Here is a 57671-nt window from a genome sequence, read left to right as displayed (position 1 = left end):
CTGGAGACCAACCGCGACGGGGAGTACGTGCTGTGGTTCGAGGCGGACCTGTACGACCAACTGCAGATCGTCGAGATCCTCGCCCGCCTGGCCGAGCTGGGCGTTTCCGCCGAGCGCGTTACTTTGATCTGCATAGGCGAGCACGCGGGCATCGCCCGCTTCGGCGGTCTCGGACAGCTGACCGCCGAGCAGTTGCGCAAACTGCCGGCTACGGACGCGTGCGCGCGGCTGACCCCGGCGGCGCTCGAACTGGCCACCCTTGCTTGGGCGACTTTCCGCGCGCCCACCCCCGAGGGCCTGGCAACCGTCGCTGCCGCCCGGCTGGGCGAGCTGCGGTTCCTGGGGGAGGCATTCGACCGGCTCAGCCGGGAGTATCCGGCGACGCGGGATGGCCTGTCGCTGACCGAGCGGCGGGTGTTGGCCGCCGTCGCCGACGGCGCGGACGACGCCGGGGCGGCCTTCGTACGGGCCGGGGCGCGGGAGACGCGGCCGTACATGGGGGACATCACGTGCTTCGGCCGGATGGGCTGGATGGCGGAGGGGCCGTACCCGCTGTTGCGCCTCGATCCGCCCGGCCGTGCTGTCGAACGTACGACAGGCGTGTGTCTGACCGACACCGGGGCGCGGGTGCTGGCGGGTGAGGCCGACCAGATCGCCCTCAACGGCATCGACCGATGGATCGGGGGCGTGCACCTCCAGGGCCATCACGTGCCGTGGCGCTGGGACGACGGCACCGAAACCATCGTCCACATCCCTGACCAGGCATAGGAGCCAGGAGTCGGCCACCGACGTTCACCGAAATCGCGCGCCGTCCACCAGGCGGCCTGAAAACCAGGACCCGGTGAACGTATCCGGTCACGCTTAACGGCCATCGGCTTTCTCGTGATCCACGGGCGGAGATGACGCTCCCACCCACCCAGGCCCTTGTTCCATCCGTTGACATCCGTGGTTCCGGCATAAACGACAAGTGGGAAACCCCCCCCTCGGGTCAACGTCGGTGTCAGCCAGCGGATCGTGGTGAGGGGACGGGAGTACGGAGAGGGGTTGACGGTGCTGTGTGTTCATTTAATGCGATTGCACTGGCTTCGGTTATCAAATAGTCCCGCACAGGGTGTGGTCACAATCAAGAACTCTTTGTGAGGGAATGTTGCCCTTTGGGAGCTTGAGGGCTGTGGGTAGAGGTCGTGAGCCCAGCCATCACTTAGGCGAAATTGCCGATAGCGATTGCGTTTTGGCAGGTCAGGAGCCTTGGAAATGGGAGCGTGTGGACATGCGGCCGGAGGGTGCCTCATTGTGGAGTCGGACTGTCACACATGGTTAGACGTTCTCGATAGGGCTGAACCGGTTGCAAACGTAAGTCGGGAGCTGTGAGATGTGCTTTGGCATCTCCGGATCGCGCATCGGACATGGGTGATGGGGGCCAGAGCGCTGGCTGATCCGGTGCCGTGAGGAGGGGTCGGCGGCTCGTGTGGGTGTCTCCAGCAGGACAGGAGACCGATGCGAGCCGTTCGTCGTCTTGGGGGCGGACCCCGGGGACCGGGAAGGAAGGTTTCGCAGTGATTCGTAGCCACTTGCGAGTTCAGCCGGAGGATCCTGGCGAACCGGCTGGAGAGCCTGAGGAGGAAACCGCCGATCCGGATGAATCGGAGGACCCGGACCAGCCGTCCGATCCTCGGCCTTCGACGTGGATAGGGACTGTACCGCCAAGCATGACCCGAACCACCCACACCATGTCCGAGACCCGGACTATCCACACAACACCCGTAACCGGGACCATCTACGCAGCACTTGCGGCCCGGACCACCCATACCGCGCTCGTGACCAGGACTGGGTTTGATCCGGTTTGACCGACAGCAACGATGTGTTGGTCAGATCGAAGTCCTTGGTCACCTGGCCGACCGAGTGAGTACCCCGCTGGCACAGCTCGATGGTCTCGGCTTTGAGCTCCGACGCGGACGAGCGACGCGGACGTCGCTTCTTGCCCATGCTCTCCTTCCGGGACGAACCCCTGATCTCAGGTGTCCCGGCAAACCGGATCAGGCCCATCCACACAGCGCCGCGGCCCGGACCGCCCGCATTACGCCCGTGACCAGGCCATCCACACAACGCCCGTGATGCGGGACCGCCCAAACCACACCCAGGCCGTTCGCCTGTGCATATCGTCGCGGTGGTCGCCGGATGTTTCCCACAGCCTGTGGATAAACTCTCTGGATTCGCGAGCTTAAATAGCGGGTACAGGTTCCGGTTTCGCCAGGGCGGGGCGGGTGCTTCGCCAGAGGGCTGCGAATGAGACGATCGCGGCGGCGAGCAGGATCAGGTTGCGGGTGACCAGGACCAGGGTGCCGGGGAGTTGGCCGGTCCAGCTGTAGTCCTCCTCGACCCAGGGGTACATGATCCCGGTCAGCAGCATGGCCGTCAGGAGCAGCCAGGCGGCGGGGCGCTGGCTGGACTCGCGGACCGCGAACGCGACGGCGGCGATGCCGATCAGCCAGATCAGGTACTGGGGGGACAGGACGCGGCTGGTCAGGACCAGGAAGAGCACGGTGGTGAAGGCGGCGTCGTAGTAGGTCGTCTCGGTGGGGGTGGCGCGTAGCCACCAGACGAACAGGAGCAGCAACGCCACGGGGGTGGCGATCACGCTCATCCGAGTGGCGGTTTCGATGCCGTCGCCGACGAGTTCCATCGCGCCATGCTGGTAGCTGGTGAAACCACCCCACCAGCCGAGTACGCGGCCGAGCACGAACGGCGTTCCGGCCAGGGATTCGACCTGGAGGCCGCGTTCCTGCTGGTTGGTGAGAAAGTCGAGCGCGTGCGGCATGACCAGGGCGGCGGCTCCGCACGCCACGATCGTGGCGCCGAGTGCGGCGCCGGTGCCGGTGAGCAGTTCGCGCCAGCGACGGAGGCCGACCAGGAGCGCGATCGGCCACACCTTGATGGACAGGCCGACGCCGATGAGCATGCCCCGGATGAGGGCGTCCCGGGAGACGGTGAGGGCGGCGACCGCGACAAGGGTGACCATCAGGTCGTATCGCGAGATGAGTACGGGCCCGAGCATCGCGGCGCCGATCGTCCAAGCCCAGATCGCGGCGGGGCCGGTGCCGGAGCGGGTCGCGAATCGGTTGACGAGCAGCAGGATGGCGAGGTCGCAGAGGAGCGCGATCACGTAGAACGAGATCTGGTAGCTCCAGGGGAGCAGGTGGGGGGCCAGCATGGGCAGAGCGGCGAACGGGGGATACTGCCATTTTTCATCGCCTGCTGGGAACTCACCGCTCAGCAGGATGGTCGCCCAGTCGCCGTACAGGCGGACGTCGTTGTCGAAGGAGCCCTCGTGGCCGACCGGGATGACCTGGGTCGCGGCCAGGAACAGGACGGTTCGGGTGATCACCCAGACTGGCAGTGCATATCGCACGATTACCTGACCTTCCCCGAAAAAACCGTCATCCCGAACAATCCGTCAGACGCAGGTTAGCGGGCGATCATCCGTCCGAGCAGACCTCAGGTCGGGAGCGACGAGAAACATCAACGACTCCTCCACCAGGAAACCGGCCTCATCCTCAATGAAGGTCACCGCGGGCAGCTCAACGACGACGCCGTCTCGCTTCCACGCACACCGCAGCCGACCTCGCCGTCACCCTCTCGCCGGAATACGGGCTCCGCCGTGGGCCGCCCTCACCCCCGACCAGCTCGCGCTGGCGACCCGCGCAGGACATCGCCCCGCGCCACCAGGTCCGGCCGCCCCGAGTCAGACCCTCGGCCTGCCCGGGGTACGCCGTTCGGGATGCAGCGCCCGCCCCGTACCAAAACGCGGCCTTCCGGACGCACGGCAACCTCGCCCTGCAGCCGCCAAGTCCGACCGTCGGGCCGCCCCGATCAGACCTCGGCCCGCTCCGTAGCGAGCGCGCGCCGTTCGCGGGACGCCACCGCCCTCGTACCACAGCGCGGCCTTCCAGACGCACGGGAATCTCGCCCTGCAGCCACCAGGTCCGACCGTGGGCTGCCCTGGGTCAGGCTCTCGGCCCGCTCCATAGCAAGGGCACGCCGTTCGCGGAACGCCACAGCGCGGCCTTCCAGACGCATGGCAAGCCCTGCGATCGCCAAGCCCGGCCGTACCAGAAGGGGGCCTTAAATCCGGTGAAAGATTCAGCTCACTGGAGCTGGGGGGCGGCGGAATAGGACGAAGCGGTCGGGGGCGTGGTCGAAGACGCCGCCGGATTGGTCGTCGATGTCGTTTTGGCGGACGAGGTCGCGTTCAGGGCGGAGGATGTCCCAGACGACGAGGGCCATCAGGGCTGTTACGGCTAGGGCGCGGGCCCAGACCGCCAGGAAGTACGGGCCGTCGCTGATGCCTTCAGCCGTGTGGGCGGGGTCCATGCCGACGAAATAGAGCCAGATCGCGAAGAAGTACCAGACTTCGGTGAGTTGCCAGATCGCGAGGGCGGGCCATTTCGGGCGAGCGAGGACGGCGAGGGGGACCAGCCAGAGGACGTATTGGGGTGACCAGACCTTGTTTGTCACCATGAAGGCGGCCAGGGCCAGGAAGCAGATCTGGGCCAGTCTGGGGCGGCGGGGGGCGGAGACGGTGAGGACGGCGATGCCGAGGAGCAGGATCGCGAGGGTGCCCATAGCCATCTCGTTCAGCGCGTCGGCGTTGGCCAGGAAACCCCACTGGTACTTCTGGAAGTAGAACCAGAGCCCGCCCCAGTCGACTCCGCGCTCGCTGCTGAAGACGTAGAACTTGCTCCATCCAGCGAAGTTGATCAGCATGATCGGGACGTTGACCAGGAGCCAGGTGGCGACGGCGGCGCCGAGTGTCTTTCCGAACGCGAGCCACTTGCCGGTGCGGGCGGTGAGCAGGAACAGCGCGCCGAGGAACATCAAGGGGTAGAACTTGGTGGCGACGGCGAGGGCGAGCAGGACGCCGGCGAGGTACTGCTTCTCTCTGGCCCAGGCCAGCAGGCCGCCGAGCGCGAGTGCGCCGGCCGCGAGGTCCCAATTGATGTACGCGCAGAGCACGACGCCGGGGCCGATCGCGTACCAGAGGGCGTCCCAGCGGCGGGTGGGACCGGCCAGGGCGGCCATCAGCAGGACGCCGACCACCAGGCTGGCACCCATGAGGATGACCGTGATGTCGTAGAACGTCACGCCGTCGCCGAAGGACAGGCGGCGGGCGAACTCCATGATCGCGCCAATGCCGACGGGATACTCGACGTCGGGATTGTCGATGTACGGGATCCGGCCGTCGCTCAGCTGGCGGGCGAACCAGAGGGGGTAAATGTCGGTGTAACAGAAGTTGCTGTACTGCTCGACCCCCGTGTTCCACGCGCCCCCGAATCGGCACGCCGACTTCCAGAAGTACGCGAGGAACGCGCCCAACACCGCGAACACACCAAGCGGAACGTACGGCACGGCCCGGAACGCAACCGACGTCAACGGTCCCGGGGCACTAGAGGTCCGAGTCATGCCGGTATTGGACCACCCCCTCACCCCCGTTGGCGACCTCCACCCTCAGAATCCCCCGCGTGTCCACCCTCCGAATCACCGCAGGCCTCAAGCCGGACATGTCATTCGATGAGGTGGTTCTCCCACCCACCCAGCCCTTTGATTTCCCCCGGGCTCCGCCCGCCCCCGCCATCGCCCCTTCCGGGCTTCGCCCGTCCCGCAGTGGATTTCCCACCCATGGAGCAAGCTGTTCAGGGGACGGCCGGTCGGTCCCTGTCTGATCTGCCGATACCTGGTCCGACCTACGGGTTTGCCTGTTTCGCGGCGGTATGCGTGTCTCGCTGTTCACCACTGGAGGTCGTCGTATCGCAGCATTCGTGGGCCATACACGGGCCGGATTCGGGCCCGGTTCACCTTGCTCATTGATGCGCAACTGGCGGATTTTGTCAGAAGTCCTAAGCCAGAGCGGCCAATATGGTCCATGTCGCCGCACCGCCTGCGAGCACCCCCGCGGCGGTCTGGGCGGGCGTGTGGTCCCCGAGCGTCACCCGGGACCAGGCGATCACCATCACCAGCGCGGCCCCGACCGCGTACACCGGGGCAGGTGGCAGCAGCCAGGCGAGCATCACCACGCTCCCGGCCGCCACCGCCGTATGAAAACTGATCTTCCACCAGAACGTGATCGGACCGGTCACGGCCAGCGTGGCGAGCATGACGGCCACACACGCGATCATTATTCGAGGGGAGCCGAGCACGGTCAGCAGGGCTAGCGCGGCGACCACCAGGGCGACGATCACACCGATCAGCCACGGCCGCTGGGCGCGGTCGGTGATGTGCTTGTTGCCGAACCGCCCCGATTTGACGCCTGCCAGGATCACTGTGAGCGGGATCCCGCCGCACAGCCCCGCGGCCAGCGCGCCCCAGCCGAGGCCACCCCAGCCACCGGTGACCGCGCCGACGACCAGGGGCAGCCCGATGACAATGTGCGCGGGCGCGAACACCTCCGTCATGCCACGGGCGTAACGGTTCTCTTCCTGCCGACCAGTTTGTACGCCGCTGCGACCTGTCGAAGCCACGCCGTTTCCCTTTCGATGTCACCAGCGAAATCCGGTCCAGGAATGATCCCAAATGCCGGGCCCGTCCCTTGACCTGAGCGGGCCGCCTCCAGCGACGACGTAACCCAGGCCGCGACTTCGCCCGGATTCTCACTCGTTGGCGGGGGCGCGACCGAGGTGAGCGACAACATGCCATCCCGGATCTCCAGTACCCGCCGATACAGCCGGACCCGGAGCACGCCGTCCATGCCCAGCGCCACGTCCGGATACCGACGGGTGAGCGCCTCCCACAGCGGACGCAGTTCCGCAGCGCGCGAGCCTGCCGGGCTCTGGTGGATGTTGCCCGCCATGCCGGGATCGACGTCCCGGCCGTGATCCCGACGACACACAGCAAGAACGTCACCCGGGCGAACAGCGGCGACTCACGCGCGCCCAACTCCGGCCAGAACACCCGTCAACCGCCACAACTCGCCAGGCTCAACTCCACCACCGCCCCCAAAACACAACGCCCGGCGGTCCCAAAAGACCACCGGGCGAGGATGTCACCTACCCCGTCACCTACTCCCGGCGATTCGCCGCCGTAGGCACAGGCAGCGGAGCCGTAGCCGGAGCCGCAGGAGCCGTGAACGGATCGACACTGCCGTCATCCTCAGGAATGTCGACGTCACACCCCTCCCCACCGGGGAAGCACTCGGCGCCATCGTCCGGGAAGTCCGGCGGGAAGTCGCCCTCCACCTCCGGCGTCGGAGTGGGAGACGGGCTCGGAACGATATTCTCCGGCGCCCCCGTACCAGCCCGAGGCGGGAAGTCCTGAACTGCCCAGTTCCGGTGGGCCTCGATCATGAAATCGCGCCAGATTCGGGTGGGAGCGTCAGCACCCTGGAAGCCCAGGCCGATCTCGACGGGGAAGGTCTTCTTGGGGCAGTTGGAGTGCCGAGGCTGGACGATCTTGCCGCTCTTCGTCTTGCACTGTTCGCGGTACATACCGACAGCCGTGGACAGCTGCGGGGTGAAGCCGACGAACCAGGCGTCTTCCTCGCCGGTGTTGGTGCCGGTCTTACCACCGGCGGGGCGGCCGATGTTGCCGTTGCCGGAGGCGGTGCCGCCGGTGATCACAGCCTTGAGCGCGACGATCGAGTCGGCGGCGGCTTCAGGGGAGATGACCTGCTTAACCGGCTTCTTCTCGCCGAGTACGACGCTGCGCTTGCCGTCCTTGACAACAGAGACCTCGATCACCGTGTGCGCGTCGACGTGCTTGCCGGCATTGGCGAAGATCGAGTAGCCGGCGGCCTGTTCGACGGCGGTGACCGGGGCCGTGCCGATGGAGAACAGGTACTTGTGCTCCGCGACGTCGTCGGTCATGCGCTTCTCGTCCAGACCGGCGTCGACGGCGATCGCCTTGACCGTGTCCAGCTGGCCGGGAACCGCGTAGGCCATCGACGCGTACGCGGTGTTGATCGAGGCCGAGGTGGCCCGGACCACGTCGATCGCGTCCTTCTCCTTGTGGCTGTTCGTGATCGGCGTGGTGCCTTCCAGCGGGTCGGTCGGGAAGGTCTTGTTGCCGGGGACGAAGCTGTTGAGGCTGAACCCGGATTCCAGCCAGGCGGCCAGCACGTACGGCTTGAAGGCGGACGCCGCCTGCTTCTTGGAGTCCCAGGGTTCGTTCCACGGGTCGGTCACGTAGTCGTTGCCGCCGTAGAAGGCGATCACGCGGCCGTTCTTGGGGTTGACCGCCGCGAGGCCGGTGTGGAACTCCTTCGACATGTTGGCGGTGACGTTGGTCACGGCCTTCTTGGCGGCCAGCATGAGCCGCCGGTCGAAGGTGCTCACGATCTTGTAGCCGCCGCTGCGCACCATGTCGGGCGTCATGCCGCGGGTCTTGAGCTCCTCCAGGACCTGCATGACCATGTAACCCTTGAGGCCGCCCAGCTCGTCGACGTCCTTGTCCGGCTTGGTCTTCGGGAACTTGGCGGTGGCGGGCAGCTTGCCGTACTTCTCGGCGTTGTAGTTCGCCATCGCGTTGACGACGTCGGTGAAGCGGGACTTCAGCTCCGGCGCGTTGGCCTCCCAGCTCGGCGTCTGGATGCGCGCGGCCAGGTAGGCGCCTTCGGCCTCGTTGAGCTTCGAGGCGGACTTGCCGAAGTACGCCTGGGAGGCCGCCTCGATCCCGTACGCGCGCCCGAAGTTGATGGTGTTCAGGTAGTTGATGAGGATCTCGTTCTTGTCCATCTCCTTGTTGATCTTGACCGCGACGAAGATCTCCTTGACCTTGCGCTTGATCGAGACCTCTTGGCTCAGGCCGTCGTAGTAGTTACGCGCCATCTGCTGGGTGATGGTGGAGGCGCCCTGAAGCTGCTGGCCGGTCGCGGTCATGTAGACCGAACGCACCATGGCCGAGATGGAGATGCCCGAGTCCTCGCGGAAGCTGTTGTTCTCGATCGCGATGACCGCGTCCTGGACGTGCTCGGGGACCTTGTCGATGGTGATGATCGTGCGCTTGGTGCCGAGGTGGGCGATCTTCGTCTTGCCGTCGCTGTAGTAGAGCACGCTGCCCTGCGCGAGCGCCTCGGCCTGCTGGACCGTGGGCACAGGGGTATTGGCGTACGCGACGGCGATCATCCCGAACAGACCCGCGGTGAGCACCGTGACCCCGATGACCACGATCTTCCAGTTGGGCAGGAAACGCTTCCAGCCCCTACGACGCGGCTTCTTGCCATCGTCGAAATCCCCCGGACCACCCGGGCCGCCAGGACCCCCTGGACCCCCTGGACCGCCGGGGCCACCGGGCCGAGGGCCGGACGCGCGACGTCGGCGCCCAGGCGGTAATGCCTGGGTCTCGGCCGCGTCCGCGCGCAAGCCGGGAGGCGCGCCGATCGCCTGAGTATGGTCACCGGGCTGACCACCTGAGCGGCCACCAGGACCACCGGGACCACCGGGACCCCCAGGACCACCGGGACCGCCAGGACCAGGCTGACCGCCAGGGCCGGGATAACTACCAGTAGCCCCGCCACCCCCAGGACCACCGGGATAGCCAGCGGGACCGCCGCCCGGGCCGCCCGGTGGGCGCAGGGCCTGGGTGCGATCGGCCGGTCCCGTCGGGTACGGCACATTGCCCCCCCGCTCCCGCTCATACCCCCGCCCAGCCGGAGGCGCGGGCCGCTGCTCGGGCGGCGGTACGGCCGAGAGGTGCCGGCCGGGAGGAACAGCCCCCATGGCGGCGGTGTCTTCGAAGGCGGCTTCACCACGCCGTGGCGTACCGCTCTGGTACGCACCCGTCTGAGGCATCCCAGCGGGTGCGGGAGGCTCGCCCCACGAGGCGGGGGGTTCGCCGGGAGAACGACGGCGCCGCCCAGGGCGAGGGGCCCCGCCGACGCCCTCGCGGGGGCTGTCGGCCGACTCCGGGCCATAGCTGCTGCTGTTACTCACGCGTCCTCGATCGGTCGTTGGGGTTGCTCGTCAACGTCTACTCGGCAGGCGGGCGGGGGTTCGGCGGCTTCCTTGGCGGCGTGCTCACGTGCGTACTCAACCTGGAAGCCCGCCCCGCGCAGGGGGGTCACCTGTTCCGAGAAGGAACGAGACCGCCAGGTGGTTCCAGCCACAACCTTGACAGACCTCGACGACGTAGACCCTGAATTCCTCGTATTCACGGGCCATCTCAACAAGGTCTGACGAAGCCTTTACGCGGCCTGCGGAACGCCCCAGTTCGTCCCCATACACATAAGTGACGTGCGTGACGTTCTGACGCTCGCATATCGGGCAGCCGTAGTCGGTGGGTTCCCCCAGCGTCCGAGCGGCCCGAAGCAGATAGGGGTGAGCGTCGCAGACGTCCCGTGACTCCATGTGACCAGAGCGGATCGACTGAATCGCCGCCCGCTTCGCGAGGCCGTAATCCACGACCGCCCGCTGTGACCACACATGCCCCAGATTACGACCCTTTACCAACCCATGCCGAACAGTTGACCGACTCGGCTTGCCAGGGGCCGCTTGTTGCACGGTATGACGGGCCGACGTATCCTCGTGATGTATCAGTTCGATACATCGGTCAGACACACAGGGAGGTGGTTTCCGTGACCGGGCCCCGTGGCAACGTTCTGGAACTCGCCGTCCTGGGCTCGCTCCACGAGACTCCCCTGCACGGCTACGAGCTCCGCAAGAGGCTCAACACGCTGCTCGGCATGTTCCGCGCGTTCTCGTACGGCTCGCTTTACCCCTGTCTGAAAGGCCTGCTCACCGAGGGTCTGATCGTTGAGGAGGAGCCGCCGGAAGACGTGGTGCTCGGCCGCCGGTCCAAGATCGTTTACAAGCTCACCGCCGAGGGCAAGGAACGCCTCCAGGAACTGCTGACCCAGGCCGGCCCCTCCGCGTGGGAGGACGAGAGCTTCGGCATCCACTTCGCCTTCTTCCGTCACACGGAGGCAGAAGTGCGGCTGCGCATTCTCGAAGGCCGTCGAAGCCGCCTGGAAGAGCGCCTGGACCTGGTTCGCACCGCCCTCGCCCGGACCCGGGAACGTCTCGACAGTTACACGCTGGAGCTGCAGAAGCACGGCTTGGAATCGGTCGAGCGCGAGGTCCGCTGGTTGAACGAGCTTATTAACACAGAACGGGCGCAAGCCGTACAAAACCAAGCAGATCGGGATGAAGATCCCGATTCTCAGTAGCGAAGGAGCGAGAGCGATGGGTTCGGTGCGTGTGGCCATCGTTGGTGTGGGGAACTGCGCCGCGTCGCTGGTGCAGGGAGTTCACTACTACCGGGACGCCGATCCGGCGACCCGGGTGCCGGGCCTGATGCACGTGCGGTTCGGCGACTACCACGTCGGCGACGTGGAGTTCGTGGCGGCCTTCGACGTGGACGCCAAGAAGGTCGGGCGGGACCTGTCCGAGGCCATCGTGGCGTCGGAGAACAACACCATCAAGATCTGTGACGTGCCGCCGGTGGGGGTGACCGTGCAGCGCGGTCACACCTTCGACGGGCTCGGCGAGTACTACCGCGAGATCATCGAGGAGTCCGACGAGCGCCCGGTGGACGTGGTCCAGGTGCTCAAGGACGCCCGGGTGGACGTGCTGGTGTCCTACCTGCCGGTGGGGTCCGAGGAGGCCGACCGGTTCTACGCGCAGTGCGCGATCGACGCGAAGGTGGCGTTCGTCAACGCACTGCCGGTGTTCATCGCCTCCGACCCGGTCTGGGCGCAGAAGTTCACCGACGCGGGCGTGCCGATCGTCGGCGACGACATCAAGTCCCAGGTGGGCGCGACGATCACGCACCGGGTGATGGCCAAGCTGTTCGAGGACCGCGGGGTGGAGCTGCTGCGCACGTACCAGCTCAACTTCGGCGGCAACATGGACTTCATGAACATGCTGGAGCGCAAGCGCCTCCAGTCCAAGAAGATCTCCAAGACCCAGTCGGTGACCTCGCAGATCCCGCACGAGATGCGCCGCGCCGACGTGCACATCGGCCCGTCCGACCACGTGCCGTGGCTGGACGACCGCAAGTGGGCGTACGTGCGACTGGAAGGCCGTTCCTTCGGCGACACTCCGCTGAACCTGGAGTACAAGCTGGAGGTGTGGGACTCACCCAACTCGGCGGGTGTGATCATCGACGCGCTCCGGGCCGCCAAGATCGCCCTAGACCGGGGCATCGGCGGGCCGATCCTCTCCGCGTCCTCGTACTTCATGAAGTCGCCGCCGGAGCAGTACTCCGACGACGAGGCCAGGGACTACGTGGAGAAGTTCATCCGCGGCGAGGTCGAACGCTAAGCGCTTTCCCCCTCAGCGCGGCTCGTGAAGTCGCGTGAGATATATGGAACGCCCCGGGCATCGCGCCCGGGGCGTTCCTTCATAGCTGGGCTGCTCGGGGCAGTCTGGTGGGATCGGCGATAGGCCAGCGGAGCGGGTCGGGGCCGAGCGCGGCCAGCAGGGGCACCTGCTCGGCCGCCCACGGGGAGATCTCCAGCTCGCCGCTGAGGACCTGATCGGCGAACTCCTTCCAGGGCACCCACTCCACCGAACCCACCTCCTCCGGGTTCGGCTCGGCGCGTCCGGCCGCGAGCACCCGGTAGACCGGGCAGAGCTCGTGTTCGACCGTGCCGTTGTCCATGATCGCCCGGTAGGAGAAGGTCGGGAGCAGCAGGTCCACCGATTCCACGGTGATCCCCAGCTCGAAGGAGAGGCGGCGGAGGACGGCGGCCGGCAGCGGTTCCCCGGGCAGAGGATGGCCGCAGCAGGAGTTGGTCAGCACCCCAGGCCAGGTGATCTTATGCGCGGCCCTCCTGGTGAGCAGCACGTTGCCCTCACCATCGAAGACGTAGCTGGAGAACGCCAGGTGCAGCGGGGTGTGAGCGCCGTGAACCGTGGACTTGGGGGCGGTGCCGATCGGGTTTCCCTCGCCGTCGACCAGCACGACATGTTCGTCTGGGGTCACGCGATCGAGCGTACGAGACCCTGAGCCGTGGGAGGACCTGTATCCGGGATGACCCTGATGTCCCATTCTGCTTGCGGCACTAGGCTTGCCGGGTGTCCTATCTCTCGGATCTGCGCGTCGTGCTCCAAGGCCGGGACTTCCGGCGGCTGTTCGGCACCCGCCTCGTCTCGCAGTTCTCGGACGGGATCTTCCAGTTCGCCGTGGCGGGATACGCGTTCTTCAGTCCCGAGAAGCAGACCTCGGTGGCGGATGTGGCGGCGGCGTTCGCGGTGCTGCTGCTGCCGTACTCGATCATCGGGCCGTTCGCGGGCGTGTTCATCGACCGCTGGTCGCGGCGGCAGATCCTGGTGATCGGGCCGCTGGTGCGCGGGGTGTTCCTGTTCGGGGCCGCGGCGGCGGTGGCCGCGCACGCGCCCGACTGGGTGTTCTACGCGGCCTCCTTCGGGGTGCTCGGGGTCAACCGGTTCTTCCTGGCGGCGCTGGGGGCCTCGCTGCCGCACGTGGTGCCCGCCGACCGGCTGATGATGGCCAACGCGGTCACGCCGACGTCGGGCACGGTGGCCACGTTCGTGGGCGCGGGCGCGGGCTTCCTGCTCCGGCTCGCCTTCGGCGCGGGGTATGGCGGCACCGCCGGCATCCTGGTGATCTCCGGAGTGATGTTCGGGTCCAGCGCGCTGATCGCCGCCACCATGGCCAGGGACCTGCTCGGCCCCGCGTACGACCCGGGTCGGCCGCAGACGAAGGAAGCGCTGCGGAACGTGGTCACCGGGCTGCGCGACGGCGCCAGGCACGTCCTGCACCGGCGCGGGCCCTCCTCGGCGCTCGGCAGCATGGCGGCGCACCGGCTGCTCTACGGCATGTCCATGGGCCTGGTGCTGCTGCTCTTCCGCTACTACTTCACCGACAACGCGGAGGCCGGGTTAGCGCAGATCACCGGCGTGGTGGCCACCTCCGGGGTCGGATATTTCGCGGCGGCGCTGATCACGCCGTGGGCCACCCAGCGGTTCCGGATCGAGACGTGGATCCCGATGATGCTGGTGGCCGCGGGCGCGCTGGAGTTCGTGCTGTGCGTGCCGTTCTGGGAGCCGGGCTTCCTGGTGGCCGGGTTCGTGCTGGGGATCACCGGCCAGAGCATCAAGATCTGCACCGACACCGTGGTGCAGCGCGACATCGAGGACGCCTACCTGGGCCGGATCTTCTCGATCTACGACTTCCTGTTCAACGGCATGTTCGTGGTCGGGGTCTCGATCGCCGCGCTGCTGCTGCCGCCGAACGGGCGCTCGGTCGGGGTGCTCGCCCTGATCTGCGTGCTGTACGGCGTGTCCGCGCTCGCCTACCGCGCCGTCGCGCGCCAGCCGGTCACGGCGACGTGAGCGTATGGGCGGCGGCCACCATGGCATCAGTGATCATGGTGAGGTCGCCCGGCTCGCACGCGTAGGGCGGCATCGTGTAGATCAGCCGCCCGAACGGCCGCAACCAGACCCCGTGCTCCATGACGATGTCCTGAATTTTCTGGATATCCACGGGTTCGTGGGCTTCGATCACACCGATCGCGCCGAGCACCCGCACGTCCTTCGCGTACGGCACCGCCGGCGCGAGGCCCTCCATCAGGGCGGCCTCGATGCCCTTCACCTCCGCCCGCCAGGGACGTTCGGCCAGCAGGTCCAGGGACGCGCCCGCGACGGCGGTGGCCAGCGGGTTGCCCATGTAGGTCGGGCCGTGCATGAGCAGTCCGATGCGGTCGGCCACCTCGGCGGTGCACAGGGTCGCCGCCAGCGAGAGATATCCGCCGGTCAGCGCCTTGCCCACGCACATGATGTCCGGCCGGATCCCGGCGTGGTCGCAGCCGAACAGCTCCCCGGTCCGCCCGAACCCGGTCGCGATCTCATCGGCGATCAGCAACAGCCCATGCGCATCAGCCATTTCCCGAAATTTCCGGAGATAGGTGGGGTGGTAGAAGCGCATGCCCCCGGCACCCTGAACCACGGGCTCCAGGATGATCGCGGCCAGCTCGTGCGCGTGCCGTTCGAGGAGATCGGCCACCTCGCTGAGGTAACCCTCATCCGGAGCCGCCTCGTAACCCAGCGGGGGCGGCGGCGCGAACACGTGCTGCGCCAGCGCCCCGGTGAACAGGTGATGCATGCCGTTCACCGGATCGCACACCGACATGCACTCGAAGGTGTCCCCGTGATAGCCGCCCCGGACCGTGAACAGCCGGGTCCGGCCGGTCGCCTGGATCGCCATCTTGATCGCGACCTCGACCGCCACCGAGCCGGAGTCGGCCAGGAACACCCGATCAAGCCCGGTCATCTCGGTGAGCCTGACCGCCAGCCGTACTGCGGGCTCATGGGTCAGCCCACCGAACATGACATGCGCCATGTCGTCCAGCTGGGTCCTGATCGCCTGATCCAGCCGGGGGTGGCGGTACCCATGGATCGCCGCCCACCAGGACGACATGCCGTCCACGAGTTCCCGGCCGTCGGCGAGCGTGAGCCGTACCCCGTTCGCCCGGGCGACGGCGTGCACGGGAACGGCGGGCGGGAACGCGGTGTAGGGATGCCAGACGTGCTCCCGATCCAGCTTCAGGAGATCATCCATTGGCGGCCGCCCAGGCCAGGAGCCGCTCCTTGGCGGCCTCCTTGCCGATCATGCCCTCATCCATGCGGATGTCCATCATGAACTTGTACGCCCGCCCCACCATCGGCCCCGGCGGGATGCCGAGGATCTCCTGGATCTCGTTCCCGTCCAGCTCCGGACGGATCTTGGCGATCTCCTCCTCCTCGGCCAGCCGGGCGATGCGCTCCTCGAGCTCGTCGTAGGTGCGCGACAGCGCCGCCGCCTTGCGCTTGTTGCGGGTCGTGCAGTCGGCCCGGGTGAGCTTGTGCAGCCGGTCGAGCAGGTGGTCGGCGTCGCGCACATACCGCCGGACCGCGCTGTCGGTCCACTCGCCCTCGCCGTAGCCGTGGAAGCGCAGGTGCAGCTCGACCAGGCGGGCCACGTCGTTGATCACTTCCTTGGGGAACTTCAGCTCGCTCAGGCGTCGTTTGGTCAGCTGCGCGCCGACCACCTCGTGGTGGTGGAAGGAGACCCGGCCACCCGGTTCGTTCTTGCGGGTCTTGGGCTTGCCGACGTCGTGCAGGAGCGCCGCCCAGCGCAGCACCCGGTCGGGACCCGCGGCCTCCTGGGCGATCGCCTGCTCCAGCACGATCAGGGTGTGCTCGTAGACGTCCTTGTGCCGGTGGTGCTCGTCGATCTCCAGACGGAGTTTGGGCAACTCGGGCAGGACATGTGCCGCAAGACCGGTTTCCACCAGCAGGGTGAGCCCGGCGCGCGGGTTCGCGCCGCAGATCAGCTTGTCCAGCTCGGTCTGGATACGCTCGGCCGAGACGATCTCGATCCGCTCCGCCATGTCGCGCATCGCGTCGATCGCGGCCTCGTCGACCGTGAAACCCAGCTGCGAGGCGAACCTGGCCGCACGCAACATGCGCAGCGGGTCGTCGCCGAAGGACTGCTCGGGAGTCCCCGGGGTGCGCAGCACGCGGTCGGCCAGGTCTCGCAGGCCACCGTGGGGGTCGACGAACTCGTGGCCCGGCAGCCGGACCGCCATCGCGTTCACCGCGAAGTCCCGGCGGGCCAGATCGGCTTCGAGCGTGTCGCCGTACCGCACCTCGGGTTTGCGGGATTTCGGGTCGTACGCCTCGCTGCGATAGGTGGTGATCTCCAGCTGCCAGTCGCCCTTGCGCGCGCCGACGGTGCCGAACTCGATGCCGATCGTCCAGAACGCGTCGGCCCAGTCCCTGACGATCTCCAGCACCTGCTCGGGGCGGGCGTCAGTGGTCAGGTCGAGGTCGTGCCCTGCGCGGCCGAGCAGCACGTCACGAACCGGACCGCCGACCAGGGCGAGCTCGTGGCCACGCTTGGCGAACACCTCGCCGAGGTCGTCGGCGACGGGCTCGACCCGGCGGAACAAGTCGCTCACAGCGCTCTCTACACGATTTGAAGGGGACAAGCTGGGTAGTCCTTCGATTACGGAACAGGTGCTTCTGGGCTAGTACACCTATGGCGATCACCAGGTTACGGTCAGTCGCAGATCTGTCGGGGGCACGATGAAGGAGCGCAGACAATGCAGGACGCCCTCGCGATCCACCGCCGCCTCCTCGCCCATCAGATCCACCATGAGATCGTACGGCTTCCCCGTGTCCTGACTTGCTTCGACGACCTGCCAGAGGTATTGGGAGTCCCCGCGCGTACCTGTGTCGGGGTCAGCGTCTTCGAGACCACCGTCCGCGGGGTGCGGGAACCGGTGGCCGTGATCGGGTCCGTCGCCACGCCGCCCAAACCCGCGGCGGTAGGCGCGCTACTGGGCGCGCAGCGGGTCAAACCGGCCTCGGCCTTCCTGGTCAACGCGGCCACCGACTACGCCGCCGGTCTGGTCGGGCCGCTGCTGCTGCCGGAACGGCTCACCGTGCTCATCGACCAGCGCCTGATCGACGGCACCGACCCCGACGAGTTCGTCTACACCGCGACCGGCGAACGCAGCACGGTAGTGCGCTTACGAGCAATCCATCTGTTCGCCCTCGTGGACGCCAAGCCCGTGGATCTCACCGGTCACGGTCGCACCGGCTGACAACGGGTGTGTACGTCTGGCCTATAGCATTCAGGGCGTGCGTCGCCTGGTTTCCCTTCTGACCGCCGCCTGGCTCGTCGCGCCAGGTCTGGCATACCCGGCGAGCGCGCGCGCCTCCGCCGCAGCCGCGGACGGGGTGGTGCTCACGGAGATCACCCCGGAGTCGCCGGACCCCGCCGCCCCGATCACGATCTCCGGCGTGGTCAGCGGCACGCCGCAGGCCCCCGTCTACGTCCGGGTCCGCTACGGCTCCGGCACCCCGCTCCGGTCCCGCGCCGACATGGACGCCCACGCCACCGGCCAGGCCGACTTCACCAACAGCTACAAGACCAGCATCCAGGGCGCCCAGCTGGACGCCACCGGCAAGTTCCCGTTCACCCTCGACCTCGCCCCCGGCCAGCTGCGACTGACCCAGCCGGGGGTGTACGCGCTGACGATCGAGGTCGCGCACGGCCTCACCGAGCCGCCGGTGGCCGCCGCGCGCACCTTCCTGACCTACATCCCCGCAGGCACCCAGCTCAGCAAGACCAGGGTCGCGGTCGCCCTGCCGATGATCGGCCGCCAGCATCAGGCCGACGACGGCGTCTTCATGGACGAGGACCTGCTCGGCGACGGCCGCCTGGCGAACGTGCTCAAACTCGCCGAGACGGTGGACAGCAACGTCACCTGGTTCGTCGACCCTGCCCTGCTGGACGACGCCCAGCGGCTGTCCCAGGCGCACAGGGACGGCAACAGCGGGGACCGGGCGAACCGGACGGCCGACCCCAACGCGGGCGCGTGGCTGAACGGGGTCCGCACCGCCCTGGCCGACAACCCGGTGATCGCCACGCCGTACGGGGATCCGGATGTGGCCGCCCTGGTGCACAACGGGCTGGACAACGCGACCGGGCAGGCCGTGGCGCAGGGCTCCGCAGTGGCCAGCCAGCTGCTCAAACGGCAGATCCCGGCCACCACCGTGTGGCCGACGGGCGGCCTGATCGATCGGGACGGCCTCGACGAGCTCGCCGTCAACGGAACCCGTTCCGTGCTGCTGACCGGCTCCGCGCTACCGCCCGTCAACCCGCTCGACGCCGCCACCGCCGTCCCCGCGGCGGCGCTGGACACGGTCAAAGGCCAGGTCACCGCGCAGCTGGCCGATCCCGTCCTGGGCCAGCTGCTGAGCACCGACACCAAGGCACCTGGAGCGGCGCTGGCCGCACGTCAGCGCTTCCTGGCCGAGACCGCCATGCTCAGCCTCTCCCAGCCGAACCGCGCGGCCAGCGTGATCGTCGCGCCCACCGCCCGGATGTGGAACCCCGACCCGGCCTTCGTCGCCGACCTGCTCAAGCCCCTGCCGTGGACCCGCCCGATCACACTCGACTCCGTGAAGCCCGGCCGGACCCCACGCGGCGATCTGGTCTACCCGCCGCAGGCGCGCCAGGCCGAGCTGTCCAAGGCGTACATGACGACCGTCCGCAAACTGGCCAGAAAGGTGGAAACCGCCACCAAGGTGCCCACCAGCGGCGCCCCGGTCTTCGAGACGGCGCTACTACGACTGGCCTCAGCCTCCTGGCGCGGCCAGCGCGCCGAGAAAGACGCGGCCGCGTTCATCACCAAGGTCGAGCAAGCCGTGGACGCGCGCATCGCCCTGGTATCGGTCGCCCGCCCCGACGACCCCCGCTCCATCGCCGGCGAAAACGGCCGAATCCCCGTCACCGTCACCAACGGAATGCGCGAAGACGTCATGATCGCCATCCGCGTAAAATCCGCCCAACCCGCCCTACTCGCCGTAGAGGCCTCCCAAGGCGCCCCCGAAGGCGTCTACGAAAGCGAAACCGTAAAAGTCCCCCAGGGCAAAACCCAGTCCTTCGACGTGCCCGTCACCGTACTCGGCGACGGCGGCCAGGCAACCCTCAACGTCCAACTCCTCACCCCCGACGACCGCGTCTACGGCAAAGCCGCCAAACTCACCGTCTCCGCGACCGGCTACGGCGGAATCGCTTTAGTAATCGTCGGCGCGGCCGTCGTGATCATGATGGCAGCAGTAGTGATGCGCATCCTCCGCCGCCGCTCAAAGAAGCGCCCCCTGTTACCCACCCCAGTCCGCGAACACGGAGAACCCCAAGAGGCGTGACCACAACCACACCTCCAGATCGCCGCACTTTGCCCGCTTTTCCCCTCATCCCCCCGGCCACTCCACGATCTGCATTCCCCAGGCCAGCGTTTTGTTCCAAGGACCGGTGCGAAGTACGGCGGGTCACCCTGCGGGTGGGCAGGGCGGACACGTAGGCCGACGTAAGACCGTGCCAGAGACCACCGCGCCCGCGATGGCCGCTGACCAGCGGCTAACGAGAGGCCCGCTATCACGGTCGGCCGGAGTGTCCGCCCTGCCCACCCGCTACGGACCCCAGCCCTCACACCCCACCTGAATGTTCGCCGTGGAACTCCCACCCACCCAGCCCTTTGATTTCCCTCGGGCTCCGCCCGCCCCCGCCATCGCCGTGGCTATCGGACAACGACAGCCCCGGCACCGTGGCTCATCCAGCCCTCTGATTTCCCTCGAACCCCGCCCGCCATCGCCGTGACTGCCGGACGAACGACAGCCCCGGCACCGTGGCTTATCCAGCCCTCTGATTTCCCTCGGACTCCGCCTGCCATCGCCGTGGCTGCCGGACGAAACGACAGCCCCAGCACCGTGGGCTCATCCAGCCCTCTGATTTCCCTCGGACTCCGTCGCGTCGTCACCGTGGTTCGGGTGTAGGCGAGCGAGCATTAGCGGGCGATCCCCAGTAGCCTCGTGGTTCCGCCGTACCAAGGAGTGACATGAGCCGGTTGTTGCGCGCCAGCGCGATCATGGCGGCCGGGACGCTGGTCTCGCGCCTGACCGGCTTTCTGCGGACCGCCATTCTGGCCTCGGCCATCGGTGTGACCATTCTCGGCGACGCGTACAACGTGGCCTACACGATCCCGTTCGTGCTGTTCGACCTGCTCATCGGGGGGGTGCTGAGCAGCGTCATCGTGCCCGCCATCCTGCGCCACCACAAGCAGGACCCGGACGGCGGGAAGGCCTACGAGCAGCGGTTGCTGACCGCCGCCACCCTCGCGCTCACGCTGATCGCCGTCGCGGGCGTGCTGCTGGCCCGGCCATTGGTGCTGCTCTACGCCGACGATCTTGCGCCGGAGGGGATCGACGCGGCGGTCACGCTGGCCCGGCTGATTCTGCCGCAGATCGCCTTCTTCGGCGTGGGCGCGGTGGCCGGGGCAATCCTGAACACCCGGGACCGGTTCGGCGCGCCGATGTGGGCGCCGGTGCTCAACAACCTCGTGGTGATCGGCGTCGGCGTGGCGTACCTGCTGCGGCACGGCACGCACGACGTGGCCAAGGTGACCGACGGCGAGCTGCTGCTGCTCGGCGTGGGTACCACGGCGGGCATTGTGGCGCAGGCGATCGTGCTGGTCATCGCGCTGGGGCGGGCCGGGTTCCGGTTCCGGCCGCGGTTCGACATCTGGCGGGCCGGGCTGGGGGAGCTGAGCCGGCTCGCGGTCTGGACGCTGACCTTCGTGGGGATCAACCAGATCGGCTTCGTGGTGACCACGCGGCTGGCCACCGGGGCGGGCAGCGCGGCCTTCGCGGACGGGATCGCGGGGCGGGGGCTCACCCCGTACTCGTATGCGTTCCAGCTGTTCCAGTTGCCGTACGGGATCATCGCGGTTTCGGTGATCACGGCGATGTTGCCGCGGTTGAGCGTGTACGTCCGGGATGGGGAGTTCGACTCGGCCCGGGGCGAGTTCGCGTCGGCGGTGCGGATGGTCTCCTCGGTGATCGTGCCGGCGGGGCTGCTGCTGATGGTGCTCGGCCCCTCCGTGACCGTACTGATCTTCGGACGAGGAGCGGTCTCCACCGAGCAGGCGATCTACATCGGGCACGTGCTGCAGGTGTTCGGGCTCGCGCTGGTGCCGTTCTCGATTTTCCAGCTGCTGCTGCGGGTGTTCTACAGCTTCGGCGACACCCGTACCCCGGCGCTGATCGCCGGGGTGAACGTGCTGATCAACGCTGGGATCGGGATCACGCTGTATGTCACGCTCCCGCCGGAACTGGTGGTGATGGGCCTGGCCGGGGCGTTCACCGTGACGTACGTCCTGGGCACCGCGCTGACCTGGCTGCTGGCCAGCCGCCGGATCGGCGGGCTCAGCGGCCGGATCGTGGCCGCCGGGCTGCTGCGGATGTATCTGGCGGCCATCCCGGCGGCGCTGGTCGCGCTGCTGGTGCTGTGGGGGAGCGTACGGCTGGCGGACATCACCGCGCTCAGCTCGGCCGCGGTGCTGGCGGTCGGCGGCGGCCTCGGCGGCCTGGTCTACCTGCTGGTCGCGCACCGGCTCCGGATCACCGAGGTGAGTTCCATCATTGGAATGGTCACGAGACGGGTAGGACGCTAAACGGTTTGTCGCGCGTGCCCAGCGGGCGTGGCGCGGCCCCGGCGCGGCACTAGCATGGTCTGCTAGAGGTAAAACCGGTGAGCGGAGGCAAAAGCGTGGGCGGATGCACGTCGCGTCGCCGGCCTGGTGCGGGGGCGGCCCGGTGAGCATGTCCGCCGTAGAACCCGGCACCCGTCTCGCCGATCGATTCCGGCTCGAAGACCGGGTGAGCGAATCCGGTGGGGCCACCCTGTGGAAGGCCATCGACGAGATTCTGGCCCGGCCGGTCGCGGTGCACACCTTCAGCCCCGAGTTCCCGCGGGAGTCCGAGGTGGTCCTGGCCGCGCGCGCCGCGAGCCGGTTGACCGACCCCCGGCTCACCCAGGTGTTCGACGCCGCCGACGAGGACGGCACCGCGTATGTGGTGAGCGAGTGGGTGCACGGCGAGTCCCTGCTCGACCTGCTCGCCGCCGGGCCGATGGAGCCCGAGCGCGGCGCGGTCCTGGTCGCCGAGGCCGCCGAAGCCCTCGCCCACGCGCACGAAGCGGGCATGTGCCACCTCAACCTGACGCCCGGGCGGCTGATGTGGACCGAGGGCGGCACGGTCAAACTGCTCGGGGTGGGCGTGGACGCGGCCATCCTGGGCCGCGAGGCCGACTCCCCCGAGGAAGCGGAACACGCCGACGCCGAAGGGCTCGGCCGCTTGCTGTATGCGGCGCTCACCGGCCACTGGCCCGGCGAGGAGGATTGCGGCCTGCCGCCCGCGCCGCTCGACGACGGGAAGATCTGCACGCCCCGCCAGGTGACCGCCGGGGTTCCCGGATATCTGGACACGATCGCCGCGCGCATCCTGGGGGTCAAGCGCGGCCCCACTCCGCTGTCCACCCCCGGCGAGGTGGCCGAGGCGCTGTCGCAGGTCCCCCGTCCCGTGCCCGCGCCCGCCTCGACCGTGCCGCCCTCGGTGGAGCTGCGCGCCGAAGCGGTGGACACGCTCCACGCCCGGCCCGTACCCCCGCCGCCCGCGCCGCCGCGCCGCCCGCCCGGCATGTTCAGCCGGTTCCTGGTCACGCTCGTGGCCCTGCTGGTGATGGCCGTGGTCGGCGTCGGCGCGTGGAGCCTGGGCAAGAGCCTCGGCACCGAATCCGAAGGCCCCGCCAGCGAAGCGCCCACGACACCCGGCGCGGAACCGGCCAAGACCGTCGCCCTCACCCCCGCCGGCGCCATCGGATTCGACCCGCTCGGCGACGGCGAGGAGCGCAACGAGCTGGCCCCCCGGGCAATTGACGGGTCGTACGGGACGGACTGGCACACCGAGAGCTACAACGACGCCAAGTTCGGCGGCCTGAAGAAAGGCGTCGGGCTCCTCATCGACCTTGGGCGCGACGCGAAGCTGACCAAGGTGATGGTGGACTTCGGAGACGTGCCCGGCGGGGCCGCCGAGCTCAAGCTTGGGGGTGAACCCACGCCGGAGGCGCTCACCGTGGCCGCGTCCACCAAGGAGGCGATGGGCAAGGTGACGTTCGACCTGACGGGGAGCGAACCGAGCCGGTACCTGATGGTGTGGTTCACCGCACTGCCGCCGTATCAGAGCAGGTTCCGCGGGATGGTCCTGGATATGGAGATCACGGCAACCGAGGATTAGTTGCGATTTGGCCGATCCTTCGGCTGGCAGGACGGGCGAAGCCCGGAAGGGCGACGACGGGGTCGGGCGGAGCCCGAGGGAAAGCAAGGGGCTGGGCGGGTGGGAGAACCACGGTGACGGCGGGGGCGGGCAGAGCCCCGGGGTAGATCAAGGGTGAGAGATCCCTGGGCAACCTGCGTTCGCTGGTCCGAATCACGGGCGCGACCAAGCCATTTGATCTGGTTTACGCGCCTTGTTGCCGCTGGAGGGAAGTATTGTGGCAGCATCTTGGACCTGAACACCCTGGGATCGGCGACGTGACCCCTCAACCAGAACAGCCGGCGCCGGCCGAGCAGCCTACCGTCGTGGGCACTCGGTCGGCGGTGACGGATGCCGACCTGCTCACCCGCCATATCGGCGGCGACCCGCACGCGTTCGGCGAGATCGTGAAACGGCATCGGGATCGTATGTGGGCGGTCGCGTTGCGTACGCTGGGCGATCCGGATGAGGCGGCGGATGCCGTACAGGATGCGTTCATGTCCGCTTATCGGAAAGCGGATAGTTTCCGGGGTGACGCGGCGGTCACCACCTGGTTGCATCGGATCGTGGTCAATGCCTGTCTGGACCGGATGCGGCGGAAGTCGGTCCGGCCGGTCGCCGACGACGAGTTGATCGAGGCCGCCGAGCGGGACACGCCCGGGCCCGACCAGACCGCCGAGCGCGAGGTGTCCATGGAGGTCACCGCCGCGCTCAAGTTGCTGCCCGCCGACCAGCGAGCGGCCCTGGTGCTGGTGGACATGATGGGATATTCAGTGGAGGACGCGGCGTCCGTACTAGGGGTGCCCGCGGGGACCGTGAAGAGCCGATGTGCGCGAGGTCGTGCGAAACTCGCCCCGATTCTTTCGCATCTACGGAACCGAACAGACCTCACTCGCGTCTCATCCGCGAAGGGAGCAGAACTTCGTGACGGGTGACACGCACTACGACCTGGAAATCCTCGCAGAGCTGGCGGAGGGACTGCTCGACGACGCCACCGCCCATCGGGTCCGGCAGCATCTGGCTGTCTGCGACCCTTGCGGGGAGAGCCTCGCCGACCTGGCCACCGTGCGGGAGATGCTCGCGACGGTCCCGGTTCCGGCGATGCCGCTGGGGGTCGCGATGCGCATCGACCGCGCCCTGGCCGCCGAACCCCACCCGTTCGCAGCTCCCAGCATTTCGGATATTCCGGTTATGCCTGTGCTGACGAGTGCCTCGGTGGCGGCGGACGAGCCTGTGCTGGCGACCGTCACACCGTTGCGGAAGCCGTCCCGTGGCCGGCGCGCCTGGCTGACCTCGCTGGGCGCGGTCGCCGCCGCCGCCGGCGTCTTCGGTGTGACCACCCTGGCCACCAGCTTGTTCTCCTCCCCCAGCGGGACCATCGCCGAGCCGGCCACGAGCGTGTCCACCCCTGAGCGGAGTCCGCATCGGGCACTGGCCTACACGGTTCGGGCAAGCGGCCACAACTACACGTCCCGGGAACTGTCCGGCCCGCTGGTGGGCTACTTCGGCCCCGAACCCGGCACCGGGACCAACAACAACGACGAGCAGCTGGACGCCTGCGTCCAGGCCAAGTCGAACGAACTGGACCGCGCGCCGATCGCCGTCGACCGTGCCCTGTACAACGGCAACGAGGCCACCGTGATGGCGTTCTGGGAAGACCAGAGCCTCGACAAGGTCCGTGTGGTCGTCGTCGACGACACCTGCCACGAACTTCGCCAGGACGGCCTGGCTACCTGGAACTGATGTTCCAACTCGAAGCCCCCGCTCCACGGCGGGGGCTTCGCTATGCGGGGACGCCATGCGCAGCGGTGGCGTCGACGATGGTCGTGTTGGAGCCGACTTCCGTCTGAATGTGCACGGTCGGCGGGGGCGGTGCGGGCGTACTCCGGCGGACGTTCATGCGGGACCGGGAATCGTGGACGCCTAGGATCTGTTGACGCCGGTGGCTACATCAGAGAGAGGCGAGAAGCGTTGAGCGACGTCCGTAACGTGATCATCATCGGGTCGGGGCCCGCCGGTTATACCGCAGCTGTCTACTCCGCCCGCGCCGATCTTCGGCCGCTCGTGTTCGAGGGCTCGGTCACGGCCGGGGGCGCGCTGATGAACACCACCGATGTGGAGAACTTCCCCGGCTTCCCCGACGGGATCATGGGGCCCGACCTCATGGACAACCTGCGCAAGCAGGCCGAACGCTTCGGCGCCGAACTGGTCGCCGACGACGTGGTCGAGGTGGACCTGGCCGCCACTCCCAAGGTGGTCAAGACCCACACTGACACCTTCTACGCCAAGGCCGTCATCCTGGCCACCGGCTCCGGCTACCGCGAGCTGGGCCTGGACAACGAGAAGCGGCTGTCCGGGCACGGGGTGTCCTGGTGTGCCACCTGTGACGGGTTCTTCTTCCGCGACCAGGACATCGTGGTGGTCGGCGGCGGGGACACCGCGATGGAGGAAGCCACCTTCCTGACTCGCTTCGCCCGCTCGGTCACCGTGGTGCACCGCCGCGACGAGCTGCGCGCCAGCAAGATCATGCAGGACCGGGCGTTCGCGAACGAGAAGATCCGTTTCGTCTGGGACAGCGAGGTGGTCGACGTGCTGGGGGACACGAAGGTCAGCGGCGTGCGCCTGCGCAACCTCAAGACCGGCGAGGAAACCGAACTGGCAGCCACCGGCCTGTTCATCGCGATCGGCCACGACCCCCGGGTCGAGCTGGTCAAGGGCCAGATCGACCTGGACGAAGAGGGCTACATCCAGGTCGCCGCGCCGACCACCCACACCAACCTGGACGGCGTTTTCGCCTGCGGCGATGTGGTGGACCACCGCTACCGCCAGGCCATCACCGCCGCCGGCACGGGCTGCGCGGCCTCGCTGGACGCCGAGCGCTGGCTGACCGAACTCGACGACTGATTCACCGATCCATCACGAAGGGGAGACAACAGTGGGCGCCATCAAGAGCGTGACCGACGCGGACTTCGGCACCGAGGTCCTCAAGAGCGACAAGCCCGTCATCGTGGACTTCTGGGCCGAGTGGTGCGGGCCGTGCCGCCAGGTCGCCCCCATCCTGGAGGAGATCGCCGCCGAACACGCCGACAAGCTGACCGTGGTCAAGCTCAACATCGACGAGAACCCGGCCACCCCGCGCGACTACGGCGTGCTCCAGATCCCGACCCTCAACGTCTACAAGGGCGGCGAGGTCGTCAAGCAGATCATCGGCGCCAAGCCGAAGGCGATGCTGCTCCGCGAACTCGACGGAATCATCTAGACCCCGCCGACCGAAAGCCTCCTCACCTTTGAGGAGGCTTTCCGTTTGTACGGGAATAGCCTCCCAATGCCCCTGGAAGCGCCTGAGACGGCTCAGACAGGGCGCAAGGCTCGCTCCGGACTCATAGACCCCAGCAGCCTTTCCAGCGCCACCTCGACGTCCTCACGCCACGACACAGCCGTCTTGAGCTCGAGCCGCAACCGCGGGAACCGCAAATGCGGACGAACCGTCTTAAATCCCACCGAAAGTAGGTAGTCAGCCGGGGTCATACACCCCGGTTGCTCCCACTTCAAATCCCCAAACGCCTCAATCGCCCGTACGCCCCTGCGAGTGAGATCCTTCGCCACTCCCTGCACCAGCATCCGGCCCAGGCCACCACCCGAGAACTCCGGAATGATGTGCGCGGTCATCAGCAAGACCGCGTCCGAACTCACCGGCGACGTCGGAAACGCCACCGACCGCGGCACGTACAGCGGCGGCGCGTAGAGCACGAACCCCGCCGCCACCCCGTCCACGTACGCGATCTTTCCGCAGCTCCCCCACTCCAGCAGCGTGGCCGAAATCCACGCCTCCTTCTCCAGCCCTGGATCCCCCGCCTGCACGGCCCGCTCCCCACTGACCGGATCAAGCTCCCAGAACACACAACGCCGACACCGCCGCGGCAGATCGTCAAGGTTGTCCAAGGTGATACTGGCCAGCCGACGCGACACGTGAAACCCCTATTCCCCACCCAGGAGTCGTGACCCGGAAGCCCGCGAAACCCGCGCGGCCCCAAGCTGGCATAGTACTGCGCTTACGGCCACACCTCCGGCACGGCGGGCTGTGCTTATGGCCGATCCTCCGGATCGGCGGGCTTGGCCGCCTTCAGCCTGCGTCTTCCCTCGTCACTCCGGCCGCTTCGCGACCTGCGTTCCTCAGTCCAGACGCAGTCGCGGCCAAGCCGGGACATATGACTTACGGCGCGGAGGTTGCCCCGAATCCCATCGGCAACATGCACGGGGAATCTCCGCCCCACCCATCACCTTCGGATGTTCGGGGAGCCACGGCGATGACGGGGGCGGGCGGAGCCCGAGGGGAAACAAAGGGATGGGCGGGTGGGAACATTCACGGCAATCAGTGCCAGAGCCACGGCAGCGAGGACTCAAGGAGAGCCCTCGGGCAGGGCACGGCGGGGGAGCTCTGATGTGGGGTTTTAGGTGAGGGGATGGAGCGGAGTCTTGGGCTGAGGTTGAGGGAGAGCTGGGGGAGATCCCCGGCAAGCAAGAACTCAAGGGATGAGACCGGGTGTGTGCGGTTCGTCCGGCTGCCTTAGTCTGGATTTCCGGCTACGAAATGGAGGTGGACCGTGACGTACGAGACGGATCACGGTCGGACGCCCGCGGCGCATGGGTCGCGCATTGACGCTTATGTCGATCGGTATGCCGCACGAGCTACCGGGATGGTCGCCTCCGAGATCCGAGCTCTGTTCGCCGTCGCGTCGAGGCCCGAGGTGGTCTCGCTCGCCGGCGGCATGCCGTACGTCACCGCGCTGCCCCTGGACGTCGTGGGAGAGCTGGTCGCGGACCTGATCGCCAAGCGAGGGCCGGAGGCCCTGCAGTACGGCTCGGGACAGGGAGATCCCGCGCTGCGGGAGCAGATCTGCGAAGTGATGCGGGAAGAAGGCATCGACGCGGGTGCCAACGATGTCGTGGTGACCGTGGGGTCGCAGCAGGCGCTGGATCTCATCACCCGGATCTTCGTGGATCCAGGCGACATCGTGCTGGCCGAAGGGCCCTCGTATGTGGGCGCCCTGGGAACGTTCTCGGCCTACCAGGCCAAGGTCGTGCACATCGCGATGGACGACCAGGGCCTCATCCCCGAGTCCCTCGCCCAGACGATCTACGCGCTCAAGTCCGCGGGCAACCGGATCAAGTTCCTCTACACGATCCCCACCTTCCAGAACCCCGCGGGAGTGACCCTCAACGAGGTGCGCCGGCGGCAGGTGCTGGAGATCTGCCAGCGAGCCGGGATCCTGATCGTCGAAGACAACCCATACGGGTTGCTCGGGTTCGACGGGGAACCGCTGCGAGCCCTCCGAGCGGACGATCCCGACGGGGTCGTCTACCTGGGGTCGTTCTCCAAGACCCTCGCGCCCGGATTCCGCGTCGGCTGGGCGCTCGCCCCGCACGCCGTCCGGGACAAACTCGTGCTGGCCATGGAGTCGGCCGTGCTCTCGCATTCCACCTTCACCCAGCTGGCGGTCGGGCAGTTCCTGGCCACCCAGCCGTGGCGCGAGCAGATCAAGACCTTCCGCGAGCTCTACCGCGAGCGACGTGACACCTTGCTCAGCTCGCTGGATGTGCTCATGCCACCGGGCTGCACGTGGACCCGCCCCGCAGGCGGGTTCTTCGTATGGATGACCCTGCCGGAAGGCCTCGACTCCAAGGCGATGCTGCCGCAGGCGGTGGACAAGCGGGTCGCGTTCGTGCCCGGCACCGGCTTCTTCTCCGACGGCGGCGGCGAGCGCCAGATGCGCCTGTCGTACTGCTATCCGAAGCCGGACCGCATCCGCGAAGGCGTGCGCCGGCTGGCCGGAGTCATCGAGGAAGAACTGCGCACCCGCGAGATGTTCGGCACCGGCCGGGCGCCCGGCCACGCCGGGGTCGACACGCCGGGTCCGGACCTCGCCTGAGATCGGGTACGGCTAGCCTGTTCGGGCTAGCCGTACAGCGATCCTGGAAAGGCCTGGAGATGAGCGATCTCGGACACGTCCTGGTGTTGGCGGGCGGACTGTCGTACGAGCGGGAGGTCTCCATCCGTTCCGGACGCCGGGTCGCCGAGGTGCTGCGCGCGGCGGGGGTGGACGTGGAGACCCGCGACACCGATTCTTCGCTGGTTCCTTCCGTGCTCGCCGATCCCCCGGACGCCGTGTTCGTGACGTTGCACGGCGGCGCGGGGGAGGACGGCGCGATCCGCTCGGTGCTGGAGTTGCTCAACGTGCCGTATGTGGGGGCCGCGCCGGACGCGTGCCGGGTGGCGTTCGACAAGCCGACCGCGAAGGCCGTGGTGCGCTCGTGGGGGTTGAACACTCCTGATTCGGTGGCGCTGCCCAAGGAGACCTTCCACGATCTGGGCGCGTCGGCGGTGCTGGCCCGGATCGTCGCCTCCCTCGGACTGCCGCTCTTCGTGAAGCCGTCCAGGGGCGGCTCCGCCCTGGGCGCGTCGATCGTGCGCTCCGCCGAAGAGCTCCCCGCCGCGATGGTCGGCTGTTTCGCGTACGGCGATACCGCGCTCATCGAGAAGTACGTCGAGGGGGTCGAGGTCGCCGTGTCGGTCGTCGACCTGGGGGAGGGACCGGTGGCGCTGCCGCCGGTGGAAATCGTTCCTGACGCCGGGGTGTACGACTACGCGGCGCGCTACACCGCCGGGCACACCGAGTTCTTCGCGCCGGCCCGGCTCTCCCCCGAGGCCACCGAGGCGTGCCTGGCGACGGCGGTGGCCGCGCACACGGCGCTCGGCCTGCGGGACGTGTCGCGGACCGACTTGATCGTGGACGGCTCCGGGCGGCCGTACTTCCTGGAGGTGAACGTCGCCCCGGGCATGACGGAGACCTCGCTGCTGCCGATGGCGGCCGAGGCGGCCGGGCGGGATCTCGGCGCGCTGTGCCGGGGGCTTCTGGAGATCGCGGCGGGGCGGCCGTAAGCCGGGCTGGCTAGGCTGGCCGGGTGATTCATGGGAAGAGTTTTGGGAGTGACAACCACGCCGGAGTGCATCCGGAGGTGATGGCCGCCATCTCGGCGGCGAACGTGGGAGACGCCGTGGCGTACGGCGCCGATCGGTGGACCCGGGAGATGGAGGGCGCCTTCCGGGCCGCTTTCGGGGAGCAGGCCTCCGCGTATGCGATGTTCAACGGGACGGGCGCCAATGTGGTCGGCCTCGGGCTGATGCTGCGGTCGTTCGACGGGGTCATCTGTCCGGCCAGCGCGCACATCAACGGGCACGAGGCGGGGGCGGCGGAGCGCATCCTGGGGACCAAGCTCCTGGCCGTCGAGACCGATGATGGGAAGCTTCGGCCGGGGGATGTGCTGGGGCAGTTGGGCGCGCTCGGGAACGAGCACCACAGCCAGCCGAAGGTGGTGTCCATTTCCCAGGTGACCGAATGCGGCACGCTTTACACGGCGAATGAGGTGGCCGCGCTCGCGGAGGTCGCGCATGCGCACGGGCTCTATCTGCACATGGACGGCGCACGGTTGGCCAATGCCGCCGCCGAGGCGGGCTGCTCGTTGCGAGCGCTCACCACGGATGCCGGGGTGGACGTGCTGAGCTTCGGCGGCACCAAGAACGGCGCTCTCGGAGCGGAGGCGTTGGTCATCCTGCGCCCGGAACTCGACGCGAGCGCGCTCTTCCTCCGGAAGCAGGGCATGCAACTCGCCTCCAAGATGCGCTTCGTGGCCGTCCAGCTGACCGCCCTACTGACAGACGACCTCTGGCGCCGAAACGCGTCCCACGCCAACACGATGGCCCACCGCCTGGCGGACGGCATCGCCGGCCAGTTCACCCTCCGCTACCCAGTCGAATCAAACGCGGTCTTCCCCATCCTCACCGAGAAGGCCATCGTCGAACTCTCCCAACGCCACCACTTCTCGATCTGGGACCGCCCAGCCGGCGTCATCCGCCTCGTCACCTCATTCGACACAACCCCCAACGACGTCGACGCCCTAATCACCGACCTCCAAGCACTACACGACTAGCCGCCCCACCTAACCACCAGATCCCCGCCGACTGTTTCACGTGAAACACGAACACCCACAGAGCACCCCGGCTACCACCTTCTGAATCCTGGCTGCCGGGGATCTCCCACCCACCCCTTCGTTTCCCCTCGGGCTCCGCCCGCCCGCACGACCACCGCGGCCACCCCAACGAAGCGGCAGCTTGATCCACGTGGCACTCCCACCCACCACCCTTTGTTCTCTTCCGGGCTTCCGCCCGGCCCCGCGATCGCCGTGGTCACCCCAACGAGGCAGCGGCTTGATCCGCATGATTCACCACCCTTCCTCTCCTCCGGGCTTCCGCCCCGGCCCCGCGATCGCCGTGGCTCCTTCCACCCCCGCCCTTCAAGCCTGACGCCCCACGGCTCCCGGGGCGACGGCCAGTCCCGGCCACTCGCCCTCGCCGACGGGTCGCGTACGGGGTGACCGTCTGGACTGATGAAGGCGCGGGCGCTCTCCCCACGACACGCAGGGTGGTCTCCCACCCCACAACCCACGCCTCGTCCGGCAAGTCGAGGACGGGGCCGCGCCCCCTGCGGGCTCCACCCGCTCGCCGCCGCCCGACCGACTGCTCCGGTGGAGCAGGAGTGCTTCGTGTCGTCCAACGGTCGGTCCGCGCGTCCGCGAGCCGTCGTCGGCTCGACATCGCTCGCTGCCACGCCAGACGGGATGCGGCCGCCCTCGCCCACCCCCACCTTGATTCGCGTGACACCCTCGTGGCATCTCATCCCCGGTGGTTTGGTCTGCTGGTCTGCGCAGGCGCCCCATTCGAGGTGGCCCCAATGGCCAGGGCGCTGGAGGGCTTCGGTCACCGCTTTGATCTCGTCCTGGGAGTCGTCCCCGGGGCGATTGCCGACAGCGACGATATCCGCGCCATAGACGGCGAGCCGGGTTGAGATGCCGATGGACTGCGGGAGCGGAGTCACGGAGGGCTGCCCCGCTCTCTAGACGGCCGGCCGAATCGCCCCCGCCTCCGAGAGCCGAGGGACTCACCCGGGCCCGCACGGACGCCGAAGAGGTGATGTCTGTGGTCGTGTTTCACGTGAAACACGACCACAGGGGTCGAGCGTCGCGGGGGGACCTGTTGAGCCGGCACTCGTCGAGTCTGCGATGTTTCACATGAAACAGTCGTCGCCGACACCTGCCGCAGAGCCGGATGCCGCGAAGCTGTACGAGGCGGTCCGCCGCCTATGCCCAGCCACGCAAAGGGCCAAGCCTCGATCCGCAAAGATCCGGCGCTGTTTCACGTGAAACAGTGCGGGATCAGTCGAGTCCGGAGGCCCGCACCAAGAACCGATCCCCCTTTCGCGACACCACAACAGAGCTCCCGGCCTCCGGCCCGGCATGACTGTTCCCCCTGAGTCCGCATGATCCGGAGTGATGTCACCGGCCGGCAGACAACAGCCGATTACGGAATCGGCCGACCATCTCATCCAGCTCGCGCGCCATCAGGCTGACCCCGGGGCTTGCTCAGCTTGGTCACCCCGAGAGTCCCGGCTGACCAATCCGGTCAACTGAACCGGGGATCCACCAGCAACACCACGCGGTCGACCGCGGGATCGAACCCGAGTACCGGGTTCCCGGAGTCGCCTTCGGCGGTCATGGCCACCGGCTTGCCCAGCTGGCGGCCGATCACGCCCAGGAAGCTGCACAGGACGTCCACCCCGGCCTGGCCCTGCAACTCGTGGAGGTTGACGTCGAAGTCGATCTCGTCGGCAGAGTATGGCCGGAAGACCGCCAGTACATCCGCGACCGGCCACACCCGCAGCACAACAGCCTCGGCGTCCACCGGACGCGTCAGCACCTCCGTCGCCGAAGGGAGTGGCCCAACAACGCCGCCCTCGGAGTATTCCCACGCCCAGCCACGCGACTGGATCAGGTCGAACACGGTCTGCCAGTCATCGATCGAGGTGCCAGCCACGCATACGTCTGGGAGAGCACCCATCAAGTCGGGATCGAAGAGGTCTCTGACGTCGTCCCACAGCAGATCCGGCATCCCATCATGCTGTCCGCCAGCCCGCTCGAACGCAGCCCGATTTCCTTGACGAACCCCATAGAGGAACCCCCAGATTCGGATCCGATCAAGGGCCGTCTCAGGTGAGCCATCGCGACACAGCTCGTCACCTCAAGCCCGATCGGCCACATCCAAGGGGTCGAGTCATTCAACGTCGTCGAGCGCGGCAGCCGAGTCCTCTTCTCAGGCAGCGGCTACGCCACGGTCAGGCGAGTCCCCGAACCCGGCACAAAACCAAACCCCCGATCCGGATCGGATCGGGGGCTGTTTCACGTGAAACCATGGTGGTTTCCCGCTGAAGTCCGTGGGCTACTCCTCGAAGGAGCGCATCTGGTTGGCGGTGTCGGGGGCCATCGTGCTGATGATGCGTTCAAGGTCGTCGATTGTGGAGAACTCGACCACGATCCGCCCCTTCCGGCGCCCTAAATCGACTTTGACGCGAGTCTCGAAGTGATCCGAGAGGCGATCGGCTAGGTGGCGGAGGGCGGGGGCGGCGGGCTGCTTGGCGCGGGGTTTCCGGGGGGCGGGGCCGGACTTGACGTCTCCAATCGAGACGATCTCCTCGACGGTTCGGACCGTCATGCCCTCGGCCACGATGCGGTCGGCGAGGCGTACTTGCGCGGCCGGGTCGTCGAGGGGAAGGAGGGCTCGTGCGTGCCCGGCCGTGATCGTCCCGGCCGCCAAGCGCTTCTGCACCTCGGGCGCCAGGTTCAGCAGTCGCAGCGTGTTGGTGATGTGCGACCGGGATCGGCCCACCTTCTTCGCCAGCTGCTCGTGCGTCGCCCCGAAGTCGTCCAGCAGTTGCTGGTAGGCCGCCGCCTCCTCCAGCGAGTTGAGCTGCTCCCGCTGGAGGTTCTCGATGAGCGCCTCGCGCAGCATCTCGTCGTCCTGCGTGCTGCGGACGATGGCGGGGATCTGGTCGAGCCCGGCCAGCTGGGAGGCCCGCCAGCGCCGCTCCCCCATGATGAGCTCGAACGTGCCGGCCTCAGCCGCCCGGACCACGATCGGCTGCAGCAGCCCGACCTCGTTGATCGACGCGGCCAGCTCGTCCAGCCGATCCTCGTCGAACACCTCGCGCGGCTGGCGCGGGTTCGGCACGATCGCGGCGAGCGGGATCTCCTGGAAGTACGCCCCGGCGACCGGCCGCAGGCCGGACAGCTCGGCGAGGTCGGCCGGGGGAGATCCCGCCGAAGAACTTCCCCCGTAACTCCCGGATCCCCCTGAACCACCAGGACCGCCTGGCCCGCCAGGGCCCCCGGGACTTCCCGCGGCGACACCCGGATCGACGATCGGCCCGGTGGGAATCAGGGCACCCAGGCCCTTCCCGAGTCCCCGACGCTGCTGACTCAACGATGCTCCTTACCGACCGAACCGCACGACCCTATGGCTTGGCCGCGCCTGTGTCTGGACGGAGGAACGCAGGGAGCGAAGCAACCAGAGAGACGAGGGAAGGCACAGCCTCCCAGCGGCCAATCCCGCCGTGCCGGAGGCGCGGCCATCAACAAGGCTACCGGTTCACGCGTCGGCAACCGCCGCTCCGCGATAGGCCATCTCCCGAGCCGCCTCCATATAGGCCATGGCTCCACTCGAACCGGGGTCGTATGTCATGACCGACTGCCCATAACTGGGCGCCTCGGACACGCGTACGCTCCGGGGAATGACCGCGTCGAGGACGGTGGCCCCGAAATGGGAGCGCACCTCCTCGGCCACCTGAGAGGCCAGGCGGGTACGGCCGTCGTACATGGTGAGCAGAATCGTGGACACGGTCAGCGTCTGGTTCAGGTGCGCCCGGACGAGTTCGACGTTCTGCAGGAGCTGGGTCAGGCCTTCCAGCGCGTAGTACTCGCACTGGATCGGGATCAGCACCTCCTGGGCCGCCGCCATCGCGTTGACCGTGAGCAGGCCGAGCGACGGCGGGCAGTCGATCAGGATGTAGTCGAAGTTCATCTTCGACTCGAAGGCCGCGAACGCCCGCTTGAGCCGGGTCTCCCGGCCCACCATCGGAACCAGCTCGATCTCCGCGCCGGCCAGGTCCAGGGTCGCCGGCGCGCAGAAAAGACCGGGCATGTCCGGGACCTCGGTCACGATCGATTCAAGCGGCAGATCCTCCACCAGAACCTGGTAAATCGACGGCGCTCCGGCGCGATGCTCGGTCGCCAGGGCGGTCGACGCGTTGCCCTGCGGGTCCAAGTCGACGACCAGCACCCGCTGCCCGTGCATGGACAGCGATGCGGCCAGGTTGACGGCACTCGTCGTCTTACCAACGCCGCCCTTCTGGTTGGCAATCGTCATCACCCGGCATTTGGGCGGGTGCGGCCAGCCTTCCTCACGACGAGCGGAATATCCGACCGGCGTCGCAGCCGCCGCCGTAGGTGCCGCGGTGGGTGCGGTTGTTTCACGTGAAACCACAGAACTCAGTGCCTCTCGAACCAGCGGGGAATCACCTGGGTTAAGCGGGGGCTGGGACACGACGGTCGTCCTTTCGTCCGGCGGTGCATCCGGCAATCCATCGGACAGCACCTCCGACAGCATCTCCGGCAACGCGTCCACCGGTACATCCGGCAGACGGAGAAAGTGGCCAGCCGACCCCCGACAGCTGCCCCGATCGCCCGTCCGCGAACTCATTCGGCCACCCAAGCCCGTTACCGCACCAGGAACGACCGTCACCTCTTTCGTCGGCGCCGTGCACCTCGCTTCGCGACCTCATGCCGACCTCTGAGATCACCGTCTCTCGCGCCCTCATGCCGACGTCCCACATTGGGCTTGGGCCCGGCGATAACCCGGACAAGAGTTGCGGGTGGCTCGACTTTACCGTGCCCGACCGTGACAAGCTCGGCCGTTCGCGCCCCAGAGGCGCGCAATTGGGATGCGGCACCGTGCAATTCCTCGGCCGCGCGCTCCCCCTTCATCGCCAGCAGCATGCCACCCGGTGCGAGCAGCGGCATCGCCCAGGTCAGCAGCCGATCGAGCGGCGCCACCGCCCGCGCGGTGGCCACGTCGAACTCGCGCTCACCGGCGACCTCCTCGGCCCTGGCTCGCAGCACTTCGATGTTGTCCAGCCCCAGCGCGTCGACGCACTCGTGCAGAAAGACCGTGCGGCGCAGCAGGGGTTCGAGCAAGGTCACCTGGATGTCCGGCCGGACGATCGCCAGCACGATGCCGGGCAGTCCGGCGCCGGAGCCGATGTCGACCAGGCGCACATCCTCCGGGACGGCTTCCGCGATCACCGCGCAGTTGAGCAGATGGCGATCCCAGATACGGGGGATCTCCCGGGGTCCGAGCAGTCCTCGAACCACCCCGGGGCCCGCCAGCAGGTCGGCGAATGCCTCGGCCCGCGCCATCGCCGCACCGTGAAAAACCTCGTAGGCCACATCGGGGGCAGGGGGAAGTTGCTCGCTCATCTCTCCGGTCATCTCTCGTAGGGTATCGGCCGGGCGGCAAACCACCGGCCAGGCATGCGGGGAAGGGCATACGCAACGGCACGGCCACCCGCGGCGCGACCGCCACAATGCAATCCAGTGCCGTGAATTCGGGCTCCACCGAGCACCCACGGCGGGTGTGCGTTGGCCGCGGAGGCTTGGGCACGCCCACACCGATCGGGTACGGCGCCCGCGTTCCCGGGGCTGTTGGTTGGCCGGGGAAGTGTGCGCACACCCACATCGATCGGATCCGGCGCTCCCCAGGCTGTGGATCGCCCAAGGAAGTTCGCACGCACCCGCACCGATCGGATACAGCGCCGCGTGGGTTGTGCGTTGATCCCCGGATGCTGTGCACCAGGGACGCGCAAGCCGTACACAACAGGAAAGCCGTCGATCCCGATGAGATCGACGGCTTTCGATGGGGGACTCAGACGGGGAGGATGACGACGAAGCGGCGGGGCTCCTCGCCTTCCGACTCGCTGCGCAGGCCCACGGTCGCGACCGCGTCGTGCACGACCTTTCGCTCGAACGGGGTCATCGGCTGGAGCGCCTTCGGCTCGCCGGTGGCCTTGACGTCCTCCGCGGCGGCCGTACCGATCTTGGTCAGTTCGGCGCGGCGGCGTTCGCGGTAGCCTGCGACGTCGAGCATGAGCCGGGACCGCTCGCCGGTCTGGCGGTGGACCGCCAGGCGGGTCAGCTCCTGGAGCGCCTCCAGCACCTCGCCGGAGGGGCCGACCAGGTCCCCACCCTTGAGGCCGACAACCGACACCATCGCGCGGTCGCCCTCGACGTCCATGTCGATGTCGCCGTCCAGGTCGGCGATGTCGAGCAGGCCTTCGACGTAGTCGGCCGCGATCTCACCTTCCTGTTCGAGGGCGGCGACGTCGGGAGCCGCCTTGACGGTCTCCTCAGCTTCGGTCACGTCCGAACTCCTTCTCACATTGCTCGGTATTCACGACTTCTTGCTGCCGGTCCGCTTGCTCCGCGGTTGGCGGGTCGGCTGCTGCCGGACGATCTTAGGCTCGGGCGGGGCCACGGGCTCCTCGGCCGTCTCCTTGGTCTTCCGGAACCGCGAGAGCAGGCTGGCCGGCGGCGTGGGCGGGATCAGGTTGCCCTTGGCGTCAAACTGCGGCATCGGGTTACGGCTGTAGAACCAGTGTTGCTGACCCAGCGTCCACACGTTGGTGGTAACCCAGTAAAGAATCAGCCCAAGCGGGAAGTTGAGGGAAAAGACGGCAAACAGCGGCGAGATGTACATCAAGATCTTCTGCTGCTGCGCCATCGGATTGTCCGGCATCTGCGCCATCGAGCGGGTGACGCTCTGCCGCACCGTCAGGAAGGTCGTCAGCGAGCTGATCGCGACGAAGACCACCAGGACGACCTTGGCGACGACCGGGTCGGCGTTGTACTTCGCGATGTCCGCCGCGCTGGTGAAGAAGGTCGCCGGGAAGGGCGCGCCGAAGATGTGCGCGTCGCGGGCGTTGTTCACCAGCTCCTGCGTCATGCCGAACTTGGGCTGCCCGTGCGCCATCGCGTTCAGCACGGTGAACATCGAGATGAAGATCGGGAACTGGGCCAGGATGGGCAGGCAGCCGCCGAGCGGGTTGGCGCCGCCCTCCTGGTAGACGCGCATGACCTCTTGGTTCATACGCTGCTTGTCGTTCTTGTACCGCTTGCGCAGCTCCTGGATCTTGGGAGCCAGCTCCTGCATCTTCTTCGACGAGCGCATCTGCTTGAGGAAGAGCGGGAAGATCAGGATACGCATCAGCACGGTGAGCGTGATGACGGTCAGCGCCCAGTTCAGGCCGCTGTCGGGACTAATGACAGTGCTGTAGCCCGTGTGGATCCACGTGATCACTTGAGCGATGGCCGTATACAGCCAATTCAGCCAGGACAGCTCCACCGAGCTAGCTCCCTTGCGTGTTGTGGGGTCGAGGGGGCACGGGATCGAACCCGCCGGGGTGGAAGGGATGGCATCGGCCGATACGCCTGATGGTCAACCACACCCCGCGCAACGCCCCGTGAACGGCGATCGCCTCCACACCGTATGCGCTGCAGGAGGGGAAGAATCGGCAGCGTGGCCCGAAAAGGGGGCTGATGAAAGCCCGGTAAAATCTTATCGGAGCCACCAGAATCCGGGCAGCGGGCGACATGGGGACGGGCGTGCTGCCCGGTGTCCCCGAGGTCGCTGGCTGCTCGGCTGTCATGACCGTCCATCTCAGAGCCGCCGGAGAAGTCGTTCGAGCGCGACATCGAGATCGGCGGCCAGGTGTTCGCTGCGCGCGGACGCGGCCGGAGGATTGGCGCGTACCACCAGCAGGCTACCTCTCGGAAGTAGGTGTATACGTGCCCGCATCAGGTGTCTGAGCCGCCGCTTGACCTGATTGCGCACGACGGCCCCGCCGACGGCCTTGCTGACGACGAATCCGACAAGTGGGGGCAAGTCCCCTTCACCGGTACGGAAATGGGCGACCAGCGACGGACGTCCGGCACGGCGCCCGCGACGGATCGCCTCGGCGAACTCGTCACCCCGCCGCATGCGGTAAGCGGACGGCAGCACCGGCTACTTCCTTATATAAGGTGACCCGCCGCCACGGGGGCGGCGGGCGTTCCTCAGTTCGGCTGCAAAATCGGGTTGTGGATCAGACGGTCAGCTCGGCGCGGCCCTTGCGGCGACGGGCGGCCAGGATGGCGCGGCCGGCCCGGGTGCGCATGCGCAGCCGGAAGCCGTGGGTCTTCGCGCGGCGACGGTTGTTCGGCTGGTAAGTACGCTTGCTCACGAGTGGGCTCCAGGCTTGAGTTACACCCGGGACGGTCCTCGGGCGCGGTACGGTGCACGATTTGCGACTCACCGATCGCAGGGCATGCGAAATAGCCGTCACGGATAAGCCGACCGCAACACGTTACGGGGGATCCGCCGGATGGTCAAACCGGCGGGCAATCCTCATTAGCCTGATCATCAGCGCAGAGCGTGACCATACCAGTGTGCAGCGGAGTTTTCCCCAGGCTCGTGACCTGGTTTTCCACCGGTGGTTCGGCTGTCCACACCCTGTGGTCGCGGCAACCACTAGGCTGTGGACAACGTCTTGAACGCGGGTGGGCACACCGCTACTGTCAGGCGTTCAGACCTTCCTCCCCATCCCGAAGGCTGTGCACGACCTGTGCACAACTTGTGGATCCTCTGTGGATCTCTGTGGATCAAGTAGCGGGGACTGGTGCCGCCGGAACGACCCCGGCCATAAGCGGGTGTGGATAACGGATCGCGGCGTGCGAGCGGGGGCCGCGTAAGGGAGGAGGGCCGAGCCGTGGACGGTGTCGACCTCAACGCGGTATGGGCCCGCGCACTTGCCACCCTCACCGAGGAGGGCGTTTCCGGGCAGCAGCGTGCCTTCCTGCAGATGACCACGCCATCGGGCCTGATCAACGACACGATCCTGCTGGCTGCCCCCAATGATTTCGCGAAGGAAGTCCTGGAAGTACGGCTTCGCCCGCTGATCGCGCACGCCCTCTCGCAGGAGTTCGGCCGCCCGGTCCGGATCGCGGTCATGGTCGACTCGACCAACCAGCCGCAGGGCGGGCAGCAGCAGCGCGAAAGTTATCCCCAGGCTCCTGGGCAGAACTACCCCCGCCCCTCCGGATATCCCCAGCAGGTGGACAACGGTTTTCCCCAGCAGGGAGGGGCACAACCAGCCTTTGGCCAGGACTTCCGGCCGGGCGGTCCGGCGTTGTCCCCCGATTATCCACAGGGTGGTCCACAGGCCAAGCCGGGTTTCTCGTTCGCACAGGATGGTCCACAGGAGGCCCAGCAGCCGCACGCGCAGCCGTCGGTGGAGCCGTACCCGTCGCCGGGAGGGCAAGGCGGGGGTATTCCGACAGAGCCGCCCAAGTTCGTTACGGAGCCGCCCACGCCGGAGCCGGTGCAGAACCGGTGGGAGAGTCGCGGCGGGAGCCGTACCAGCGGGGAACCGGCGCGGTTGAACGCCAAGTACACCTTCGACACCTTTGTCATCGGGGCCAGCAACCGGTTCGCGCACGCGGCCGCGGTGGCTGTGGCGGAAGCGCCGGCGAAGGCGTACAACCCGCTGTTCATCTACGGGGACTCGGGGCTGGGGAAGACGCACCTGCTGCACGCGATCGGCCACTACGCGCAGAGCCTGTACGACGGCGCCCGGGTCCGGTATGTGAGCTCGGAGGAGTTCACCAACGACTTCATCAACTCCATTCGCGACCACAAGGCCGACGGCTTCCGGGCCCGCTACCGCGCGGTGGACATCCTGCTTGTGGACGACATCCAGTTCCTGGAGGGTAAGGAGCAGACGCAGGAGGAGTTTTTCCACACCTTCAACACCCTGCACAACTCCTCCAAGCAGATCGTCATCTCCAGCGACCGCGCGCCCAAGCAGCTGGTCACGCTGGAGGATCGGCTGCGCAACCGGTTCGAGTGGGGGCTGATCACCGACGTGCAGCCGCCCGAGCTGGAGACCCGGATCGCGATCCTGCGGAAGAAGGCCATCCAGGAAGGGCTGGCCGCGCCGCCGGACGTGCTCGAATACATCGCCAGCCGGATCGCCACCAACATCCGCGAGCTGGAGGGCGCGCTGATCCGGGTGACCGCGTTCGCCAGCCTGAACCGGCAGTCAGTGGACATCCAGCTGACCGAGGTCGTGCTCAAGGATCTGATCAGCGAGGACGCGGACACCGAGATCACGATCGCGCTGATCATGTCGACGACGGCCGAGTACTTCGGGGTCTCGCTGGAGGATCTGTGCGGCGGCTCGCGGTCGCGGGCGCTGGTGACGGCCCGGCAGATCGCCATGTATCTGGCCAGGGAGCTGACCGACCTGTCGCTGCCGAAGATCGGCCAGCAGTTCGGCGGCCGGGATCACACCACGGTCATGCACGCGGAGCGGAAGATCCGGTCGCTGATGGCCGAACGGCGCTCGATGTACAACCAGGTGAATGAGCTCACCACCCGCATCAAGCAACGCGGTCGTCAAGCTTGATTCACAGGCTGTGGATATCTCCTGTGGATCACCGCTCCTACACGTCAGACCCGTGTTAGCGACGTCCTGAAGATCTTTTCGCGAGACGCTTTTCCCACACCCTGTGGATAACTCTGGGGACAAGTTGGGGATAACTTGGGGACAACCTGTGCATGGTCTGTGGACGCTCTGTGCACAGTGGAAAAATCACCAACCGAGATGGGCGTGTCTCCCGTGGATAACCTGGGGAAAACCTGTGGGCAACCTCCGGTAACCAGTGGATGACGGACCGTTTTCCTGGGGATGGCTTGTGGACGACCGAAAGTTCCCCACAGGCCACGCTTCGTCATCCACCGTTTACCCACAGGCACGGTGGACAACGGCAGCCATGCTGAGCTGCGAAAACAGGGGTTCATCCACATATCCACAGCCCCTATGAATGTGACTACGTTCTCTCTCACTAGGGAAATCAAGAGCAACAGAAGGGCTTCGCGGAGCGCCAAGGTGCGGGAGAGTTGACACCTGTGGGCGAGCGACGAGGATGGGCGTTCGCTGCTACGTCCGCCGAGCAGACCGCACATCCGCAACTGGAGTACTGCCCACTCCCGCGAGGGATCAACCGCGTTCGCCGGACTTGCGACCGCAGAGACAGCAACAAGCCATGAAATTCACAGGAGGCTGATCCACGTGATGTTCCGGGTCGACCGAGACGTGCTCGCCGAGGCGGTCGCGTGGACGGCACGTAGCCTGCCCGCTCGCCCCTCCGTGCCCGTGCTCGCGGGCATGCGACTGGAAGTGACGGAAGACCACCAGCTGAAGCTCTCCGGCTTCGACTACGAGGTCTCCGCCGAGGTAACCCTCGATCTGCAGACCGGCGAACCGGGCGTGGTCCTGGTCTCCGGCAAGCTGCTCGCCGAGATCACCCGCGCGCTGCCCGCGCAACCCGTCGACCTGGTTGTTGAGGGCGCCAAGGCGGTCGTCACCTGTGGAAGCGCCCGCTTCACCCTGCTGACCATGCCGGTGGAGGACTACCCGTCCCTGCCGGCCATGCCGCCCGCGGCCGGGCGGGTCGGCAGCGACGTGTTCGCGGCCGCCGTCGCCCAGGTGGCCACCGCGGCGGGCAAGGACGACACCCTGCCCATGCTCACCGGCGTCCGGATGGAGATCGAGGGCGACACGGTCACGCTGGCCGCGACCGACCGCTACCGGCTGGCCGTGCGCGAGCTGAAGTGGCAGCCCGACCAGCCGGACTTCCAGGCGATCGCCATGATCCCCGGGCGCACCCTGGCCGACACCGCCAAATCGCTGATCACCGGCGCCGAGGTGGAGATCGCGCTCAGTTCGGTCGGCGGCACCGGCGAGGGTATGATCGGCTTCTCCAGTTCCGGCCGCCGCACCACCACTCGCCTGCTCGACCCCGAATTCCCCAAGTACCGCTCGCTCCTGCCCACCGAGTTCTCCGCCCACGCCGACATCGCGACCAGCTCCTTCGTGGAGGCGGTCAAGCGGGTGGCCCTGGTCGCCGAGCGCAACACACCGGTGCGGCTCGCCTTCCGCGGCACCGAAGTCGTCCTGGAGGCCGGCAGCGGCGACGAGGCCCAGGCGGTGGAGGTCCTGCCGGTGGAGTTCGAGGGCGACGACATCAACATCGCCTTCAACCACCAGTTCCTGCTGGAAGGCCTGGGGGCGATCGACTCGGACGTGGCCCGGCTGAACTTCACGACCTCCACGAAGCCCGCCATCCTCACCGGTGGAAAACCTGTGGATGAAAAAGCCATCGCGGACTACCGCTACCTGATCATGCCCATCCGCCTGAGCAGCTGACCCCCCAGACATTCACGGAGGGACCGTATGATCTACCCCCGTGCCGGGTAGGGCGCTCACGATGGACCAAGAGGGGGGTGGCCTCGATGCAGATCGGCCTGATCGGGCTCGGGAAGATGGGCGGCAACATGGCCGAGCGGCTTCGCCGCGGCGGCCATGACGTGGTCGGATACGACCGCGATCCGAAGGTCAGCGACGTCGGGAGCCTCAAGGATCTCGTGGAGCGGCTGGAGGCGCCCAGGGCGGTCTGGATCATGGTTCCGGCCGGCGACCCCACCCGGGCGACGATCAACCACCTGAGCGAGCTGCTCGCCGCCGGGGACATCATCATCGACGGCGGCAACTCCCACTATGTGGACGACCAGAAGCACGGCGCCGAACTGGCCGCGCGGAACGTCGGCTTCGTGGACGTCGGCGTCAGCGGGGGCGTCTGGGGCCTGGAGAACGGCTACGCGCTGATGGCGGGCGGCACGGCCGAGGACATCCAGCGGTTGCGGCCGATCTTCGAGACGCTCAAGCCGGTGGGCGCGGACGGTTTCGTCCACGCGGGCGGGATCGGCGCGGGCCACTTCGCCAAGATGGTCCACAACGGCATCGAGTACGGCATGATGCAGGCCTTCGCCGAAGGCTGGGAGCTGCTGGAGGCCACCGACATCGTCACCGACGTGCCCGGGGCCTTCGCCAGCTGGCGGCACGGCACGGTGATCCGATCCTGGCTGCTGGACCTGCTCGTACGGGCGCTCAAGGAGGACCCGGAGCTGGCGGAGCTGAAAGGTTATGCACAGGACTCGGGCGAGGGCCGGTGGACGGTGCAGGCGGCTGTGGATCACGCGGTCCCGCTGCCGGTGATCACCGCCGCGCTGTTCGCCAGGTTCGCCTCCCGGCAGGATGATTCGCCCGCGATGAAGATGATCGCGGCGCTGCGCAACCAGTTCGGCGGGCATGCGGTGAACGCGGTGGACGGCCAGACCGGATTGGGCGCCGACTCCCCCGGCGCGGACACCGTGCCCCCGGTGGAAGCCGAGAACTGAGCGGAGCCTTCTCGCCGTACCGGGCCAGAACGGCAGGGGCAAGCGCGCTCAAGATGTCGGTGGGGACCGCTAGCGTTGCGGCATGCACGTCGCCCATCTCTCGCTCACCGACTTCCGGTCCTATCCCGGGGTGGAGCTCGCGCTCGACCCGGGCGTGACCGCGTTCGTCGGCCCGAACGGGCAGGGCAAGACGAACCTCGTCGAAGCGCTCGGCTACGTCGCCAGCCACGCCAGCCACCGAGTGGCCACCGACGCCCCCCTGGTCCGGCACGGCGCCGCCCGGGCGGTGATCCGCTCGATGATCGTCAAGGACGACCGCCGCGCGCTGATCGAGCTGGAGCTCAACCCCGGCCGGGCCAACCGGGCCCGGATCAACCGTTCCCCCGTCTCCCGCGCCCGGGATGCCCTGGGGCTGCTCAGAACGGTCCTGTTCGCCCCCGAGGACCTCGCCCTGGTGAAGGGCGACCCCGCCGAGCGGCGCAGGTTCATGGACGATCTGCTGGTCGCCCGCCATCCCCGGTTCGCCGGGGTCAGGGCCGACTACGACCGCGTGCTCAAGCAGCGCAACGCCCTGCTCCGCACGGGCGTTCTGGCGCGCCCTGGAAGGCGTCGTAGCGCCCGCAGGCAGGACGAGGAGAGCGGATTCGCGGAAGCGGGCGCCGGTGACGTCCAGAGCACGCTGGAGGTCTGGGACAGCCATCTCGTCCGCCATGGCGCGGAGCTGCTGGCGGCCCGCCTCGACCTGGTGGACGAGCTGCGCCCGCTCGCCGCGAAGGCCTACGCCACCCTCGCCCCGGCCTCCGACGCCGCCCAGCTCGAATATTCGTCCACAGCCCTGGGGACAACCCGCGACGACCTGGCGGCCCAGCTGCTCGCCGCCCTCGCCGAGGCCCGCAAGTCCGAACTCGAACGCGGCATCACCCTCGTCGGCCCGCACCGCGACGACCTTCAGCTCCGCCTCGGCGAGCTGCCCGCCCGCGGCTACGCCAGCCACGGCGAATCCTGGTCGTTCGCGCTGGCCCTCCGGCTGGCCGCCTACGACCTGCTCCGCGCCGACGGCGGCGACCCCGTGCTGATCCTGGACGACGTGTTCGCCGAACTCGACACCCAGCGCCGCCGCAGGCTGGCCGAGATGGTCGCCCCGGCGGAGCAGGTCCTGATCACCGCCGCCGTCCCCGACGACGTGCCCGGCGAGCTCATCGGCGCGCGTTTCGACGTGACAGAAGGGAGCGTGACCCGTGTCTGAACCCCTCGGCTCGGGTGGCCAGTCCCCGCAGAACTCGGCGGCCAAGGGAGCCGCCCTGGCCAGGGAGAAACTCGCCCAGGCCAAGGCCGACGCGCTGCGCCGCGGCCAGCTGCCGCGCAGCGAGCCGCGCCGCCGCAAGAACGGCGCGCGACGCGACTCCGCCGATCCCCAGCTGTTCGGCGGCGCGATCCGCGACCTGCTGGCCGAGCGCGGCTGGGAGCAGTCGGTCGCCGTCGGCGGGGTGTTCGGCCGCTGGCGGGAGATCGTCGGCCCCGAACTCGCCTCGCACACCCGGCCGGAGACCTTCGAGGACGGCGAGCTGCTGGTCTCCGCCGACTCCACCGCCTGGGCCACCCAGGTGCGTCTGCTGGCGGCATCCCTGGTCAGACGGCTGAACGAGGAGTTAGGCGACGGCACGGTCCACAGGGTCAAGGTGCACGGGCCCAACACCGGCGTCCGTCCCGGTGGCCTGCGCGTTCACGGGAGCAAGGGGCCAGGGGACACCTATGGCTAATATCGGGCAATCTCCGCGCCGTAAGTCGTATGTTCCGGCTTGGCCGCGCCTGTGTCTGGACTGAGGAACGCAGGTCGCGGAGCGGCCGGAGTGACGAGGGAAGACATAGGCTGAAAGCGGCCAAGCCCGCCGATCCGAAGGATCAGCCATAAACACCGCCCGAAATCGCGTCTGGGGCGAGAGACCCCGGTCTCGCGGGGTTGACATTAAAAACAAGATCATCGCATTAGCGGGCATCACAGCGCCCGTCAATGCCACCTCAGGTCCCGAAGACCGGTAGAATGAAAGAGGACTTAAGGACACGTCCGTTTGCGTGTCACCCCGGCCTGACGAGCCGACTCCCCTGGGTGAGCGCATCGGGGCACTCACGACGGTGACGGGCACGGCAGGGTAGCCATCCTCGGATGTCTCCTGCCGCGTGTCCGCGGCAGGAGGATTTCACACTTGTCCTACGACGCAAGCTCTATCACCGTTCTCGAAGGCCTGGAGGCGGTCCGCAAGCGCCCGGGTATGTACATCGGCTCGACCGGCGAGCGTGGCCTGCACCACCTCGTCTACGAGGTTGTGGACAACTCGGTCGACGAAGCCCTGGCGGGCGTCTGCGACTACATCGAGGTCACGCTGCTCGCCGACGGCGCCGTCCGGGTTGTGGACAACGGCCGGGGCATCCCGGTGGCGATGCACCCGGTGGAGAAGAAGCCGACCCTGGAGATCGTGCTCACCGTGCTGCACGCCGGCGGCAAGTTCGACGGCCAGTCGTATGCGGTGTCGGGCGGCCTGCACGGGGTGGGCGTCTCGGTGGTGAACGCGCTGTCCAGCCGCCTGGAAGCGGAGATCAAGCGAGACGGGTTCCACTGGCGGCAGTCGTATCTCGGGTCGAAGCCGACCACGGATGTGATCAAGGGCGAGCCGACCGACGAGACCGGCACCACGATCACCTTCTGGCCCGACGAGGGCATCTTCGAGACGACCGCCTGGAACTTCGAGACGCTCAGCCGCCGGTTCCAGGAGATGGCCTTCCTCAACAAGGGCCTCACGATCATCATCAGGGACGAGCGCCCCGATCACTTCGTGGATGAGCCGATCCAGGTTGAGTACTGCTACCAGGGCGGTCTGTCCGACTTCGTGGCGCACCTGAACTCGAAGAAGGAGACCGTCCACAACTCGATCATCGACTTCGAGGAGCACGGCGACGGCATCTCCGCCGAGATCGCCATGCAGTGGAACGGGTCGTACTCGGAGTCGGTCTACACCTTCGCCAACACGATCAACACCGCCGAGGGCGGCACCCACGAAGAGGGCTTCCGGGCCGCGCTGACCACGATCGTCAATCGGTACGCGCGCGAGCAGAAGATCCTCAAAGAGGGCAAGGACGACAACCTCACCGGCGACGACGTGCGCGAGGGCCTCACCGCGATCATCTCGGTGAAGCTGGCGGAACCGCAGTTCGAGGGCCAGACCAAGACCAAGCTGGGCAACACCGAGGCCAAGTCGTTCGTCCAGAAGGCCTGCAACGATCACCTGCGGGACTGGTTCGAGCGCAACCCCGGCGAGGCCAAGGAGATCATCAACAAGTCGCTGCAGGCCTCCCGGGCCCGGATCGCCGCCCGCCAGGCGCGCGACCTGACCCGGCGCAAGTCGCTGCTGGAGAGCGGCTCCGGCCTGCCCGGCAAGCTGGCCGACTGCCAGTGGAGCGAGCCCGAGCGCTGCGAACTGTTCATCGTCGAGGGCAACTCGGCCGGCGGCTCCGCCAAGGGCGGCCGCGACTCGCGGTTCCAGGCGATCCTGCCGATCCGCGGCAAGATCCTCAACGTCGAGAAGGCGCGGATCGACAAGGTCCTCAAGAACACCGAGGTCCAGTCGCTGATCACCGCGCTCGGCACCGGCGTGCACGACGAGTTCGACCTGTCCAAGCTGCGCTACCACAAGCTGATCCTGATGGCCGACGCCGACGTCGACGGCCAGCACATCACCACGCTGCTGATGACGCTGCTGTTCCGTTTCATGCGCCCGCTGATCGAGGCAGGGCATGTGTACCTGTCCCAGCCCCCGCTGTACAAGATCAAGTGGGACCGTAAGGGGGAGGACGCGTCGTATGCGTACTCCGACCGGGAGCGCGACGCCGTCATCCAGGCCGGGATCGACGCCGGCAAGCCCGACCCGCGGCCGCGCGACAACGTGCAGCGCTTCAAGGGTCTCGGCGAGATGAACGCCAACCAGCTGTGGGAAACCACGATGAACCCGGACACCCGGCTGCTGCTGCAGGTCACCCTGGACGACGCGGCCCAGGCCGACGAGATGTTCAGCGTCCTGATGGGCGAGGAGGTCGCGCCGCGCCGCGAGTTCATCATCAGGAACGCGCGCGACGTGCGATTCCTCGATGTGTAATCGGCCTGCCGTACAGAGCAGAAAAGGATTGACGTGACGGAAGTGAACCTGCCTCCGGGCCCGCCGGCCGATCGTATCGAGCCGGTGGACATCCAGTCCGAGATGCAGCGCAGCTACATGGACTACGCGATGTCGGTCATCGTGTCGCGCGCGCTGCCGGATGTGCGCGACGGGCTCAAGCCCGTGCACCGGCGGGTGCTGTACGCGATGTTCGACGGCGGTTACCGCCCCGACCGCGGCTACTTCAAGTGCTCCCGGGTCGTCGGCGACGTCATGGGCTCCTACCACCCCCACGGCGACACCTCGATCTACGACACTCTGGTACGGCTCGCGCAGCCCTGGTCGCTGCGCTACCCGCTGGTCGACGGCCAGGGCAACTTCGGCTCCCCGGGCAACGACATGCCCGCCGCCATGCGATACACCGAGTGCAAGCTCGCGCCGATCGCCATGGAGATGCTCCGGGACATCGACAAGGAGACCGTCGACTTCCAGCCCAACTACGACGGCCGCTCCCAGGAGCCCGTCGTGTTGCCGTCGCGGTTCCCGAACCTGCTGGTCAACGGCTCGGCCGGGATCGCGGTCGGGATGGCCACCAACATCCCGCCGCACAACCTGCGCGAGGTCGGCGCGGCCGTGCAGTGGGCGCTCCAGCACCCGGACGCCACCGAGGAGGAGCTGCTCGAAGCCCTCATCGCCCGGGTCAAGGGCCCCGACTTCCCCACCGGCGCGTTGATCGTCGGCAAGCGCGGCATCGACGAGGCGTACCGGACCGGGCGCGGGTCGATCACCATGCGGGCCGTGGTGGAGGTCGAGGAGGACAACAAGGCGCGGCAGTGCCTGGTCATCACCGAGCTGCCGTACCAGGTCAACCCCGACAACCTCGCGTTGTCCATCGCCGAGCTCGTCAAAGAGGGCAAGGTCACCGGCATCGCCGATGTCCGGGACGAATCCTCCTCCCGGGTCGGCCAGCGCCTCGTCGTCGTGCTCAAGCGTGACGCGGTCGCCAAGGTCGTGCTCAACAACCTGTACAAGCACACCCAGCTGCAGACCACCTTCGGCGCCAACATGCTGGCCCTGGTCGACGGCGTGCCGCGCACGCTCCGCCTGGACCAGTTCGTCAAGTACTACATCGGTCACCAGATCGAAGTCGTCGTCCGGCGCACCCGCTTCCTGCTGCGCAAGGCCGAGGAGCGCGCGCACATCCTGCGGGCCCTGCTCAAGGCCCTGGACCGGCTCGACGACGTGATCGCGCTCATCCGCCAGTCGCCCTCGGCGTCGGCCGCCCAGCAGGGCCTGATGAGCATGCTGGAGATCGACGAGATCCAGGCCCAGGCCATCCTGGACATGCAGCTGCGCAAGCTCGCCGCCCTGGAACGCCAGCAGATCCAGGATGAGTACGAGAACCTGATGGCGCAGATCATCGACTACCAGGACATCCTCGCCTCCCCCAGCCGCCAGCGCAGCATCGTGGCCGACGAACTCGGCGAGATCATCACGCGGTATGGCGACGACCGGAAGACCGAGATCATCGCCTACGAGGGCGACATGTCCATCGAGGACCTGATCGCCGAAGAGGACATGGTCGTCACGATCACCCGCGGTGGGTATGCCAAGCGCACCAACACCGACCTCTACCGGGCGCAGAAGCGCGGCGGCAAGGGTGTCCGCGGCGCTCAGCTGCGCCAGGACGACATCGTCGAGCACTTCTTCGTCACCACCACCCACCACTGGCTGCTGGCCTTCACCAACAAGGGCCGGGTGTATCGGGTCAAGGCGTATGAGCTGCCCGATTCCGGCCGCGACGCGCGCGGGCAGCACCTGGCCAACCTGCTCGCCATGCAGCCCGACGAGCACGTCGCGGAGATCCTCGACCTCCGCGACTACGAGGTCGCCCCGTACCTCGTGCTGGCCACCCGCAGCGGCCTGGTCAAGAAGACCAGACTTTCCGAGTACGACTCGCCGCGCTCTGGTGGCCTGATCGCGATCAACCTGCGCGAAGATGACGAGGTGATCGCCGCCAGACTCGTGTCCGAGGAGGACGATCTGCTGCTCGTCTCCAAGGGCGCGCAGTCGATCCGCTTCACCGCCTCCGACGAGGCGCTGCGCCCCATGGGCCGCGCCACCAGCGGTGTCATCGGCATGCGGTTCATCGACGGCGACGAACTTCTCGCCATGAATGTGATGAGCCATGGCGACGACGTGCTTATCGCGACCGAGGGTGGGTATGCGAAGCGGACCCCCGTCGACCACTATCCGCTTCAAGGTCGGGGCGGTAAGGGCGTGCTGACCGCGAAAATCGTGAGCGCCCGTGGCAAGCTGGTCGGAGCGGTCATGGTGAGACCCGAGGACGAAGTCTTCGCGATCACCTCAGCCGGTGGAGTGATCCGTACCAGCGCCGGCGAGATCAAGCAGTCCGGACGCCAGACCATGGGGGTTCGGCTGATGAATCTCGCCGAAGGCGACAGCGTCGTGGCCCTCGCCCGGAACGCCGAAACGTTGGCGGCAGCCGAAGCTTTGGAGACAGTGGAGAATGGGGCAGGAGACGAGGAATGACGAACTCGGGGAGCGCCAGCGCCAGAACACGGAAGGGCTCGGCCGCCAAGCCGATGACTTTCTCGATGCGTGACGGGGTGTCCGAGCGGATCGAAGACGAGGGACCGGAGTCTCGTCCCGCCGAGGAACCGAAGTCGGACGACTCCACGGTTCGCATCCGCACGTCGGGTCCGGACCCGAAGCCGTGGTCGCCCGCCGCGCCCGACCTGAACGAAACCAACCCGCGCCCCCCGGCCGTCCCATCCGTCGGCATGGCCGCCGACCTGACCGCACCGGCCGACCGGCCGATACTCAAAACCCAACCGGCAGAAGACCGGAAACCGGCCATCCGCGCCCCCCGGAAGGCCCATCTTGTCCTCCGCCGGGTAGAACCCTGGTCCGCGATGAAGTTCAGCTTCGTCGTCTCCCTGGTCTGCTTCGTCGTCCTGTTCGTCGCGGTCGCCGTGCTGTACGGCGTGCTGTCCGCCATGGGCGTCTTCGACGAGATCGTCAAAGCCGTCAACCAGCTGACCGTCGGCGAGGGCGCGGCGCCGTCCTTCGACGTGGCCAGCTGGTTCGAGCCGGTGCGCATCCTGGGCTACACAGCCCTGCTGGGCGCGATCAACGTGGTTCTGATCACGGCCCTGGCCACGCTGGGTGCCGTTATCTACAACCTTTCCGCCGACCTGGTCGGCGGCGTTGAAGTCACGTTCAGCGAAGCCGAGTGACCTTCGTCCTGTACGGCCACCGGTCGCGCGTGGCCGTGGCCGTACAGGAACGACGGTGCGAGGAACCCCTCGGACACGGTAAGCTTTTCCTCGTCCAGCCAAGACCTACGGGTTTTGAGCGTGGCTGGGGGCTATAGCTCAGACGGTTAGAGCGCTTCCCTGATAAGGAAGAGGTCCCAGGTTCAAGTCCTGGTAGCCCCACTCGAAGTCGGAGGCCTGTGGTCGCGAGCTTTGCTCGCTCCTTCGGGCCTTCTCGTCGTTTACACGGGGGGACGACCCCCCGAGCCCCCCGGCGTGGGGGGCACAGCCCCCCACGCCCCCAGGGTTGCTAGCGCGGTTGCCGTGTTCGAGTTAGCGGTCATCAGGGGCGGTGTGGGAGATCAGGTCAGAGTGAGCACTCATCTGAGTGTTGGTACTCAGGACGCCACACCCTAGGGGCTTCAGACTCGGAGGTATGCAACCTGTACGGACTGTGATGCGCTATGTCTCCCGGTATGACCGGGGGCGCTTTGGCCTGGCTGTCGCTGGGTCATATGCGCTGATCGTTTTCGGTGTGACCGTCTACGTTGAGATCAGCGTGCGTCAACCTGGGAGCCAAGGCTTGGAGGCGATATGGCTGATCGCGATTACCTCTCCGGCCTCTCAGATCTTGCTCTTGCTTCCGCTTCCCGACCCAGAGATCTCTCGTTTCCTGATCCCCGCCGCCGGGCTAGTCCAGGCATGGATTCTCTGGGTGATCGTGCGGGGGCGTAGAAAGAGCATGCCTCCGGCGGGGGCGGTGAGGCTCCGGGATGATCGCGAAGAGCAAGGCTAGGACCGTAGGGGCTGAGGGGGACTGATCGTCTCGCTATCGACCCGGGTAAGCCGAGCAAACCGGGGCCAGGAGGGCAGGTCGTTCCTCCAGTTGGGGGCTCCACCTTGACTCCTGGCCCGCTCCTTGAAGGGGTGGGACGACGGTGACGGGGAGATTCGCGGGCACGCTGCGGGCGGCCGCGCAACCTGTCTTAGAGTGTGATCATGCAGGTTCCTGACCGGCTCCACTGGCTGATCGAGCAGGATGCATCTTGGTCGGGGGATCACGAAGGAGCCAGTGGGACGGCCCTGCGGGTGGTGTCGGGATCGAAGATCTTCTACGTCAAGCACGGTCCTCTCGCTCGGGCGGAGCATCTGCGACTGTGCTGGCTTCATGGACGGGTCCCCGTTGCTGAGGTGGTCGCTTTCGAGGATCCCTTTCTCGTTCTTGCCGATGTGGGCGCTCCGTCCCTGGAAGCCGCCGCGCCCGCTGACCTGGGTGCCGTTCTGGGACGGACGCTGCGCGTGCTGCACGAGTTGTCCGTCGCCGAGTGCCCCTTTGACGGGCGCCTGTCGGTGGTTCTCGAACGCGCTGGCGCCAATGTTCGTGACGGCCTGGTGGACTCGGACGACTTCGACGACGATCATCTCGGGCTGACTCCTGAGGCGATCTACGAACGACTGTTGGCCACGCGGCCGCCCATCGAGGATCTCGTCGTCGCGCACGGGGACTACACCCCCTCCAACGTGCTGCTGCCTGCCTCGGGAGAGGCTGTCGTCATCGACATTCCGGCGTTGGGGGTGGCCGACCGGTATCGCGATCTTGCCATCGCGCACAGGTACTTGTCTGAGGACCCCGGCACGGTGGCGTGGGAGGCGTTCCTTTCGGCCTATGGGCTGGTCGATGACATCGAGGAGGAGCGGCTGTACTACTACCGACTGCTGGACGAGCTTCTTTGACCCGGAGACCAGGCCTGCTGTGCGTATTTAGACCGGTTGGGGAACGCGGAGGCCACGGTGTGCCGTATTGGCGGCTGAACCATTACCAGCCTTCCAGGAGCACACGATGCGTACCGTCAAGAACAATCTACTGAGCCTGCCGATGCGCGCCGTCGCGTCGGCGGCACCGGGCGGCGTCATGTCCGGCGCCGGCCACGCCGCGACCGGCGATGTCGCCATGAATTATCTTCAATGGATAGCGCAATACGGAAAGTCCGTTATGCGACTCACGAAAAGGAGCGGACTCCGGGCGGTGGCTGCCGGTGTCGTGGCGGTTTCCCCGCTCCTGGGATCGTTATCCATGCCGTCGGCTGCGCTGGCAGTCGGCGGTGAGGTGCTCAACGCAGGCGAACCGGGCACCGTCGAAGGAAGCTACATCGTCGTGCTCAAGGATCTTGAGCCGGGCGGTGCCGGTGTCCGGGCGGTAGGGGAGAGTCTGGCGAGCCAGTACGGCGGGCAGGTCGCGCGCACGTACGGCCATGCTCTCCAGGGTTTCTCCGTCATCATGTCCGAGGCGGACGCCAAGCGTCTCGCCGCCGATCCCGCGGTCTCCTACGTCGAGCAGAACAGAAAGATCAGCATAGCCGCCGGTCCTGAAACCGAGATCGTCCAGCAGAACCCGCCCTGGGGTCTCGACCGGATCGACAAGAGAAGCAAGACTCGCGACTCCAAGTACAACTACGTCAGCGGGTACACCGGATCCGGAGTCCGCGCGTATGTTCTCGACACTGGCATCCGGGTGGCTCATGCCGAGTTCGGTGGCCGCGCGACCACCCCGCAGGACTTCGTCGGGGATGGCAGGAACGGCAACGACTGTCACGGGCACGGCACGCACGTCGCTGGAACGATCGCAGGAGCCACTTACGGGGTCGCCAAGAACGCGTCGGTCGTGGGCATCCGCGTGCTGGACTGCGAGGGCGCGGGGACGTACGAAGGCGTCCTCGCCGGCGTCGACTGGATAACAGCGAACGCCATCAGACCCGCCGTCGTGAACATGAGCCTGGGCGGCCCCGCGAGCCAGTCGATGGACCAGGCGGTCCGCGGCGCGGTGGCTTCCGGCCTGCCCTTCGTCGTCGCGGCCGGGAACGTCGGATGTAACGTCAACGGTGGCGGCCTACTGTGCAATGAGGACGGATACTCGCCCGCGCGTGTGGCTGAAGCCATCACCGTCGCCGCGAGCGACAAAGACGACCTCCGCGCGCACTTCTCGAACTTCGGGAACGGTGTCGACATCAACGCTCCCGGCGTGGACGTGAAGTCGGCCTGGATCGGGAGCAACACCGCGACCAACACCATCAGCGGCACGTCGATGGCGGCGCCGCATGTGTCCGGGGTCGTTGCGCGCCTGCTGGTGACTCACCCGAACGCCACACCCAGTGCGATCGCGCTCGCTCTCAAGCACAACTCGCACAAGGGCTCCATCGGCGAACCGGACGAGCCCTACGACCCACAGCCGCCGATCCCGGAGGAAACCGATCCCGTGGTGCAGACGACCGGCGACCTCCTCCAGGCCTCATGGCAGGCGCAGCCGCTGTCCAGCTGCGTCCTGTCCGGCACCAATGCCAACAACATCACGATCCCGGACGTGGGTCCGGGCACCATGTCCCTGATCAACGTGACGGGCTGTGCCGGAGTCGGCTATGTCCAGCCGCTCCACGTGTCGTACACCGTTTTCCACACCCGTCCAGACGACGTTCGCATCGACCTGGTCGCCCCGGACGGCACCCGCTACCGGCTGCGGACCGAGGGACCGCCCGCCTCCACCCCCAACGCCTCGCCTGAGGCGATCTCGGCCACGCTCAACGTCAACGTGAACGAGACCGCCAGGAACGGGAACTGGCGGCTCGACGTCCAGGATCTCTGGCCCGACAACTTCGGCTACCTGGACACCTGGAATCTCAAGTTCTGACAGATGAGACCGGCAGGCGGTGAAGTGTTCATCCAGGCGATCCCGTTCGGGGATCGACGAAGAGAGGCACCACGCCGTGGCAGCGCTGAACACCGAAATGCTGGCCGGTCTCATCGTCGGTAATTACGTGGGCCGCACCCGCCATTAGCTCGATCACGCTCCGCGAAAGAATTCCAGGCGGTCGGCGAGTTCGGCGGGGCGGCTCAGCATCGGCATGTGGCTGCCGGGCATCTCGTCAGGGGTGATACCGAGTCGATCGTGGACCACAGCGCGCATGAAATCGACCGGGAAGAAGCGGTCGTCGGTGCAGATCAGGGCTCGGGTCGGGACGTTCGGAAGAGCTTGCCCCGGCCAGGGTGCCTTCGCCGAGGTGTCAGCCTGGTCCCGGGAGTCTTCCAGGGAGGCGTCCGCGATGTCTCTGGGCACGTCATGCAGGAAGAGGGCATACGCATCCTGGCCGTCAGGGTCGCGGCCGTCGCGCAGGTGGCTCTCTCGGAGAGCGGCCTCGTGGCCCGTGTTCTGCCACCAGTCACCAGGGTTCTCGCCGGGCCGCGGAATCATGCCCGCCACGAACACCAGCAACTCGACCGGCAGCCGGTCGCAGATGAGCGGTCCGGTGAAACCGCCGTAGGAGTGAGCCACCACGACCAGGTCGCGCCTATCGCCGATGGCTGTGACGGCCGCGTCGGCATACTCCTCCAGGCCGGCCTTCTCATCCTCGTACGGCAAGTCGACGGCGATGGTGCCGTGGCCGCGCCGGCGCAACTCCGCCTCCAGGAGCGACCAGTAGCCCGGTCCTGAACCTCCGCCGGGTATCAACACGAAGTTGCTCATGGCCCAGTTCTACCTTGTCCCACCGACATTCTTGGGAGGCCCATGACGTCACTGCCGTCGATCACACGTGTGGACCCCTGTGATTGGTGGAATCGGCAGGTCAGGGGCGATCCGTAGGCCAGTCCGGGCGCGGGCCGGTCACACGAGTTCTCAAACGACGGTGTGGCCTCCTAGGGGTGGTGGCTCAGCGTGTCGTCCGTCCGGATTCGCTGCCGGTGATCTATTCGCCAATACATGGAGAGACGACAATGCAGTTGTGGCCGTTCCACCGTCATCGTTGGCAGGAGATCGAGCGAATCGGGCTGGTCACCACGAGCTGGTGTCCTTGCGGGAAGACCAAGACGCGCGTTCGCGCGGACGCGCCGGAACGATCCAGAAGGGTGTTGCCAGCCGCGCCGGGGAGCGTGGGGAGTCACGACCACGATCCGGCTCGCAGCATCGCCAAGGATGTCTCCAACGTTCACGGCCGAGAGCCGGAAAGCCCGGTGTTGTGAAAGGCGCCCGGTTGTGTCCACCGGGGGTGGCGTAGGAGTTTCTGCTGGTTGTGGGCGTGGGTCGTGAGGTGATGGGCCTGGCCAGAGCATCCCACCGTGACCTACGTGCTGGGCACCGCGCTGGCCTGGCTGCTGACCAGCCGCCGGCTCGGCGGGCTCAGCGGCCGGATCCCGGCCGCCGGGCTGCGTCGAAGCTAGGTCCGGTTCCTGGAAAAGGATCTACGAACTTGATCGTGGTCGCGGAGGATCGCGCCCAGGGCGCCTCCCTGACCACGCCCACGCCGACGCTGACCACGTCCGCGCTGACCACGTCCGCGCTGACCACGTCCGCGCTGACCACGTCCGCGCTGACCACGTCCGCGCC

The 57671-nt window shown here is 67.5% G+C and carries 46 protein-coding genes, 1 tRNA gene and 1 pseudogene (1 of these 48 running past the window's edge); 27 read left to right on the top strand and 21 right to left on the bottom strand.

Annotated elements, in window-relative coordinates; translation table 11 throughout:
* Window positions 1-768, top strand: partial view of a DUF1835 domain-containing protein gene (locus Aple_RS38300; protein WP_246265038.1) — the 3' portion only. 354 nt of this gene lie to the left of the window's left edge; only the last 768 of its 1122 coding nucleotides appear in the window; its start codon lies off the left edge, out of view; it ends in the stop codon at window positions 766-768.
* Between the two features lie 1453 nt (window positions 769-2221).
* On the opposite strand, the gene Aple_RS38295 is transcribed toward Aple_RS38300, so the two are convergent.
* The 6 genes from Aple_RS38295 to Aple_RS52425 form a co-directional block, all read right to left on the bottom strand.
* Window positions 2222-3409: a glycosyltransferase 87 family protein gene (locus tag Aple_RS38295; protein ID WP_155349654.1), complete on the bottom strand. Its 1188-nt coding sequence runs from the start codon at window positions 3407-3409 to the stop codon at window positions 2222-2224.
* Window positions 3410-4140: 731 nt separating this feature from the next.
* Window positions 4141-5406, bottom strand: a complete 1266-nt coding sequence (locus tag Aple_RS38290; RefSeq protein ID WP_246265037.1) for a glycosyltransferase family 87 protein — start codon at window positions 5404-5406, stop codon at window positions 4141-4143.
* A gap of 488 nt (window positions 5407-5894) precedes the next feature.
* Window positions 5895-6449, bottom strand: coding sequence for a phosphatase PAP2 family protein (locus Aple_RS38285; RefSeq protein WP_155349652.1), 555 nt, complete (start codon window positions 6447-6449; stop codon window positions 5895-5897).
* On the bottom strand, window positions 6446-6844 hold the full coding sequence (locus Aple_RS38280; RefSeq protein WP_155349651.1) for a DUF6545 domain-containing protein: 399 nt from the start codon (window positions 6842-6844) through the stop codon (window positions 6446-6448). Before Aple_RS38280 ends, Aple_RS38285 begins: the two co-directional genes overlap by 4 nt.
* Before the next feature lie 208 nt (window positions 6845-7052).
* Window positions 7053-9155 (bottom strand): transglycosylase domain-containing protein, encoded by a 2103-nt coding sequence (locus Aple_RS38275; RefSeq protein ID WP_155349650.1) that lies wholly within the window; start codon window positions 9153-9155, stop codon window positions 7053-7055.
* An 861-nt stretch (window positions 9156-10016) separates the two neighbouring features.
* Window positions 10017-10409 carry a DUF5318 family protein gene (locus Aple_RS52425; protein WP_170321884.1) on the bottom strand — a complete coding sequence of 131 codons (393 nt, stop codon included), beginning with the start codon at window positions 10407-10409 and terminating at the stop codon, window positions 10017-10019.
* A gap of 152 nt (window positions 10410-10561) precedes the next feature.
* Between Aple_RS52425 and Aple_RS38270 the strand changes: the two genes are divergently transcribed.
* Window positions 10562-11152, top strand: coding sequence for a PadR family transcriptional regulator (locus Aple_RS38270; protein WP_155349649.1), 591 nt, complete (start codon window positions 10562-10564; stop codon window positions 11150-11152).
* A gap of 16 nt (window positions 11153-11168) precedes the next feature.
* Window positions 11169-12248: an inositol-3-phosphate synthase gene (locus Aple_RS38265; RefSeq protein ID WP_155349648.1), complete on the top strand. Its 1080-nt coding sequence runs from the start codon at window positions 11169-11171 to the stop codon at window positions 12246-12248.
* A 79-nt stretch (window positions 12249-12327) separates the two neighbouring features.
* Here the strand turns inward: Aple_RS38265 and idi are convergent, their stop codons facing one another.
* A complete protein-coding gene (idi, locus tag Aple_RS38260) occupies window positions 12328-12912 on the bottom strand; it encodes an isopentenyl-diphosphate Delta-isomerase (protein ID WP_246265035.1) in 585 nt (194 codons plus the stop codon).
* A gap of 92 nt (window positions 12913-13004) precedes the next feature.
* On the opposite strand from idi, the gene Aple_RS38255 reads away from it, so the two are divergent.
* Window positions 13005-14285, top strand: coding sequence for an MFS transporter (locus Aple_RS38255; protein WP_155349646.1), 1281 nt, complete (start codon window positions 13005-13007; stop codon window positions 14283-14285).
* Here Aple_RS38255 and Aple_RS38250 read toward each other — a convergent pair.
* Both Aple_RS38250 and Aple_RS38245 read right to left on the bottom strand, forming a co-directional pair.
* A complete protein-coding gene (locus Aple_RS38250; RefSeq protein ID WP_155349645.1) occupies window positions 14272-15510 on the bottom strand; it encodes an adenosylmethionine--8-amino-7-oxononanoate transaminase in 1239 nt (412 codons plus the stop codon). The genes Aple_RS38255 and Aple_RS38250 overlap by 14 nt on opposite strands.
* Window positions 15503-16921: a CCA tRNA nucleotidyltransferase gene (locus Aple_RS38245; RefSeq protein ID WP_155349644.1), complete on the bottom strand. Its 1419-nt coding sequence runs from the start codon at window positions 16919-16921 to the stop codon at window positions 15503-15505. The genes Aple_RS38250 and Aple_RS38245 overlap by 8 nt, the downstream gene beginning before the upstream one ends.
* A gap of 114 nt (window positions 16922-17035) precedes the next feature.
* Here Aple_RS38245 and Aple_RS38240 point away from each other — a divergent pair, with 114 nt between their 5' ends.
* The 8 genes from Aple_RS38240 to trxA all read left to right on the top strand — a co-directional run bounded on the left by Aple_RS38240 (window position 17036) and on the right by trxA (window position 26853).
* Window positions 17036-17539: an aminoacyl-tRNA deacylase gene (locus Aple_RS38240; RefSeq protein ID WP_155349643.1), complete on the top strand. Its 504-nt coding sequence runs from the start codon at window positions 17036-17038 to the stop codon at window positions 17537-17539.
* Window positions 17540-17576: 37 nt separating this feature from the next.
* Entirely contained in the window at window positions 17577-19652 is a 2076-nt protein-coding gene (locus Aple_RS38235) for a DUF6049 family protein (RefSeq protein WP_155349642.1), read from the top strand.
* A gap of 689 nt (window positions 19653-20341) precedes the next feature.
* The gene (gene murJ / locus Aple_RS38230; RefSeq protein WP_155349641.1) at window positions 20342-21955 is read left to right on the top strand and encodes a murein biosynthesis integral membrane protein MurJ; all 1614 of its coding nucleotides are present in this window, start codon (window positions 20342-20344) and stop codon (window positions 21953-21955) included.
* 103 nt (window positions 21956-22058) lie between these two features.
* The gene (locus Aple_RS38225; protein ID WP_155349640.1) at window positions 22059-23576 is read left to right on the top strand and encodes a protein kinase family protein; all 1518 of its coding nucleotides are present in this window, start codon (window positions 22059-22061) and stop codon (window positions 23574-23576) included.
* A 344-nt stretch (window positions 23577-23920) separates the two neighbouring features.
* Window positions 23921-24529, top strand: coding sequence for an RNA polymerase sigma factor SigM (sigM, locus tag Aple_RS38220; RefSeq protein ID WP_170321883.1), 609 nt, complete (start codon window positions 23921-23923; stop codon window positions 24527-24529).
* Complete coding sequence (locus Aple_RS38215) at window positions 24519-25337, top strand: anti-sigma factor family protein (protein ID WP_155349638.1); 819 nt, start codon at window positions 24519-24521, stop codon at window positions 25335-25337. The genes sigM and Aple_RS38215 overlap by 11 nt, the downstream gene beginning before the upstream one ends.
* Window positions 25338-25565: 228 nt before the next feature.
* On the top strand, window positions 25566-26498 hold the full coding sequence (trxB, locus tag Aple_RS38210; RefSeq protein WP_155349637.1) for a thioredoxin-disulfide reductase: 933 nt from the start codon (window positions 25566-25568) through the stop codon (window positions 26496-26498).
* 31 nt (window positions 26499-26529) lie between these two features.
* Window positions 26530-26853, top strand: a complete 324-nt coding sequence (trxA, locus tag Aple_RS38205) for a thioredoxin (protein WP_155349636.1) — start codon at window positions 26530-26532, stop codon at window positions 26851-26853.
* Window positions 26854-26945: 92 nt separating this feature from the next.
* Here the strand turns inward: trxA and Aple_RS38200 are convergent, their stop codons facing one another.
* Window positions 26946-27494, bottom strand: a complete 549-nt coding sequence (locus tag Aple_RS38200; RefSeq protein ID WP_246265034.1) for a GNAT family N-acetyltransferase — start codon at window positions 27492-27494, stop codon at window positions 26946-26948.
* Window positions 27495-28291: 797 nt separating this feature from the next.
* On the opposite strand from Aple_RS38200, the gene Aple_RS38195 reads away from it, so the two are divergent.
* The 3 genes from Aple_RS38195 to Aple_RS38185 are packed head-to-tail and all read left to right on the top strand — an operon-like array spanning window position 28292 to window position 31583.
* Window positions 28292-29524: an aminotransferase-like domain-containing protein gene (locus Aple_RS38195; protein WP_155349661.1), complete on the top strand. Its 1233-nt coding sequence runs from the start codon at window positions 28292-28294 to the stop codon at window positions 29522-29524.
* Between the two features lie 59 nt (window positions 29525-29583).
* Window positions 29584-30534: a D-alanine--D-alanine ligase family protein gene (locus tag Aple_RS38190; protein ID WP_155349634.1), complete on the top strand. Its 951-nt coding sequence runs from the start codon at window positions 29584-29586 to the stop codon at window positions 30532-30534.
* Window positions 30535-30557: 23 nt separating this feature from the next.
* Window positions 30558-31583: a threonine aldolase family protein gene (locus tag Aple_RS38185; protein WP_246265033.1), complete on the top strand. Its 1026-nt coding sequence runs from the start codon at window positions 30558-30560 to the stop codon at window positions 31581-31583.
* A 1407-nt stretch (window positions 31584-32990) separates the two neighbouring features.
* On the opposite strand, the pseudogene Aple_RS56665 reads toward Aple_RS38185, so the two are convergent.
* From Aple_RS56665 to rpmH, 10 genes and pseudogenes are all read right to left on the bottom strand, one after another.
* A pseudogene (locus tag Aple_RS56665) lies at window positions 32991-33099 on the bottom strand (transposase); the annotation flags it as partial.
* 12 nt (window positions 33100-33111) lie between these two features.
* The gene (locus Aple_RS38180) at window positions 33112-33597 is read right to left on the bottom strand and encodes a hypothetical protein (protein ID WP_155349633.1); all 486 of its coding nucleotides are present in this window, start codon (window positions 33595-33597) and stop codon (window positions 33112-33114) included.
* A 327-nt stretch (window positions 33598-33924) separates the two neighbouring features.
* Window positions 33925-34965 (bottom strand): ParB/RepB/Spo0J family partition protein, encoded by a 1041-nt coding sequence (locus Aple_RS38175; protein ID WP_155349632.1) that lies wholly within the window; start codon window positions 34963-34965, stop codon window positions 33925-33927.
* Window positions 34966-35130: 165 nt separating this feature from the next.
* Window positions 35131-35907, bottom strand: coding sequence for a ParA family protein (locus tag Aple_RS38170; protein ID WP_155349631.1), 777 nt, complete (start codon window positions 35905-35907; stop codon window positions 35131-35133).
* 371 nt (window positions 35908-36278) lie between these two features.
* Window positions 36279-37016, bottom strand: coding sequence for a 16S rRNA (guanine(527)-N(7))-methyltransferase RsmG (rsmG, locus tag Aple_RS38165; protein WP_155349659.1), 738 nt, complete (start codon window positions 37014-37016; stop codon window positions 36279-36281).
* 445 nt (window positions 37017-37461) lie between these two features.
* Entirely contained in the window at window positions 37462-37956 is a 495-nt protein-coding gene (locus Aple_RS38160) for a Jag family protein (protein WP_155349630.1), read from the bottom strand.
* Between the two features lie 30 nt (window positions 37957-37986).
* Window positions 37987-38937, bottom strand: coding sequence for a membrane protein insertase YidC (gene yidC / locus Aple_RS38155; protein ID WP_155349629.1), 951 nt, complete (start codon window positions 38935-38937; stop codon window positions 37987-37989).
* A 4-nt stretch (window positions 38938-38941) separates the two neighbouring features.
* Window positions 38942-39187, bottom strand: coding sequence for a membrane protein insertion efficiency factor YidD (gene yidD, locus Aple_RS38150; protein ID WP_155349658.1), 246 nt, complete (start codon window positions 39185-39187; stop codon window positions 38942-38944).
* 65 nt (window positions 39188-39252) lie between these two features.
* Entirely contained in the window at window positions 39253-39594 is a 342-nt protein-coding gene (rnpA, locus tag Aple_RS38145) for a ribonuclease P protein component (protein ID WP_155349628.1), read from the bottom strand.
* Window positions 39595-39676: 82 nt separating this feature from the next.
* The gene (gene rpmH, locus Aple_RS38140) at window positions 39677-39814 is read right to left on the bottom strand and encodes a 50S ribosomal protein L34 (RefSeq protein ID WP_015772801.1); all 138 of its coding nucleotides are present in this window, start codon (window positions 39812-39814) and stop codon (window positions 39677-39679) included.
* Between the two features lie 468 nt (window positions 39815-40282).
* On the opposite strand from rpmH, the gene dnaA reads away from it, so the two are divergent.
* The 12 genes from dnaA (at window position 40283) to Aple_RS38085 (ending at window position 55979) form a co-directional block, all read left to right on the top strand.
* Window positions 40283-42037: a chromosomal replication initiator protein DnaA gene (dnaA, locus tag Aple_RS38135; protein ID WP_444978887.1), complete on the top strand. Its 1755-nt coding sequence runs from the start codon at window positions 40283-40285 to the stop codon at window positions 42035-42037.
* Between the two features lie 666 nt (window positions 42038-42703).
* Window positions 42704-43840 (top strand): DNA polymerase III subunit beta, encoded by a 1137-nt coding sequence (dnaN, locus tag Aple_RS38130; protein ID WP_155349626.1) that lies wholly within the window; start codon window positions 42704-42706, stop codon window positions 43838-43840.
* Window positions 43837-44871: a phosphogluconate dehydrogenase (NAD(+)-dependent, decarboxylating) gene (gene gnd, locus Aple_RS38125; protein WP_281361653.1), complete on the top strand. Its 1035-nt coding sequence runs from the start codon at window positions 43837-43839 to the stop codon at window positions 44869-44871. The genes dnaN and gnd overlap by 4 nt, the downstream gene beginning before the upstream one ends.
* A gap of 82 nt (window positions 44872-44953) precedes the next feature.
* Window positions 44954-46117: a DNA replication/repair protein RecF gene (recF, locus tag Aple_RS38120; RefSeq protein WP_155349624.1), complete on the top strand. Its 1164-nt coding sequence runs from the start codon at window positions 44954-44956 to the stop codon at window positions 46115-46117.
* The gene (locus tag Aple_RS38115; RefSeq protein WP_308805537.1) at window positions 46110-46631 is read left to right on the top strand and encodes a DciA family protein; all 522 of its coding nucleotides are present in this window, start codon (window positions 46110-46112) and stop codon (window positions 46629-46631) included. The genes recF and Aple_RS38115 overlap by 8 nt, the downstream gene beginning before the upstream one ends.
* Before the next feature lie 444 nt (window positions 46632-47075).
* Complete coding sequence (gene gyrB, locus Aple_RS38110) at window positions 47076-49019, top strand: DNA topoisomerase (ATP-hydrolyzing) subunit B (RefSeq protein WP_155349623.1); 1944 nt, start codon at window positions 47076-47078, stop codon at window positions 49017-49019.
* Between the two features lie 33 nt (window positions 49020-49052).
* The gene (gyrA, locus tag Aple_RS38105; protein ID WP_155349622.1) at window positions 49053-51572 is read left to right on the top strand and encodes a DNA gyrase subunit A; all 2520 of its coding nucleotides are present in this window, start codon (window positions 49053-49055) and stop codon (window positions 51570-51572) included.
* The gene (locus tag Aple_RS55040) at window positions 51569-52279 is read left to right on the top strand and encodes a DUF3566 domain-containing protein (protein ID WP_155349621.1); all 711 of its coding nucleotides are present in this window, start codon (window positions 51569-51571) and stop codon (window positions 52277-52279) included. The genes gyrA and Aple_RS55040 overlap by 4 nt, the downstream gene beginning before the upstream one ends.
* Window positions 52280-52406: 127 nt before the next feature.
* Window positions 52407-52480 (top strand) — tRNA-Ile (locus tag Aple_RS38095).
* A gap of 253 nt (window positions 52481-52733) precedes the next feature.
* Entirely contained in the window at window positions 52734-53093 is a 360-nt protein-coding gene (locus tag Aple_RS56470) for an SCO4225 family membrane protein (protein ID WP_373869686.1), read from the top strand.
* A 203-nt stretch (window positions 53094-53296) separates the two neighbouring features.
* Window positions 53297-54031, top strand: a complete 735-nt coding sequence (locus Aple_RS38090) for an aminoglycoside 3'-phosphotransferase (RefSeq protein ID WP_155349620.1) — start codon at window positions 53297-53299, stop codon at window positions 54029-54031.
* Between the two features lie 106 nt (window positions 54032-54137).
* The gene (locus Aple_RS38085; protein ID WP_155349619.1) at window positions 54138-55979 is read left to right on the top strand and encodes a S8 family peptidase; all 1842 of its coding nucleotides are present in this window, start codon (window positions 54138-54140) and stop codon (window positions 55977-55979) included.
* A 153-nt stretch (window positions 55980-56132) separates the two neighbouring features.
* Here Aple_RS38085 and Aple_RS38080 read toward each other — a convergent pair whose 3' ends face one another.
* The gene (locus Aple_RS38080; protein WP_155349618.1) at window positions 56133-56813 is read right to left on the bottom strand and encodes an alpha/beta hydrolase; all 681 of its coding nucleotides are present in this window, start codon (window positions 56811-56813) and stop codon (window positions 56133-56135) included.
* Window positions 56814-57671: the final 858 nt, after the last annotated feature.

It is taken from the genome of Acrocarpospora pleiomorpha, assembly GCF_009687885.1.
Taxonomy (GTDB): Bacteria; Actinomycetota; Actinomycetes; order Streptosporangiales; family Streptosporangiaceae; genus Acrocarpospora; species Acrocarpospora pleiomorpha.
Note: the sequence above shows the minus strand (reverse complement) of the source record. Positions and strands in the feature narration are given on the sequence as shown.

Excerpts from the sequence above, each read along its gene's own strand:
- Aple_RS38285 (WP_155349652.1), bottom strand. The coding sequence starts at position 6,449 with ATGACGGAGGTGTTCGCGCCCGCGCACATTGTCATCGGGCTGCCCCTG.
- Aple_RS38280 (WP_155349651.1), bottom strand. The coding sequence starts at position 6,844 with ATGGCGGGCAACATCCACCAGAGCCCGGCAGGCTCGCGCGCTGCGGAA.
- Aple_RS38265 (WP_155349648.1), top strand. The coding sequence starts at position 11,169 with ATGGGTTCGGTGCGTGTGGCCATCGTTGGTGTGGGGAACTGCGCCGCG.
- Aple_RS38250 (WP_155349645.1), bottom strand. The coding sequence starts at position 15,510 with ATGGATGATCTCCTGAAGCTGGATCGGGAGCACGTCTGGCATCCCTAC.
- Aple_RS38240 (WP_155349643.1), top strand. The coding sequence starts at position 17,036 with ATGCAGGACGCCCTCGCGATCCACCGCCGCCTCCTCGCCCATCAGATC.
- murJ (WP_155349641.1), top strand. The coding sequence starts at position 20,342 with ATGAGCCGGTTGTTGCGCGCCAGCGCGATCATGGCGGCCGGGACGCTG.
- Aple_RS38225 (WP_155349640.1), top strand. The coding sequence starts at position 22,059 with ATGCACGTCGCGTCGCCGGCCTGGTGCGGGGGCGGCCCGGTGAGCATG.
- Aple_RS38195 (WP_155349661.1), top strand. The coding sequence starts at position 28,292 with ATGGTCGCCTCCGAGATCCGAGCTCTGTTCGCCGTCGCGTCGAGGCCC.
- Aple_RS38190 (WP_155349634.1), top strand. The coding sequence starts at position 29,584 with ATGAGCGATCTCGGACACGTCCTGGTGTTGGCGGGCGGACTGTCGTAC.
- Aple_RS38180 (WP_155349633.1), bottom strand. The coding sequence starts at position 33,597 with ATGCCGGATCTGCTGTGGGACGACGTCAGAGACCTCTTCGATCCCGAC.
- Aple_RS38170 (WP_155349631.1), bottom strand. The coding sequence starts at position 35,907 with ATGACGATTGCCAACCAGAAGGGCGGCGTTGGTAAGACGACGAGTGCC.
- rsmG (WP_155349659.1), bottom strand. The coding sequence starts at position 37,016 with ATGAGCGAGCAACTTCCCCCTGCCCCCGATGTGGCCTACGAGGTTTTT.
- yidD (WP_155349658.1), bottom strand. The coding sequence starts at position 39,187 with ATGTCGCCCGCTGCCCGGATTCTGGTGGCTCCGATAAGATTTTACCGG.
- recF (WP_155349624.1), top strand. The coding sequence starts at position 44,954 with ATGCACGTCGCCCATCTCTCGCTCACCGACTTCCGGTCCTATCCCGGG.
- Aple_RS55040 (WP_155349621.1), top strand. The coding sequence starts at position 51,569 with ATGACGAACTCGGGGAGCGCCAGCGCCAGAACACGGAAGGGCTCGGCC.
- Aple_RS56470 (WP_373869686.1), top strand. The coding sequence starts at position 52,734 with ATGCAACCTGTACGGACTGTGATGCGCTATGTCTCCCGGTATGACCGG.
- Aple_RS38090 (WP_155349620.1), top strand. The coding sequence starts at position 53,297 with ATGCAGGTTCCTGACCGGCTCCACTGGCTGATCGAGCAGGATGCATCT.
- Aple_RS38085 (WP_155349619.1), top strand. The coding sequence starts at position 54,138 with ATGCGTACCGTCAAGAACAATCTACTGAGCCTGCCGATGCGCGCCGTC.
- Aple_RS38080 (WP_155349618.1), bottom strand. The coding sequence starts at position 56,813 with ATGAGCAACTTCGTGTTGATACCCGGCGGAGGTTCAGGACCGGGCTAC.